We start from the raw sequence: 43,583 nt of genomic DNA, 5'->3' as shown, positions 1-43,583 counted from the left end.
GTTCCGGAGCCGGTGCACGACGAGTTGGCCGCCGAGCGCCTGAAGCAACAGCGTATCAAAACGGCGCAGGCCGAGCGCGAGGAAGCGCTTGCGGTGGGCCGATACATGCTAACGGAGGCCGCACGGCGTGAGATGGGGCGCGCCGTTGCAGAAGCGTTCAAGGTGATGGAGCAGGGGCTGCGCGATATGGCCAATGCCGTTTCCGCCGAGTTTTCGGTTTCTGAACGCGATGCTCAGCAGGTGTTGCAGAAGTCGTTTCGGGTGGTTCGCGCGAAGGCGGCGGAAGGCTACCGGGCGCAGGCAGAGGCAACACCCACGCTCGTCGAGGACGCCGAGGAACAGGAACTGCGGTCAGCGTCATGACAATGCTGTTCAATCCCGAGCGGCTCAAATACGAGGCGCTCTTCGAAGCCGCCACTCCGCCGCCGCCGGTCGATTATCTGGCATGGGCCAAGCAGAACATCGTCTTTTCGGAGCGAATCTCAGCATTCTCGGGTGCCTATAACGAGGCGCTGTTTCCGTTCTTCTCGGAGATTCTGCGGGCGCTTTCGCCTGAAGACCCGTGCAGCATTGTCACGCTGGGCAAGTCCGCGCAGGTTGGCGGCACGGTTCTTGCGAACATCTTCACACTCGGGACCATGGACATGGACCCGTGCGATTTCCTCTACGTCCATCCGACCGAGGAGAACGCGTCACGCTGGTCGAAGACCAAGCTGATGCCGCTCGTTCGGGAGACGAACGCAATCCGGGCGCTGTTCTCGGAAACCAGCCGCGATGGCGGGAACTCGATCCTCTACAAGGAGCGGATCGACGGTCGCGGGGCCATTCAGGCAGCAGGCGCGAACTCGCCGGCGGGCCTGTCGATGATCTCGCCGCGCAAGCAGGTTCAGGACGACCTTGCCAAATGGTCGATGAACGAGGCGGGCGACCCGGAAACACAGGCCGACAGCCGGTCGAAGGCCTTCTTCAACCGGAAGGTCTTCAAGATTTCGACGCCGCTGGTTTCGCCCGGCTGCCGGATCACGACGAACTATCACCTGGGGACACAGGAGAGTTATCACGTCCCGTGCCCGCACTGTGAAGAACTGCAGGAGCTGCGCTGGGAGAACATGCGGGATCATATCGATCCCGAGCACCCCGAGGATGCGCACTTCGTCTGCATCCATTGCGGCTGCGAGATCCGCGAACATCATCGTGCATGGATGGTGGCACCGGAGAACGGCGCGCGCTGGGTGGCAAAATACCCTGACCGGGCGCGATTCCACCGCTCGTTCCATATCTGGGTTGCCTATTCGCCGCTGGAGAGTTGGGAAGCGCTGGCGCGCGCCTGGCTGAAGGTGCAGTCGGGCGGCCCCGACGACAAGGAGAAGGGTGCGGGGGCCGAGCAGGTCTTCTACAATGACTGGCTTGGACTGCCATTCGAGGCGGACAACAAGGCAATCGACTGGGAAGACCTTCGGGACCGGGGCGAGGAAACCGGCTTTCAGCGGGGACTGATCCCCGCTGAGGCACTGGCGCTCGCCATCGGCATGGACGTACAGGGTGACCGCGTCGAGTGGCAGCTGATCGGCTATGGCCGCAATCGCTTCCCGGTGCGTAATCGACCGTGGCGTTGTCGATCACCGCGCCGGCAGCCATCTGTCGGGCTATCGCGTCCATTCCGGCCACATCAGTGAGCCGGAGGTACGCGCCGCGCTCGACCGGCTGATCAAGCGGACCTGGGCGGACGAATGGGGAAACCAGCGCTCGGCCGACATCGTTGCCATCGACGGCAACGCCTATACCGAAGATGTCTGGGGCTGGGTGCGCAAACACCCCAAGTCGCGGGTCATCATGGTGCGCGGCGACAATCGGGACACTGCGCGACTCCTGTCGCAGGTGCGCGAGTTCGACCGCAAGGGCAAGCCGAAGAAACAGAAATGGACGTCGCGGTTCTTCAACTTCAATGCCTCGATCATGAAGATCGGGCTCTACCGCGATATGAAGAAGGAAGACCCGGAGCAGGCTGGCTACATCCGGTTTGCAGTGGGGCTTGGTGATGACTTCTATCAGCAGGTCACATCGGAGATCCGGGTCGAGGAGCGGACGCGTTCGGGCCATGCGCGCTATGTCTGGAAACTGCCGTCCGGTCAGCGCAACGAAGCGCTCGACATGATGAACCAGGCGCATGCTGGGGCGATCCGGCTGGGCGTCACCTACTGGACAGACGAAGAGTGGGACATGCTCGCCGAGCGTCTGTCGAAGATGGAAAAGCCCGCACAGGGCGATCTCGAGGACCTGATCACTCCTGTTGAGAGCGAACAGCAGGCCTCATCACAAAGCAAAGAGGTGGCTTCGAAGGAAGCCTGATAGCTGCAGCCCTGCAGCGGGCCGAGCGCGCGAAGCGCCGCAACCGATAGGAACAACATGGCTTTGACCGAGGAACGGCGGGCAGCGCTTCAGGCGCAGCTCGATCAGGCCCGTGCGGCCGAGTTCAAGCTCGAGACTGGCGGCCTGCGGGCGAGCGTCTCCTATGAGGGAGAGCAGGTGACCTACTCGGCGGCGAACCGCGCTTCGCTGCGCAGCTTCATCCGCAGGCTAGAAGCGCAGCTAGGCCTGCGTCGGAGCGCACGCGCGCGCAGCAGGGGAGTGACGTTCTGATGGAACCGACCGTTTCCAGCAATGCACCGGTGCTGATGGGCGCAGACGGCGCGCCGCTCCCGGCTGCCGTGCGCAGTGCTGCCCGGGCGAAGATGACCCGCAACCGGATGATGGCGTCCACGGCCTATCAGGGTGCAGGCTACGACAATCCTTCCCTGGCCAAATGGCGTCCGCGCACATGGTCCGGTCACTCGGCCTTGCGCTGGGACCGCGGTCAGTTGGTCGACCGGCTGAACGACATCGCACGCAATGACGGCTGGGCGTCGGCCGGCGTGTCCAGGCTTGTCGACAACATCATCGGGTCGGGATGGATTCTTTCGGCAAAGCCGAACCATGCCTCGCTGAACCTCACCTATGACGAGGCGGAGGAGATTGCCGATCAGATCGAAGCGCTCTGGCGCGACTTCACGCTGGATGTCGACATGTGGTGCGATGCCGAGCGCTCGAAGAACATGGCCGGCATTCTGGGGCTGGCGGCACGCCATCGGTTCGGCGCCGACGGTGAGGCCATGGCAACGCTGATCTGGCGCGAGGATGCACCGGGTTTTCAGACGGCGGTGCAGGTCGTCGACCCGGGTCGTTGCTCGAACCCTATGGGTAGGATGGATAGCGAATTCCTACGCGACGGTGTCGAGATCGACGGATATGGCGCAGCGGTCGCCTATCACTTCCGCCGGGCGCACCCAGGCGACACGTTCTCGGGCATGCCGAACCAGTGGCAGTGGGATCGGGTGGAGCGCGAAACGGAATGGGGCCGCCCCATCGTCGTGCATGCCTTCGAGCCAGTCCGTGCCGGAATGACACGCGGCGCGTCAAGTTGGGCGCCGGTCATCCGGTCGATCAAGCAGGCCACTGACTATGAGGATTTCGAAAGTCAGGCTGCTCTGCTCAATGCGGTAATGGCTGCCTTTATCGAGACACCGTTCGATCCGGATGAGCTCATGGATTCGCTTGGCGCGGAGGGCAGTTCGGCAGTCGGCAATATGTATGGAGCGCTCGCCGAAGCGCAGAATGCCTATTACGACGCCGCTCCGATCGATCTGCCGGGAGTCCGCGTGAACACGCTGCAACCTGGCGAAACGGCGAAGTTCACCCGCCCCGAGCACCCGAACGCGAATTTTGAGGCCTTCGTGAATGCGGCGTTGCGCAAGATCGCCAGTGCTGTCGGCCTTTCCTACGAACAGCTCACGATGGACTGGTCGAAGGTCAATTATTCCTCGGCCCGCGCGGCGCTGCTCGAAGTCTGGAAGGGGCTAACCAGCCGCAAGAGCAGTTTCGCGGCACAGTTCATGGGGCGCATCTATCGGGCATTCCTAGAGGAAGTGTTCGATAAGGGGCTTGTGAAGCTCCCTGCCAATGCTGTGCCTTTCGAGGAGAACCCTGCTGCATGGTGTCACGCGGAATGGATCGGCCCCGGTCGCGGCTGGATCGATCCGCACAGGGAGGCGCAGGCGGCAGGCCTTCGCATTTCCTCCAACCTGTCGACCCTGCAGCAGGAAGCGGCCGAGCAGGGGCGCGACTGGAAAGTCAACGCCCTGCAACGGAAGCGGGAGCGGGACTTCTATTTGAGGCTCGGTCTGGATCCTGACAGTGCGCAGCCAGAGACACGCACCCAGAGCGAAACGACAACGGAAACCAAGTATCCCGACGAAGAGGTAGAGGAGGAGGTGAACGGCACACGCCAGCAGGCGCGGCGTCATCCCCTGGGCATTCCATCAATCCGGAGGAAGGCAGCATGAGCATGGCGGCGCACTATCCCGAAATTGCGGCGCGCATGTTCAACACGCCGCTCATGCTGCACGAGGGCAAGGGCAATGTGATCGCCCGTGCTTTCGGCCCGCGTGTACTGGGCATGCCCGATGCCGAAGTCGCTGTTCATGGCAGCGAGCAGTTCGGCGTAGTCGGAAACACATTACGCGATGCAGTGGATGGTTGGGGGCAGCCGATCTATCAGGGGCCGAAACGAATCTCGGATCGCATAGCTCTGATCGAGGTCGAGGGCACGCTGATCAACAAGGGTAAGTGGATCGGCAAATCTTCCGGTCAAACGACCTATGAAGCTATCGGCCTGCAGGCAGACGATTGCCGGACAGACAGCTCCATCGACGGTGTCGTGGTCGAGGTCGACAGCTTCGGGGGTGAGGTCACCGGCGCATTCGATTGCGCCGAGCGTCTATTCGAACTGTCTCAGGCAAAGCCGACAATTGCGATCCTGACCGACTATGCACTTTCGGCAGGATATCTTCTCGCCTCATCCGCGCGACAGGTTGTCCTTCCGCAGAATGGCCAGGCCGGCTCTATCGGCGTTATCTCAATGCACGTCAACGTGAGCAAATGGCTCGCCAATCAGGGCCTCGAAGTGACCATCATGAAGGCGGGTGCGCGCAAAGACGACTTCAACGCTTATGGGCCGATCCCCGATCACGTGCTCGAAGAAGCGCTCGCCGATATGGAGGCGATGCGCCGGGACTTCGCCCAGACTGTCGCGCGATACCGGGCGGGGCGTCTGAGTTTCGAAACTGCCATGGAAACCGAGGCGAAGTGCTTTCGTGGACAGACGGCGGTTGACATCGGCCTTGCCGATGCAGTGGCGCGGCCCAGCCAGGTGCTTGCAGCATTCGAAGAAGAGCTTGGCCGCGTGGCCGGCTGAAACCAGCGAAAAGGAGAAACTTATGTCGACGCTGACCAGAAGCGTCCTCGCCGCCGTGCGTGGACGCAACAAGCTGCACGCCTTGAAGATGAACCAGTCGAGGACCTCGACGACGAGACCACGGAAACCGGAACCGAGGGCGACGAGGATGAAGCGCCCGTGGCCGAAGGAGAGGATGAAGAAATCGGTGCCGAATCCGACCAGGAAGAGGAAGGTTCTGAGGACGACGATCCGAAGCCGCAGGCTTCTTCCGACCGTGTGCGTCGTGCGGAGCAGGGGCGTATTCACGCAATCCTCACGCACCCCAATGCGGATGCGAATCCGGGTCTCGCTTCCGAACTGGCCTTCGGCGAGCGCTTCTATTCCGCGAAGGAAGCGTCGGCGCTGCTCGAACATTCAAACGCCGGGACGGGAAAACTTGCCGGTCGTATGGCGGGCCGCAGCCCGAAGATCGGATCGGGCGGGGCGGTGAGCCCTGCGAGCGAGCGACAGTCCCTCGTCGCCAGCGTGAAACAGACCATCCAGTCCCTGCACGGACGCAAGCCGGAAAACGCCTAAACGCGTCCGGCCCGGCAGGGCAATTACAGAAACCGGCCCTTGGGCCAAAAAACGAGGATGACAGTTATGAACACTGCAACCTACGCGCCCAACGATCTGCTTGTCTCCGACATTCCGGTCATCACGCGCACCATCACTTTGACTGGCGGCCCCTTCGAACGTGGAACCGTGTTGGGCCGGATTACGGCCAACGACAAATACACGATCTCAGCGGCAGCAGCCGGCGATGGCTCGGAAGTCCCCGCCCTCGTGCTTGCCTACGATGCGGATGGTTCGGGTGGCGATATCGAGGTCGCCGCCTACGCCTCCGCCGGCCTGGACGCCAGCAAGCTCGTCTTTGGTGCCGGCCACGATGCAGACACTGTCGAGGCGGCGTTCCGTGCGGCGGATTCATCCCTTGTCGTGCGCAAACTCGCCTGATCTCAATCATTCATCTGTCTGACGGTCGCGGCCGAGCGGACACAGGGCTCGAACCAGAAAGGTCTCTCCCATGAGCAACATTCTTCTCAATACCGCGGAACTGGTCGCCGTTCTTCCGCCGCGCGACCGTCCCGAGGCATTCCTGCGCAGCACCATGTTCAGTACCGTGGTGCTCTCTGATCTGGAGGAAATCGTCTTTGACAAGATCCTTCCTGATCGTGAACTGGCGCCCTTCGTTCACCCCGATGTGCCAGGAAAGGACTCGGCCAATCGTGGTTTCAAGGCCACCAGCTTCACACCGGCCTATGTGAAGCCGCAGAACACGCTGCGTCCGCGCCAGAACATGATCAGAATCCCGGGCGAGCGAATGGCCGGTGAGATGACGCCGGCACAGCGTTATGCCTACAATCTTGCCATGCTGATCGATGATCAGGATCTGCGCATCACGCGGCGCGAAGAGGCGATGTGCAGCCAGGCGCTGCGGACCGGTACAGTGATCGTCGAAGGTGAAGATTACCCGACGCAGACGGTCGATTTCGGGCGTGATCCTGCATTGAGCATTGCGCTTGCCGCAGCGGCCCGTTGGGGGGAGGCTGGCGTTGACCCTTATGACGACATCGAGGCATGGGTGCAGCTTCTGGCCGACACCGACGGATTTACCGCGCGCACAGTGTTGCTTGGGCCGGGCGCGGCTGGCCTTCTGAAGAAGTCCGAGCGTTTCCTCGCCGCGCTCGACAATCGCCGGCAGGATGGAGGAAAGTTCCAGCTCGGCCCGGTCTCGACCGGTGCAGAAGGCGTCTACCACACCGTTCTCGGCACGATTGGCCAGCTGACCTTTGTTCAGTATTCGCAGCCCTACACGGTGGGCGGCGTGAAGAACAATTTCTGGCCGAGCTATGGCGTCGGCATCTTCGATCCGTTCGGCTTCAACGGCCATTTCGCCTATGGCGCGATCCTCGACAACGAGGCGCTCCTGGCGATGGAGCGCTTTCCCGATATGTGGCCGGAGAAGAATCCGAGCCGCACGATCGTTCAGACGCAGGCAGCGCCGCTGCCGATCATGCCTGAACCCAATGCATCCCTGTTCGCGCTGGTGCGCTGATCCGCGTGCCGCCTTCAACCCTCCGCCGTTGCCCCTGTGGTGCTTCGGCGGAGGGCTGCGGGAGGTCCGCAATAGAGCCAAGGAGAAATCACATGTCGAAAACGCATCGTTTCAACACCACGGTAAGCCTCGGTGCAAAGTCCTTTCCGCCCGGCGCAGACGTGCCGCTTGGCGGCAAGAATGGCCTGTCTCCCGAGGAGGTCTCGAAACTCGAGAATGAGTTCGGTGTCTGGAAGGGCGGTGAGAACGCCGCCAGGCCGGACAGGCAGGCGGCACTCGTGAATGCCGCTCTGGAAAAAGAGGCGGAAATGCTCGCCCACAGGGTCGAGGAGCAGCAGAAGAAGCTTGTCGAAACTGCGGGCGAGCGTGACGCGCTTGCCAGCGAAAAAACGGCACTCGCTGCCCGGGTGGAAGAACTGGAGCGGCTGCACAGCGAAGCCTCTGCGGAGAGGGACGCCTTTGCCGAGGACAACCAGTTGCTGGCTGATCGCGTGAAGGAACTGGAAGCTGCGACGGCGGGCGAAGGTGGAGGCGGCAATGGTGAAAAAGCCTGACACCGAAACGGGCCGCTGGCCCGTTGCCGTTCGGGACCAGGGCGGCAAGCGCGTCGCGCCTGGAAAACCGGCGACCGTGACCACGGAAAAGGCTGCCGAGTTTGATGCGCGGTTCGGGCGCCTTCCGGAGGCGGTGCCGCCGGCTGCGTCACGCGAAGCCGCTCAGAAGTCGGAGTAGCTATGACAATCCCTCCGAATTCTGTTTTTACCGGCATGCCGGCTGCGTTTCTCGACGCACTTGGCGAAACGGGTGAAGTCACCATTGGAGGTGTGCCTCTGGACGATCCGGTTCGTGTCATCATTCGCGGGCCGTTCGGGGAGGTCGCCGGCGGGGCCGGGTATGGCGAACCGGGTGTCAATGGAATGACGCCCAGGGCATCGTTTGCGGAAGCGGACGTCCCGAACATCTCCGATGGTGACAAGCTCACCTTCAGGGGCGTCACCTGGACGGTTCGGGAACCTTTGCCGGATGGTCGCGGCATGGTGCGCTGCGAGCTGGAGCGTGCCTGATGCTGCACGTCCGGACGCTCATTCGCAACAGCGTGCTGGCAATCCTTCAACAGTCGGCGCCGCACGGCTGGACGGTGCGCAAGTCCGACGGCCGCCCAGTTCCGGACATCTCGGAATGCCCATGCATCATGCCCACCATACCCAGCGAGCCCGTCAGCCGGGGCGCGCAGCGCAAACGACGGGAACCACGCCTCACCGTCACGGCCTATGTCGCCGCAGCAGCCAATGGCGACGACGTCTGCGACGAAGCATCTGTCTGGATCGAGGCGGCGCTTGACTCTGATCCGACGCTTGGCGGCGTCTGTCAGGACTGCACGCATATCGAAACGACCATCACGCCGCATCCCGGTGGAGAACTGCCGGTGTGGGAACTCTCGCTCGACTACAACCTGCGGGTCTCCTGATCCCGCCATTGCCAAGGAGCAACAGCCATGTCGACACAGCTCGGCCGCCTATTGATCATCCGGCGCCCCACGGGGCAGCCTGCACCCGCTGATTGGGAGAATGTCTGTGGCATCAACACGACGAACTTCCGTATTCTGAACGACATCATCGAATCGAAGCGCGCCGATTGCACGGACCGTGCAAAGCCGCCGATCCGCGTCCGCAAGTACGGGGGCAAGGACGTGAACTTTTCCGGTTCCGGTATCTTCGACGATGATGTTGCGGGCAAGCTGCTCGCCGACGCTGCCGTCAACCAGACGGAACTGACCGGCTACAGCGTCTTCGTTCCAGGCTATGGCGAATTCGTCGGCGACTGGCTGATCTCGAATTTCGAGTTCTCCGGCGACCTCGACAACGACATGAACTTTTCGTGCGAGGTGCAGGCCTCGGGCGAAATCGCCTATACGGCCGTCTGATGATTGCGCCGAACGCATGGCGGGGCGAGCGCGAGCTTGCCTTGCCCGGGGCCGCCACGGTTCTTGTCGCGGCATCACTCGATCACATCGCCCGCCTCATGGCCGAGACGAAATCTGAGACTTGAGGGGCTACAGGAGGCGCTTCGGGCGCGAAAGCCTGAAACGCTCCGCAATGCGCTCGCCATTCTCGTAGGTGAGGAAAAGGCCGCAAGCCTTTGGCCGCATGTCAATGGCGCGACCGGGCTCACCCGTGTCTATGCATCGATCTCGGGCGCGGTGTCGGGATTGACGCCGGCTGAGGAAGACGAAGCAAAAAAAGCCCAGGCCGAAAGCGAAAGGGAACTGCAGGCGATGGCGCTCGGTCTGCTGGCACGCGCGATCGGCCAATCGAGCGCCTCCCCTTCGGAGAGTGGATGAATTTCGCCGGTGGCGTCCTTCATTGGACCGAGGATGAGTTCTGGCAGACGGGTTTCGCATACTTCCGCGCCGCCTGGGAAGGTTGGGCCATATCCACCGGGGCGAAGAAGTCAGCAATCCAGCCTCCGACGCGGGAGGCCTACGAAGCAGCCAAAGCCGCATTGGCCGATCGTGACCGGAAACGAATGAACAAGGGCAAGGGCATTGAGCAGAGATGATCTCCGATACAGGATCGGAGGCGATACGAGCGGTATCGACTCCGCCTGGGCCAAGATCCGCCGTGATGCGCAGTCGACAGGTGCGAGCATCGGCAGCGCGATGGGGCGTGCCCGTTCCGGTGTGGAGACCGTCATGGCGCCCTTGCGCGCCATGCCCGCTCTGTTCGCCGCCGTGGGTGCCACGGCTGTCGTCGCGAAGGTCCGACAGACCGCTGAAGCAGTTGCCGATATTGGTCGACAGGCCAAACAGGCCGGCGTCGATGTGGAATCGTTTCAGGAACTGAAATTCGTCGCCGAGCAGAACCGCATCGGTGTCGACATTCTCACCGATGGCCTGAAGGAACTGAACCTGCGTGCAGACGAGTTTGTGGCCACGGGCGGCGGATCGGCAGCGGAAGCCTTCGGGCGCCTCGGTTTTTCATCAGAGGAGTTGTCGCGCAAGCTGAAAAATCCATCCGCCCTCCTGACCGAGATTATCGGCAAGCTGGAGCAGTTCGACCAGGCCGCCCGCATTCGCATTTCAGATGAATTGTTCGGCGGATCGGCCGGCGAGCGGTTCGTCGAGCTTATCGACGAAGGCGAACAGGGAATTCGCGACCAAATTGCGGCCGCGCGAGATCTTGGACTCGTGATGGATGCGGAGATGATCCGAAAGGCCGAGGATGTAGATCGGAAGTTCAACGTCATCACGACGACGATCGGCACCGCCATGAAGCGGGCGATCGTCGATGCGACCAGCGCCTGGTTCACGTTCCTCGACAGCTACAACTCTTTTGAGAAACAACAGACCGGAACATTGTTGTCCACGAGAGCAGACAAGGATGCCGAGTTGCGCTCATTGGATGAAGAACTCCAGCGATGGCGTCGCAATCTCGCGACCGTAGAGGGCGCATATGCTGATGCTAGGCGTCGCGGCACCGAGGACTATATCGAAGGTCTTGAGGATAAGCGCCGCAAGTTGGTCGATGAAATCGCCGTAATCCAAGATCAGCTTGATCGTAGAAACGGCTACTCTGAAGATTTTCAATACGGTCCAGACCAGGGTGAATCAGGCAGAAGAATTGACACCTCTGTCGACTACATCCGCCAGTATCGTGACGAACTCGCGCTATCCAACCGCGAGCGCGCCATTGCCGCCGAGACGCAGCGGATCCTCAATGATGCGTCGTCGCAGGGCGCGGCGCTGACCGAAGCGCAGGCGCGCGAACTTGCCGAAATGACCGTCGCCCGGCGCGAATCCGAGCGCTCTGCGTCCGGGGCCGCCAAGGCGAGCGACAAGGAAGCCGAGGCAATCAGCCGGGTGATCTCCGAACTGGAGCATGAGCTTTCGCTGATGGGCAAGAGCGATGTGCAGAAGCGAATTTCGAATGAACTGCGCAACGCCGGTGCCGAGGCTGCCTCGCGTGAGGGCGAACGCATTGCAGCACTTGTAACGGCAATCGAGGCGCAGCGCGCCGCGGAGGAACAGCTGAAGGCAGCGCAGGAAGCGCGAACGCAATCCCTGGAGTACCTGTTCCAGTCGGGATCGGATGCGCTGCTGGCGATGATCGACAATTCCGGCCGGGCGGAAGATGCCGTCAAACGGCTGGCAATCCAGCTCGCATTCGCGGCAGCCCAGGCAGCCCTTCTCGGAACGGGACCGCTTGCGGGCCTGTTTGGTGGGGGCGGGGGGCTGTTCGGAGGCGGGTTCTCTGATCCGTGGGCGGGATTACGGACTGTGACAGGGTTCGACACGGGTGGTTTCACCGGTAGCGGCGACCGCTCGAAGGTGGCGGGTGTCGTGCACAATGAGGAATTCGTCGTGCGCGCCGGCCCGGCAGAGCAGTATCGCCCCATGCTTGAAGCCATGAATGCCGGCCGCAGCATCGGATTGTTCTCCATGCCTCAGCGCATGGCCTCGGCCGGCCGCGAAAACGCCGGCGAGATCACCCTACACATCATCGGAGAAGAGGGGCCGATGTTTCGTCCGACCATTCGTGCTGAAAGCGAGGACGTGGCGGTCAGGATCAGCGAAGCGTCCATTGGCCGGTTCGATGCAACCCTTCCCGATCGTGTTCAGGCAATCAGCAACGATCCGAGGGCGCGGGGCTGATGGCGTTCAATTTTCCCCTTTCGCTTGCAGAGTTTCAGGACGCAATCAACGTTGCTGCTGCGCCATTCCGGCTCCAGCGCTTCGAGGAACTGTCCGGCCTGGGCAGTGGCCAGTTCCTTTCCGGCGAACTGGCCCCGCCACTCTGGTCGGCCTCCGTCCGGCTCTTTTCGGCCTTTCATGACGACGGCCTCGAAACCCAGGCGCTGATCGATACCCTCGACGGTTCTCTGCACTCATTCCTTTTCTATGATCCGCGCACTGCCTTTCCGCGTCTCGATCCCAAGGGTCTGCTGATCAGTGGTGCGACGCCGACCGTTCTGTCGATCGAGGCGGACAACAAGTCGATGCGGCTTGCCGGATTGCCCGCGGGATATCAGCTGTCCCGTGGCGACATGCTCGCCTTTGAATATGGTGCGGGTCCAGTGCGCCGGACGCTACACAGGATCTCGGAACCGGTGGCGGCGGACGCGGCGGGAGAAACCCCGGTGTTCGAAGTGAGGCCGCATTTCGAGCCGGGAGGCGTGGCCGGAGGACCGGTCGAACTCGTGAAGCCCGCCGCCTTCATGCGGATCGTTCCCCAAAGTCTCACGGTTGGAGAGGTCGACGACTTCGGCTCGGTGTCGATTGGGTTCTCCATTCTCCAGCGTCTTCACCCCTAAAGCCTGAGAGCATCATGGTTCGATCTGTTGATACCGCGACCGCTGCCGAACTCCAGGCGCGCGATGGGCTGATTTTTCGCGACCTCGTCTGGATCACTGCGAAGAATCGAAGCAACGGCGCGCCCGAGACCATCGGACTCTGGACTGGCCGCGAGCATACCGACATTGCGGTCATAGCAGGTGCAACAGGCGCGCCCGTGACCAGAACCTATTATGGAATGGGTGGGCTGTTGAATGTCCCGCCAATTCCGCTCGTTTCCGATCTCACGGTCCGGCGCGTCACGCTTGTGTTCAGCCAGCTGGACCCGGCGATCGAACAGGCGGTTCGCGGCTACGATCCGCGCAACGGTCAGGTCGAGATCCATCGCCTCTATCTGAACCGTGAAACGCGCATGCCGATTGCGCCTGCCGTCCCGCGCTTCCTCGGCTTTATCAATGGCACGCCGATCAACACGCCAAAGGCCAACTCCGAAGGGAGTATCCGTCTGGAGATCGTATCGCATACACGCATCCTGACCCGGAAAGTGCCGTCCCGGAAGTCGGATGAATATCAGCGTCAGCGACAGGGTGACCGGTTCTACAAATACACGGACGTGGCCAACCAGTGGGAGCTTGCCTGGGGCGAGGAATCGGGGCCGATCGGATGAAGCGCCTTTCTTTCTGGCGCGCCGCGCTGGGCGCCTACATCAACGAGGTGAAGGGACACCCGTTCGAATGGGGTGTGTTCGATTGCGCCTGTTTGCTGCCGGTGCCGTCACCGCCATGACCGGGGTCGACTTCGCCACCGACTATCGCGGATCCTATTCCACCCTGAAAGGCGGCCTGCGCCTCCTGAAGGCAAGAGGGTTCGAAACGCATGCGGATCTTGCGGCGGCGCACCTGACGGAAATTCACCCTTCTCACGCGCAGGTGGGGGACATTGCGGCGGTTTCGGTCGATGACGCCGGGCTGTTCGCGCTTGGTGTCGTGCAGGGCGCGCGGGTCATCTTTCTGAAGCCGGAGGGTGGTCTCGGCACGATGGACCTCCTTGGTGCTGAACGGGCATTTCGGGTCTGAACCATGCTTAACCTGATCTTCTGGACCGCCTGGTTTTTCCTGGCATCCACTTCCTTTGCGCTTGCAGGTCCTGTCGCAGCGCTTGTCGGTCTGCTCACATCGACGGCGATCGGCAAACTGATCCTCACCGTTGCGCTGAAGATCGGACTGTCCCTCCTTCAGCGCATCCTGACGGATAATGAAGAGCCGCAGCAACCCGGCATCAAGACAAGCATCGGCCTTGGCGGCGACAAGTCGATGTCCTTCATCGTCGGCACCTATGCCACTGCGGGGCATCTCGTTTATGCGAACACATGGGGCAAGGTCCGATCGACGCCGAACGCCGGTATCGCCCAGGTGATAAGCGTCTCCGATCTGCCGGTGTCCGGTATTTCGAATGAGGTCTGGATGCGCGGCCGCAAGATCAACCGCGATCCCGGCCTTGGTGACAGGCCCGGGTCTCTCGCCTGGTTCGGGTCGGGAAGCTATCCATTCACCGAATTTACCCATGGTGATCATCCCGGCATATACTGGCTGTTCGCCAAATATGTTGCGGGTGGCAGCGACACGCCGGACCCGACCCTGCTGTCGACCTTTGGCGCTGCCGGAGACCGGGCGTGGGACAATGGCATGATTGGCCGCGGGGTCGCCCATGTCATTTTCACTGCCGAGTTCAATCGTGACCTGTTTCGCGGTGTTCCGGAAGCGATCTGGCAGGTATCCGGCCTGCCGCTCTACGATCCGAGGAAGGACAGTTCGGTCGGTGGGGCGGGAATCCAGCGCTGGGGGGAGGCGGACACCTACGCCTTCTCAGACAACCCGGCGGTGATCATCTTCAACATTCTGCGCGGCATTCACTTCGAAGGCGAGCTTGTCTTCGGTGGTGGCATTCCGGCAAGCAGGCTGCCGCTTTCGTCATGGTTTGCTGCCATGAACGAGTGCGACATGCTGGTTGACGGCGAGCGGCAGTTCCGGTGCGGTTATGAGATCAAGCCATTCGAGCAGTCTCCCCTGGCTGTCATCGAGGAACTGCTGAAATCCTGCAATGGGCGCATGGCGGAAATCGGCGGTGTCTACAAAATTCATGTCGGCGCCCCGGCGCTGCCCTCATACTTCTTCACCGACGAAAGCATTGCGATCACGGAAGACCAGTCGTGCGATCCGTTCCCGGGCCTTGAGCAGACCTACAACGGTGTGAGCGCGACCTATCCGGAGCCTGAGACAGCATGGTCCATGAAGGATGCGCCTCTCCGGATTTCGCAGGACTACGTCGATGCGGATGACGGGCGTGAACTGATCGCCTCTGTCGAGTTCAACGCCGTACCGTTTCCCATTCAGGTGCAGAGACTGCAAAAGGCCCTGATGGAGGACAACAGGCGGTTCCGTCGTCATCGTCACACGCTGCCGCCCGAAGCGTGGTTGCTGGAGCCACTGGACACTGCTGCGTGGACAAGTGCACGCAACGGCTATGTCGACAAGCTGTTCCTGATCTCTTCGATGGACGATCTGGAAAACTCCAATCAGGCCGTTTCCATTCAGGAAATTGACCCGAGCGACTACGCCTGGACACCGGCAACCGACGAGCTTCCTTACTCCATCGGGCCGATGGGGCCGATCGAACCCGCACCGCAGGTCATCTACGACTGGACGGCGGATCCTGCGACTGTTCCCGATAATGATGGCAAGCCGCGTCGCCCGGCGATCCTGCTTGGCTGGTATGGCGACATACAGGACACGAAGGGTGTCGAGTTCGAGGTGCGCCTGGCGACCACAGGGGAAACAGTCTATCGCGGTCGCACCGATCAGGTGCTCGTTGGACAGTTGCTCATTTCGCAGGGACTGCTGCCCGCGATGGATTATGAGGTCAGGGGCCGTTACCTGCCATATTCCAATCGGCGATCCCTGTGGTCTGGCTGGCTGGCCGTCCGCACGCCGAATGTGAAGTTCGACGTCTATCTCGACCTGGATTTCGATAGCCTGAATGAAGCGATCGGCGATCGGACCGAGTTTGTCGAGTACAACACCCGCGAGACGATTGAGCGGGCGCTCGACAATGCCACAAAGGATATGGGGGACTTCGACCAGCAATACGGGCAGGTCCAGCGCTTACGGCGTGAAGCGGCCGTCAGCTATGCGAACCTGACGGCCTCCTATCAGGAAGCCGTCCTCGTCGTTGCAAACGAAACCAGCGCGCTTGCTCAGCGACTGGAAATTCTGGAAGTGACGATCGACGAGGATATCGCTGAGGCTGTCGATCTGCTCACCACCGAGATTGAGATTATCGACGGCAGGTGGTCGCCTTGTCCGATGCGATCACCCAGGTCAGCACAAAGGTCGATGATGTTTCTGCCAACGGAACGTTCCGCGTTCAGGCGGGGGCGTCGCCAGGCGGTGGATGGGCGCGTGCCGTATTGCAGGTGAGTGCGGACGATGGAGTGACCTTCGAGCAGGCGTCAATCTATCTCGACGCGCGAACCAGTGGATCGCCGCGGAGCCGTGTCGTGCTCGATGCCGAGACGCTTTATTTTGGTGACCTTGGCAGCGGCAGCATCGTCAATCCGCTGATCTATTCCGCCGGAGTCTGGCGCATGAACGTCGCGAACATCGGGACAGTGAACTCGGGGCTGGTCCAGAGCAACGATGGCAAGATGCGCATTGAACTGGACAACAATCGCATTCTGGTGGCCGACTGATGGCGAACAGAGTTGTTATTGGGGCGTTTGACGGCACCTATGTCCTGCGCACGTCACAGCCGGGCAATGATGTTCTGAACACCGGCCTGGCGCCCAATCAGTTGTCGTTCGACAGCCGCTGGAGCGAGATCGGCAACTGGATCACATCCGATCGCTTTGTCTGGGGTAGCGGTGAAACCTTCAAAACAATCACCTACGGACAAACCTTCAGCAGTCCGCCCTCCGTACTTGCCTGGGTTTCTGGAGAATCGAACGATCTTTCCCAGTGGTGGATGGCAACGCGCACAAACTACAACTGGCACGCGCTCGGCTTAAGGATACGCAATGATCAATTCACGATTGAGCGGCACATGAATTCCTTCCCCGGCACGAGAACCGTCTTCTACATCGTCTTGCGGAACAACTATGGTTAATCGCGTTCTTCTTGGCCCGAAAGGCGGCGCTCAAGGGCTGTATATATCAAAGCCCGGGCATGATGTTGTCACGACCGGCGAAAGCAATCTGCTCTTTTCGTCTGACTGGAGTTCTCTTCAGGTGGTGCAGACGGGCACGCTTAGCGTCCCGAACGGCGGCAGTGCATCATTCTCCATTCCGGTCGATCTGGGCTTCAGGCCGGCAATCATGCTGGTGCCTGAGTTCGAACTGTTTCTGGGGCCGGGATTGAACATCATTTCGGAGATGGATGCGCACGTCACATACCACTCCAACACAAGCTTTTCTGCGCATGTGTGGACGAAGAACATCGGCTACACCGGCAAGACCTTCTATGCCGTGTTCAAGGTGAATCTTGATGGTTAATCGGGTGCTTCTCGATAAGAACGGGCTGTTCGTGAGCAAGCCCGGTGTGGACGTTATAACAGCGCAGCCAAAAGACCTTCATTTTAGTTCCGATTACGGCACACTCAATCTCTTGATGCGCGGCGTGCTCAATCTTCCGGCGACACCGAAGGGCTATCCCGCGCCAGGGAACGGCCATCAAGTGAGAACCGTCAATTTCGGTAAGACGTTTTCAGCGCGACCACCAGTGTTCTTCGCTGTTCGCCGCACAGTTACGTCCAACCCGAAGCAATGGAATGAGCACATTGGAAGCCATGTTGAGTTTATTTACGAAGGGTCGAATAGAATACCTTGGTATGGTGCGAATGTTTTCAATAATCGCTTTGTGTTTCAAGTGAATTATCATAGCGAAGCTTTTCTGAACGGCCCGTGGGAAGTTTTCTATATCATTTGGGATTATGATTTATGACCATAGAAAGCACTGCAGCGTCCAGCGATGACATCAAGGCGCTGATCGCGCACCTCTGACCACACCACAACGCACTCCCACAAGACCGGATACTCCATGACTGACCAGCCGAAAAAGCAGGTCAGCCCGATGGCTGCTGCCGTCGAGGCGACCGCGCTCAACGACTATTACCGCAATCGCTGTCTGATGCTTGTCGACGCGCTGGAGCGCGCGCGGCAGGAGCGGGAGGCCATGCAGGTGGAGCTCGACAGCCTGACGAAGATCAATGGCCAGCTACAGGACGCTGCGACCGAGGGCGGCGCCAAGGCCGAACAGAAGGATGCCGAGAATGGCGGGTAACCTTTACGAGCAGGGCTACTATGAAACCGGCACCGCATCGGTGACTCAGGGCCAAACCGTTGTCACGGGGCAAGGCACGGCCTGGTCGCAGATCGTGCGGCCGGCGGATGATTTCGGCAAGCATGTCGCATGCCGATCCCGATCGCTTCCGTCGACAGCGACACGCAGATCACGCTGGCCTATCCATGGCCGGGGCCGACGCAGGCAGCCGCACCGTATCGCGTGACCTTCACGCCGTATCACGTTGCCTATCGGCAGGCGTTGCAGGAAATCGGTCAGATGCTCTCCAGCGGCAACGTGTCGGCACTGGCGGGACTGGTTGGGGCGGCAAACAAGATTCCGATTTTCACCGGCCCCGGTGCGCTAGAGGTGATCGCCAAGCAGGACCTGGTCAACGGCGTTCGTTTCGATGTTCAGGTGGCTGATCTTGCGGGCCGCGCTGCGTATGACAACCAAGCGGCGGGCTTCACCGTTCTCGTTGCCGATGTCGGCGACGGCCGATCGGCTATCTACACCAAGGATAGTGTCGCAGCAGCGGACTGGAGCGACCCCGCTTACGTCACCGGTCCGACCGGGGCGACTGGTTCGCCATGGGATGACTGGCAGGGTGCCTGGCTACCGCCACGGCTTACGACAAACTTTCCGGAGTAGAGAACAACGGCTCGTCCTATATCTGCACCACGGCGCATACGTCCGACGCTGCAAGCGAACCGGGCGTCGGTGCTTCATGGCAGACCTATTGGGATGTGGTCGCAGCGAAAGGTCTGGATGGTGACATCGTCGGCCCGAACGGTGCGACCGACGGCAATGTCGCTCTGTTTGATGGCACCACCGGCAAGCTGCTGAAAGAGGGTGGAGCGCTTGGAAGCGCAGCCTTTGCGGCAACTGGTGATTTCGCCACGGCTGCGGAAGGCGTACTCGCGCAAAATGCGGAGCCGGCGTTAGGCTTCACGCCAGTCAATAGGGCCGGCGACACAATGACAGGAAAGCTCAATAGGGCGTCACAACCTTATATAAACTGCACACCCGCAGGGGGAGGGAGTGGATACCGCTCTCTAGTCATACAACAGAACTCCGGATTTTCTTTGTCTGGCGACAGTCTCCACGTAGTGATCCCCGAAAACGGGCGGTATCGCATATCGATAATGGGCATGCAGAGCGGCACAGGCGATTTTCGCATTCCGATTACAATAAATGGGGTCGCTGGTCTCCCAAGCATCAGGACGCTGGGCACAGAATCGACCGGTTCTATGAGCCTAGTAAGGCAATTGTCGGCGGGCGATATAGTTAGCTTCAATGTCACCATGGGCACAAACCACCCGGACGGAAGTTTCCAAAACCTAACAGTGGAGATGATATGATCATGTCGATAATCTCGATTGAAATCAGCGATGCCGATGCGGCCAGAATTTCGTACAGAGCAAAATCTGCTGATGATTGGATCACGAACGCGACCCTGGGATGTGCCGCTTTGGGGCAAACCGAAATTGAGGCCACTGCCGAGTGGATGCAGGCGATGATTTCGTTCTCACAGATGGGCGGAGATATCACGGACAAGGATGCGGTGCTGCTCCACGGATTTCAGGCCGGCATCATTCTGCCGGCTGAGGCCCGCTATAACCAGCACAGCATTGATGGCTCATAGAAATGCGCATCCACCAGTAGAACAACCGTGATCCCTGCCAACATCTGAGGTGGCAGGTTTACGCCATGAGCGCCAACGAGCGAATTGTTGGGGTTCACACCTTAAGGCTTGGGGCGCTCAAGGGGAGAAAGCTCGCTCGCTGGCAACCAAAGGTAGTTTTTCAGGCTGAGCTCGGCATTGGTGCGATGACGTAGGTCGGCCGACGCTTCGGAGGGCGGCTCGTCAGCGCCGGCCTAGCGAACCTCGCCAGGTCCGCCGCGCTTATAGATGCCGGGATTCGCGAACGCTCTTCCAATAACGATCCGTTACGCACTGCAACAAGTGCGTTTCGATCTTTGGGAGCATGCTGGCGCGCGGGGCTTACGCGTTGGACAATGGCTTCATGCCAGACATGGCACGCGCCAACGGTAGCATGTTTCCGCATGTCGATTACCAAGGGGTAAAGGTGCTGGCGAGCCAGATGGGGGAGGGTGGGATCTGTTGCCCGACGTCAAAGAGAATCGGGCACCCGCCAGCGTTCGCAACCTAGATCACCGTGAACGAAAGAAAACCCCTGCCGGCTGCGACGGGTCTGACATCAAACCGGCAGGGGCTGCCCCCCAACAGGACACTCCGGGCTTAACACTGAATAACGGAACCTGAAACCCATGCTTCCCCGCGCCCACCGGCGCGGCGCTTTCGCATGGGCTCATCATCAGAAAGGAAACGATATGGATCGCACCGTGCCCACCGGCGCGGCGCTGCTGCTTGCATTCGTCTATGAGACGGAAACCAGCCGCACGCCGCCTGAATGCTATGAAGTGATCTATGGCCACCGACAGGATCGATTATCGAAGCCGCTCACCCGAATGACTGTGGACGAGGTGATTGCAGCGCAGCGCGCCTGGTCGCGCAGTCATGGATCGTCAGCGGCCGGTGCGCCGCAGTTCATTCGCAAAACGCTGATCGGGCTCAAGGAAGAGCTTGGTCTGCGCGGCTCCCAGATACTCGATGCGAACCTGCAGGACAGGCTTGCCTATCACCTGCTGATCCGCCGCGGCTATCACCAGTTCGTCAATGGCGAGATCGATCGCACCGAGTTCGGCCGGCGCCTCGCTGGCGAATGGGCGTCTTTTCCTGTGCTGGATGCCACGCGCGGCGCGCACCGGCACGTGCAGCGCGGCCAGAGCTACTACGCCGGCGACAGCCTCAATAAAGCACTGGTGGCACCGGCGAAGGTCGAGGCGGTTCTGGATAAGGTCTATGCCTTGGCAAACACCAAGGCTTCCGAGCCCGAGCCGCGCCCGCTGCCAGTGGCAACGCCGGAACCCGTTGCGAAGTCGAAGCGCTTCTGGACGTGGTTGCTGACTGGTATCGGCGCTCCATTTGCCGCGCTCGGCAACCTGCACCCGGCGGCACAGATCGCCATCGTGGCGCTGATCGCTGGCTTTGCAATCTACGCGATCTCCAGCATGCCGGCCGTGCGCAAGAAACTGGGGCTGGCGTCATGATCGGCGCCGGTCTTGTCTACAAGGCCCTGTTCTTGAAGCTGAGGCAGGCGCTGGGGCCGGTTCTTCTGGTGCTGGCGCTGGCGGCCGGCATCTACCTTTACGGCCACCACAGGGGGCGTGTGGACGAACAGGTCGCGTTCGCTGCGAAGATCAATCAGGAAAACGAGGAGGCCGGCAATGCAGCTGAAGACTGGCGTGTTCGCTATCGCCGCTGCGCTGAGCGCGGCGGGTTGTTCAACTACGAAACCAGCGCCTGCGACCAGTGACGGGCTCCGCCGTGTGGTCGGCACATCGCTGATAGGGGCGCGAGGCGCGACCGCTGGCGACCAGCGACGGATTGACGAGACGGTGGCCGGTCTGTGCGGGGCGTCGGTCTGGTCACCATCAGAGTGCGCCCGGCATGGGCGTGAGACGCGGGACTGAGGATAGGAGCTGATGCCAGGCAGCACGGAAGCACAGGTAGCGCGGCTCGATGAGCGGCTGAATTCTATCGAGCGCCTTCTGGCGTCGATAGCCGAGGATCAAAAGTCGGCGTCGCAAGGGCGGCGCCGGAGTTATGAGGCGCAGGAACGGGCTGAGCGTGAGATCATCGGCATCACGCACCGATTGGCCGCAGTGGAGAAGAGCGTGGAATCTATCCGACCGACTACGGAAGAGCTTGAGCGCGTGCGTGATCGCGTGGTGTTCGCCGGCCGGCTCGGTCAAACACTGTGGTCCATCGGAAAGGCGCTGATCGCGGCAGCGGCGGGCGCGGCGACGGCCTGGTATGCTTTGACTGGGCGTCCCCCGCCGTAGCATCACAAACTTGGTTGCAAAAATTTACACACCCCGCTGGCTTCGGCTGGCGGGGCTTTTTCTTGCGTTCAGGCTTCACAACCACGGGCCAACTACGTCCAGTGATTTGTGATAGGCTCTCTGTGATCCATCGCTCCCGGAGCCGAGTTTGATGAGTAGCATTTCCAATCCGCAGTTTGTTCGGGTCGTATGTCTCTCGGCGATCTGGCTATTGGGTGCTCCATCTGCTGCGTTTGCCGAGCCGGAGCGGATTACCTTCGCACACAAAAACTGGTCGGACCTTCGTGGCATTCTCAATGTCCTGGAAACGTTCCGGCTGGCCTGTCTCGCAGACCCGGTAACGCAGGAGCTCCCTGCGCAGCTGTTGCCTGAAGGATATCGGGTCGTTTCTTCTAGCCTGCATGCCCTGGGCTTAGAAACTGGCCCGGAGCCCAAGTCGGTGGTTCTTTCCAAGACCGGTGACGAGACGAAGGATTTCGCCGAAGGTGAGCCATTCGTTGAAATGACGTTAGCCTCAGAGGGCATGCCGAGCGGGAAATGCCGCGTCGCGTGGAGCAGGGCTTGGGATTATTCCGAGGGGGTGAACGAGATAATGACCAGCACGGCTGTGCTGTTTGATGCTTGGCTCTCCTATACGCTCAAGGCCGTGCGCGTTTCACGACCGCAGGATGGCTTTAAGCCGTCAGAGCGGCACAGCCTGGTCAGCGAATGGGCAGTGCCGTGCTTTAGCGGCAGCTGGTGCCGGGTGGCTGCACTGCTTGAGTTGCAGCAGGATGAAGGCATTCGCCTTTCGGTCAATCGGAGTGCAGAGCCGGTGGGGCCGCAAGGTGCCAATTGATTCGCGACGCAGAGCATTCTTCCCATGGAAGACCCCAGCTGCATTCCACTGACCGGTCGCGGTTTTTGACAGCTTTGTTGCACTCCCGATCTGGCTGGCGGTTAGCTACCCCATGCGGCCAATCTACAGTCATCCTTTTCGCGCCCCAGGAGGACACATCAGACCGATCACGACGCCCGCAGTTGAACATCGCCCACGGGGGCAGACCGTCAGGACTTCAGTCGGGGCGATTACGTTTTGAGGATTGCCAATGGGAGTTCGATCGTGACGACGAGTCCCTCCGGCCGCCAATCGCGTGTCAGCGTCGCATCCATCGCCAAAGCGAGGTTTTGCGCCAACTGACTTCCGAAGCCTGAGGTCTGTTCGCCATGCAGTTCGGGACCGCCGGTTTCGGACCAATCGATCCGGACTTTTTCGGCCTCCACATGAAGTCCGATGGCCAGTTGACCATCAACAACGGACAACGCGCCGTATTTGGCCGCATTGGTGGCCAACTCGTAAATCAGAAGCGCGATGTTGGTGGTGGCGTGGCTGCCAACGCTGACATGATCTCCCTCAACTTGAACACGACCTCCCTCGCCATAGGGGGCGAGAACCGTTTTGATCAATGCAATAAGGTCGCCGCGGGAATTTTCTCCATTGTCCGTCGACCAGCCGCTCGTCGTTAGATCATGGGCCCGTGCGAGTGCCGATAAACGGTCACGAATGGCGCTGGCCAGCGTCTCCGGCGTCGGGTTTTGCCGAGCTGTGAGGGTGACAATGGACGTTGCCACCGCGAAGAGGTTTTTAACCCGATGCTGCATCTCTCGAATGAGCAGGCGCTGGGTTTCCTCAGCCATGCGGCGTTCAGATATGTCGCGCGCAATTTTTGATGCACCTATGATGGTGCCGGTAGCATCGCGGATGGGGGAAATCGTCAAGGAAATGTCGACCAGTGATCCATCCTTGCGGCGGCGCACTGTCTCGAAGTGATCGACTCTTTCACCGCTTCTTATCTTGGTGAGGATGCGCGGTTCTTCATCCAGCCGCTCTTCGGGAATCAGTATAGTGATCGGTTTCCCGATTACCTCGTTCGCCGCGTAGCCAAAGATGCGCGCGGCGCCAGGATTCCAGCTCTGAATACGCCCGGAGAGGTCTTTGCTGATGATGGCATCGTCCGACCCCTCAACGATGGCCGCAAGCCAGTCGCGCAGATCGGGATTGTGCAGTGGAAATACACCGTCAGTTCGGTTTGCCTGCTCCATCGTAATCTCCCGATCCCCACTTTCACGCCCCTCGATCACATGGCGCGGGTGGGAGTGAAACGATGTTCTCATTGACGCTTATACGCATACTCTTTGAATGGTGCGGGATCAACATGCACAGGGTACAAGCTCCGCAATCCGCCTGATCGGAGGCTGGGCTAATCTGAAAGAGAGCGGCATCTGCGGCGATGGGACGATCATTCCGGCACGTCCGGCGGGTCGACGATCATAAGCTTGTCGTCGGGCAGGGGGCGTTGCAGCTTCTTTGCTTCTTCCCATGGCTCGGTCAGCCATGCAGTCATTTCGTCTTCCGTGGTCAGGATGACCGGCATTGCCTTCTTGTGGACCGGGGCAACGACACTGTTGGGTTCCGTGGTCAGGAAGCCGTAGACCTCGTGATCGCCCGGTTCCTCGCGCGCCATGCGCTTGCCGTGCCAGGGTGTCCAGAGGCCGGCGAAGACGAAAAGCGGCCTATCTTCATTCAATGCGAACCATGCGTTCGGCGTTCGCTTGTCGCCTTCCTTCTTGCTGGCAGGATCGGGCTCGGCGAAGCTCGTGACCGGCACAAGGCACCGGCTATCCGGCGACAGCCATTTTCGCCAGTGGGCGGATGAAGTGTTTCGAATGTTCGTGACGCCGCTGTCGTGCTTTCCCTTGATGAACATGGGCGGTGTCGGCATGCCCCATCGGGCGCGCACCATTTCCCGTTCTCCATCCTCGCCTAAGCGAATGATCGGCGCATAGCGGTTCGGATAGACCTGCAGGGACGGCTCGTTGAAGGCGTACTCCCGCGTCGTTTTGATGAAGTCGCGGATCGCCTGGCGCGTCGAGGTCATGTTGTAGAGATTGCAGATGGTCGCCTCCCATTCAGATCGGCCGGCCTAGAGCCAGGTGGTGATGAAGGTGGGGTTTGCGTGGATGTCGATCATCTCCAGCCGGTCAGGCCCCATGTTCTCGAACCGGTGCGGCGTGTCGGCCGGCGCCACGAGGATGTCACCTTCGGACGCAATGACGACCCTGTCACCCACGAAGAAGCGCGCCCGGCCCCTTCTGACAATGAATGTCTCGGCATATGGATGGGAGTGAAGCGCCGGGCCGTATCCGATCGTGTCCGTTTCGTTGAAGATGATCGAGACGCCACTGCCGGTTTCCGGCCGCTCCCATTCACCATTCCAGCGTTCCGGATCCGGGCGCCATGTCAATTCATCGGTGGAATGCTCGCTCATTGACCCGCCCGATCGTCACCTTGGCCATTGGTTGATGACCATGATGATATTGCCGCGGGTGTTTTGGCAACTCCTGCATTTCAGGCGCTTTGACAGGTCAGTGGGCATGGCATCCTTGCCATAGCGCCGCTCAAGAGCCTTCCTGTCGAGCTCGCCTATCGATTTGCATCGCCGGCAGACGGCTCCGAGCACGTAACAGCGCTGGATGTCCTTCAGACGGATAAAACCGTCACGGGTGAAGAAAACCACCTCTGACAGGTGGAGTGGCTTGAACTGGCGCATATGGCGACTCCGAAACACATTTGTCGCACCGTTTCATTCTTCATCGAAGCGCCGCCTATCAAATCGAGCCTGTCCGGTTGTCGTGCATTTTGTCATGCGTGCAGTTCAGTATAGAATTCGATTAACCGTCTATCTGCTCCATGCCGACCAGAATGGTTTATGGGTTAAAGTCGGCATAGGGATCGAAAAAGCCAAGATAAATCAGCCGCACGACAATACCGTCGTCAATGATACCTTCGGCCAGGTTCTCAGAGATGCGCTGCAGGACGACCACCACATCGAGCCCATGTCCCACTGACGCCTTTTCAAGAAGGACGACCTCTGTGGCATCGTCATCCGTGATGAAGGAATGAAGGTTTCCCAATTCATGTTCACACGGTTCGGGATATTCAACCAGATCGTCTGTTGTCGGATCACCGTCAGGCTCAAGCACCACACGGCATCGTTTGCCGGCATACTCCAGATCAAAAACGTGAACTTCCTGGATCGCCTTTTGAGCGCTGGTCGACGCTGAAACGGCCAGCAATGTCAAACCACACAGAAGCAACCGCACAAAAAGTTTGCAACGCATATCGCGCATCCTCACGAATTCAAGACTTCGTCACAGCGTGAGAGACTGAACGTGCCACCAGAGTCCGATAGCGGCTGCATGGAGGTGATGACTCCGCCTGCATCTGTCGAAATGGATAGCTCGCAATAAACACGGATTTCTTGGTAGGCGGGCTTTGGTGCATTGAATATCTCGTCTACATTGACGTTAAACGATGAGCTGCTTGAACGTGTTCTGGTGATGGTCGTGTTTGCGTCGGGCTGCGTAACTGTTGTGGTTGAGCGTGACGAGGTTTGTCCGAACCCATTGTTGGGTTGATGCAGCGACGGCTTGTTGAGCGGCCGGCGTAATGTTTTTTCTCCGCCGCGCCATCTGTATAGCTTCCCGCCATCCCCACGCTCAAAGCTCCTGTAGGGAGCGCCGTAGAACGCAAAGAACTGGTCACTGCTTCTCCCTACCCATTTCACGGCTGCTTTTTGGGTCGCTTCCTCTGCTGTCGTGCAACCCGCGATCGCGGCAACAAGTGCAGTTCCAAACAAAAACTTGAGTTTCATCCCGATCTCCCTATCTGCCCCTTATGGCTATTCGTGCAAGCCACTGCGCTCAAGCGTTGGGCAATTGCGGAATGTCCACATTGATTTGCAATTCGTCCTAAAATTGGTTCTTCTTGGGGGCTAATAGAGACCGAAGCACCATCATCAGATGACGATCCTTCCGGACACCAGTTCCTGCGATGCGCGGCTCCCGCACTCCATGTTCAGCGTGAACGTTCTTCCGCAGGCTGAGAAGTTCGCAATGTGGCGGGAGAGCATCTCGACTGTTTTTCAAGTGGATGCGGACAAGCAGACGCGAAATCACAGTTCGTTTCACGCGTCACTTTCGGCATTCATGCATGGTAGCCAAATGTTGGTGCGAACATCCTCGGTGTCGCAAAGCTGGGAGCGCAGCGATGCGCTGATCGGCCGCGACGGGATGGACCACTACATGATCCAGCTCTATCAACAAGGGGTCATGCAATACAGCCACCGCAACGCTCAGCAAGAAGTTCGCGCGGGCGATTTAATCATGTTTGACAACGCTCAATGCATGAGCAGTGAAACATCGGATCTGACAACACTGACGCTGATTGTACTGCGCGCCGATCTCGCGCCGCTGCTGAACAGACCTGATGACCAGCACTTGCGCACATCACCATGAACGAACCGGTTGCGCTGATGCTGCGAAACCATCTTCTGCTCATGCATGAATTGTCAGCCAGTTTCACATTGAGACAGGCGGTTTCTCTTAATCCCGCATCGCTTGCCCTGATCGCTGCGTGCCTCAATGCACCGGAGGAGGTTCCTAGAGAAAGCAGCGGGATGCGGGTAGCCAAATTGGTCGCGATCAGGCGGTTCATTGTTCAAAATTTGAACAACCCAGGGCTGTCTCCCGAGTTCATTGTCCGATCCCTGGGGATATCGCGATCAAAACTGTACAAATTGTTCGAAGAAATAGGCGGAGTGGCGAGCTTCATCCGCGATCTGCGCCTTCGGCAGGTTAGGATGATCTTGGCGGACCCGACACAGGATCACAAGCAACTTAAAGAGGTTTGTAAGGAACTTGGTTTCTCAAACGATTCCGCATTCTCCAGACGGTTCAAACAGCGCTACGGGATGAGTGCTTCCGATTACCGGCGCGATGGACGAAACTTATCTCTAAATACCTCAATAGCAGATTCAGTAGATCGCCGATGGGAAGATTGGATTCGCACATTGAGTGATTGATGAGTTCGAATTGAATTGCAGATCGTCAAGATCTAAAAATTTCCCCTCGATCAAAGTTGAGTAAGAAGGCTCGTCTAAAACCGGCGGCTTTTCCGATCATGAAAGCTCCCCGGGCGGACATCATCGTCAACGGGCGCTTCGTCGCGTTCTTACTCAGTGAACGCCTGGTGTCTGGGACCTGCGCGCAAAAATCCCCAACTGATCGACTCCTCCAACGCCTCGATGCGCCCCAGCAGGTGGTCGCGTTCGCCAAGAAGCGCGATCACCGCCTCGCGCGGATCGCCTCCACAGGCCTCAATGATGGCGTCGGCCGCCGGCTCGCAAGGATCGGCTTCGGGCTGCGGTTTCACTGAATGGTCCACGCGCCATTTCCTGTCAGGCCATTCTTCCTCATCTCATCGGAATGTTTTTCATCCAGCTCGATGCACCGGGTGGACGGCAGGTCAGCCTTGCCGGTGGCAAAGCGCTCAAGGATTTTCTGCTTGGCGTTCTCATCGTCCGGCAGGAGCGAGGAGAGACCGTCCGGCTTTCCGAACCAGCGCCACGGCTCGACGCAGATGTGCATCACCCAATCGATGCGTTCGAAGCGATAGGTGCAGCCGGAGCGCTCGATAAGGCGCTCGACGGCTTGTTCAATAGACAGGCCCGATTCGTCCTCGAACCCGTCGTTATCTTCCATGTTGAAGACGGTGTAGGTGGTCATCTCATTTCTCCATCAGAAGGCCGGATCGTAATCCAGCCGCCCTTGACGAGTCCAGTGTTTGTTCTCTAATTGTTCCAATTATGGGAAAGAAGTCCTATCGCATCAATCGGCTCGGAAACCTTCTCGAAGACGCATATCAGGTGCTGATTTTCTGCGCCGCTGAGCGTGAAGGAAGAACTTGCGGTCACTCCGCCTATCTCGATCTCGAATATCTGAGGCGCCGTTTCGGCTTAGAGTTTGAAATAATGCACCATACGGTGGTGCCGATGTTGCGGTGCTCCAAGTGTGGTGCGAAGGGGGTGCCTTACCGTGGACCGATCCGGTTGCAGTTGCGCGTGCCTGAGTAGCCAGTTTATCTCAAAACTGATCCTTGGATGCAGCCTCCAGCGGAGTGAGAGAGCGTTTGGTCGGTTTGCCGCATCCCGCGCGCTATCTCGCGTGGAGCACAGATTCTTTAAGAGCAGAAAAAGGGGATGACTCTAAAGGTCGTGGCTAGATCAGCGCGTTGGCGCGGGCCCATCGGATAAGCGCTTCGTTGACAGCGTGATCCAGGGATATCTCTTCGTTCTGCGCATACCGGGTCATGAACCGCTTCACATATGGAGTTAGCGTTGCACTCTGCCCATTCTGCACGATCTGCATCAGTTTTCCTGCTACTGAAAGCATTTTGGTGCGTCGCATCAGGTGGTGCTGTTCATCAAGGCGGTTGGCGATCGCAATTAGATCGCACGACACAGCCATTATGTCGTCATGCATGGTGGACTCGTATAGTGAGGCAAGCAAAAAAAACGGGCCGCTCGATAAGAGCGGCCCCCCGGGAATTCAGGAATTCTCGTTCAAGAAATCGTCCACTTCTTTCCTGGCTTCGTCCTTTGTCTTCCCGTATTTCGCTTGGAGTTTTCCTTCCAGCGCCTCGCGATTACCGTCCATCTCCGCCAATTCGTCGTCGGTCAAATCGCCCCACTTGGCCTTGATGGTGCCGGTCATTTCCTTCCATTTTCCTGCCAGTTGATCCCAGTTCATAATGTATCCTTTCATGTTGCTGCGAGTTCTGGAAACTGCGGTGAACAGTGCAGAAATGGATCACCGCTGCACATTTACGATGCGGTTGCCGCTCAAGCGCGAGCGAGGGAAGGCGCTTGCCTTCCTCCGCTGGGCTTTACTTTTCGTATGCTGGAAGAGCCTCAAGCGCTTCTTTCGAAGACTCTATGAATATCTGGACTTCGTCCCCATTCTCTTTGCGCAGAACCGTCAATTCGTCGAAGCTCACGGCCACAGGCTTCTCGCCAATTCCCAAGAATCCGCCCACATCGATCACCGCCCGGTCGATGGCGCCATTGCTGTCGAGAAGCAGCGAACTGATTTCGCCGACGTCTTCCCCATTTACGCCGTAGACACGTGCGTCTGTGAGCATTTCGGCGGTCAAACCTGATCGATCAGAACGGGCATATCCTTCTCGCTCGACCTTTGGCGCCACGAGTGCCATTGGCTTCTGAGAAGAGCCCATTTCGGTTTTCGATCTGGTCATCTGGCGCTTGAAGCTGGGTGCAGCCTTCAGGGCCTCACTTGACGAACGCACCACGAGGAAGATGTCCTGCGGGCTATCCGCTTCGCGCATGACGTGGATTTGGTCCATCGTCAAAGCCACGTCTTTCTCTCCGATTCCGAGAAAGCCACCGACGCCAACGATCACAGCCATCACGTCGCCGTCCTGCGAGATCACCAGGTCGTTGATCTCACCGATATCGTCCCATTCTGCTTCAGCTGCCACCATCGTTTTTCCGGCAATGTCGACGTCGCTTCGGCATTGTAGACGCGCATTCCAATGAACTCTGATGCCATCAGGTCGGATTTTTCGACGGTGTAATCAATGAAGCCAGACATGGGAGATTCCGCGAACGCCGATGTTGCCATGCTGAGACATAAGGCCGTGGATATCATGAGGAATTTCATCGTTGCTGAGTCCTTTGTTTTGGCGCGGCGGCACTATGCCGACCGGCAGGACCTGATCCCCTTAACTCCCCCTCGCCGGCGCTTGAAGCGATCGGTCAGCTTCATGAACACTGCTTTGGGATGTAGACAGGTGGTCAGAGCCGGCGATTGGTTTATCCGATGAGCGAAATGCCGCAGCATCATTTGACATAGGAAGCCGCACTTTTGGCTTTGCCGCGTCTATGTCATTTCAGGTAGGGATATTTGATCACCTGTTTTAAAACGCCGTACGAGGACAATTCAGACGTTCTGCTCTCGAGAGACGCTAAAAGTGACGACCAAATGCGATTATTGCACCTTGCGCCGGAAGGCGCTCTTCGACCCGATGTCGCCCGAGGACGTCGCAGCCATGCAGCGCTTCAAGGTAGGGGAACTGGTGGTAGATGCGGGTACGCAGATACTGATGGAGGGTTCGAACAGTCCTCAATTATATACAGCCCTTTATGGGATGGGGTTAAGGTATCGGTATCTTGAGAATGGTGAGCGCCAAGTCATCAATTTTGTCTTTCCTGGGGATTTTCTCGGCCTCCAGGCGGGCTTGATGGGGGAAATGGGTCACTCCGTCGAAGCAACAACAAGAATGACCCTTTGTGTGTTCAAGCGCAGCGATCTTTGGTCGTATATGAGTGCGGATCCTCAACGAGGCTTCGAGCTTGCCTGGCTTGCCGCAGTGGAAGAACATTTTCTCGGTGAGACTCTGACAACCGTCGGTCAGCGCACTGCATTGCAATCGGTAGCATGGGCATTTGTTAAACTATACCAGCGGCTCAAGGCGTCGGGCAGTAGCGACGACGGGGTCTTTCATTTCCCATTTAAGCAAAGAGATCTAGCGGATGCTTTGGGACTTTCGCTCGTGCATACGAACAAGACGATCAGGAAGCTCAAGGAGCGGCAATTGATCACCTGGATCGGTGACAGGATCACGATACATGATATGCCGGCGCTCGCGCGCACAGGTTTGACGACACTGGTGGAACCGAGAACGCGTCCGATTATGTGATAGCGAGTTGGTGTAGTGCCCGGAGCTTGCGTCACTGTCCCAATTTTGGGGTAGTTTAGAGGGCGACAGCGAGAGCAATGATGAAATTCTCCCGAATTCCCGCGCATGTGAGGCAACCAGGGTGCCTGCAAATATGTACGGACAGCAGATGATAGCCTGGATTGGTGACAGAAACCTGACAGAAACACCGGAACATATCGTGAAGTATCTGTCGTGTTTCTCGTCTAAAACCCACGCTTTGCGCGGTTTATATGTTCATTCACTCCCTTGGTAAGGGAGAGGTCGAGAGTTCAAATCTCTCCGGCAGCACCAGCTTCACAATCCATTCATGGAAGCCTGTTCGCGGTTCACCGCGCCGGGGGTGGTTGCCTGCCTTTGACACACCCTCAGCCCGTAACGGTTACCCGTTGAATCACCCAGGAATATTGCCAAGACCGCTGTTCTCATCAGGATGAGCCAGGTTTGGTCGGCGTTCGATCATGAAGGGCACCACTTGCGGGTATCACATTCTTTTCGGCGAAACGACTGGCACAATTGATAGTTCTTTGCGGGAGCGCGAGATGGACAATCTGCCGTGGGTGCAGAAGGGGCATCAGGCAGTTCAAAAATGCCGACCGAAAACGACCGATCGAAGAACGGATCAGGTCTCTGGACGGTATCGCTCTGCGGCACTGGCGCTTTCCTCAGGTGGCGAATCTGCTTGGTCTGCGCGGCATCTCCGTATGGCTTAGCATTGCGATGGCCGTCGCCGTGACCGTCGCCCCTGCTGAAGCACAGGTTCAGCGAAGCTTTCTCAACCTTGGCTTTGAAGCGCCCAGCATTAACTGCAGTTACGCCCACGTGACCAGCGGAGCGGTTGAGGGCTGGTCAACAACCCATGCTCAGATGGGCGGAAACTGCGGCTACGGGACTGGCCCTCTGATTGAGATTTGGCGGAGCGGTTTCAACGGTGTGCCATCGCGGTCCGGGTCACAACATGCCGAACTCAATGCCCGCCAGAACTCCCGTATCTATCAGACTGTGTGTCTGCTCGAAGGCGATCAAATCGACTGGAGGTTCAGTCACCGTGGGCTTTCAGGCACCGATGTTATGGATTTCAGAATCGGAACCGCTGATCGGGTTGTTCGGGCATCAACAAGCAATGCTGGTGTCGGCAGCCCTAGCCTTTGTGGCAGTGGTGCCGCCATCAGCGACGCCACGTGTACCTCTGTCCAGACAAACACCTGGAGAGATTATTCGGGCACATTCACCTGGACCGGCCCCACCAGCCTTCAACAGTTCGGTTTCGCAGCTGTTTCCACTTCGGATGGCAATCCAGATACAGGCAACCACATCGACGACATTCAGCTGCGCATCGACCCTCTGATCGAGTTTGCGCAGAGCGAGACCGCCTACCCGGAAAGCGGGGAGGACTCGAATCTGCCCAAACTCAGGGTGAGCGGATACCTCGAAGACCCGCTTACGGTGACAGTGAATGTGGTCGGAGGGACGGCGGAACTCGGCAATGACTACACAACCCCCGGCGGCGGGTCGACTTTCACCGTTTCCATCCCGGCAGGAACGTATTCCGCTGCAGATTTCGACATGGGTGTCAGTGTGATTGAAGACACTCTGACAGAGGAAGACGAGACAATCGAGTTCGAACTCGTCGAGGGCAGTGGCTATATCTTGAATAGCACCCAGACCTGCGGTGGAGCTCCGATCGCTCTGGGTACGCACACAATTCAGGAAGAGAAAATCGAGCTCACCAATGTGGTGACACTCAACGATGCGAATGGCAACGGGGTGCCCGATGCCGGCGAGACAGTTTCATATCAACTCGGAGTGACCAACACCAGTTCGGTTGATCTGAGCGGGATTTCAGTCGAAGCACCTCTTCCGGGCATTCCGGTTTCCGGCGGTCCCATCAACCTTGCGGCAGGCACATCGAACGACACCGCTTTCTCGGCTACCTACACATTGACCCAGGCGGATGTAGATGCGGGATTCTCGAAAATCAGGCCATTGTCACAGGGAATGTCACGGCCACCGGCCATGAGATCCAGGACCTTTCCGACGACCCCAGCAATGCCACAGACGAGGATCTGGAGGATGATGGCGATCCGGACGACATAACCATACTCAGACTCACAGCCAATGGCGAACACACGCTTGAGAAACAGGCTGTGCTTATCGATGCCAATGGCAACGGGCAGCCTGATCTCGGCGAGACGCTCGAATACACCTTCACCGTCGTGAATACCGGCAATGTAACGCTTTCCGACATCGAAGTGACGGACGAAAAGGTCAATGTTACGGGCAGCCCGATTTCGTCGCTGGGGCCGGGAGAGACAGATTCGAACGTCAAGGGCACCTATGAGCTTACGCAGGCCGATATCGACGCTGGTGAGGTCGAAAACAGTGCCGAGTCCACCGGGTCGGACCCGAGAGGAGACCCGGTTCATGCAACATCCTCCCCGCCAGGCGGCAGCCCGGGCGACAAGACGGTGACACCGCTTGATCAGAACAGCGATATGGATCTGATCAAGAATGCAGAGCATCAGGATGCCGACAATGATGGGGTGATCGATGTTGGTGAGACGATCCTCTACACATTCGCGGTCAAGAACACCGGCAATGTCACGCTGACCGACGTGACCGTCGAGGATGAAAAGGTAGATGTTGAGGGCGGTCCCCTTGCAAGCCTGGAGCCAGATGCAGAAGACACGACCACCTTCAAGGGCTCCTACATCGTCACGCAGGAAGATGCGGATGCCGGCACGATAGAGAACGTCGCAGAAGGCAAGGCAAAGAACCCCAAAGGAGAAGACGTGACCGTCGACTCCCGCCCGCCAGGCGGGGAACCGGGTGGTGCTACCGAACTCGACATTCCGAGCTTTCCCGGACTGAACATTCTGAAATCGGCCTTGTTCGACCTTGCTGACGATACGAATGGCAATGGTTACCCCGATGCAGGTGAGCTTGTTCGCTATAAATTCGAGATCAAGAATACGGGGAATGTGACGATCTCGAACATCACCGTTGATGACCCACTGGCGAACACGAGCGGTGGACCGATCTCAGCTCTTGCTTCTGGTGAGAGTGATGGTGAGACAATTTCAGCAACGCATGTGCTGACTCAGGACGATGTCGACGCCGGTGAGATCACGAACCAGGCAACCGCGCGTGGTGAGACGGTCGCGGGTACACCGGTGACTGATCTTTCCGACGACCCGGAGAACACGGAGGATCGCGACCAGGACGGCGATGGCGATCCGGACGATCCGACGGTTCTTCAGTTGCCTCAGAATCTATCGCTGGCACTGGAGAAAACGGGCACGTTTCAGGGAGCGGAAAGCGGGCTGGCACAGCCTGGCGATACCATCCTCTATTCGGTAACGGTAACAAATGACGGTAATGTCACGGCATCCGACGTGCAGCCGCACGACCCCGGCCCGACATTCGCTGGCAGGCCGGGAACTGGCTCGCTTACAGCTTTCACACCGACAAGGGCCAATATAGGGCCGGACAAAAGCACGACGTTTTCGGCGACCTACAAGCTGACGGCGGCAGACATTGCGAATGCTCAGGATGTCGAAAATGGCGTTCAGAACTCGGCAACAGCAACAGGTACGGGGCCGAAGGGAGACGAAACGACGTCGCCGGAGGTCACCGCAGTTCTCAACCTCCCGGGCTACCTGATCAGTAAGACAGCCGAATTATCAGAGGTCCAGCGTGGTGGCACGGCGCGCTACGTGATCCGGGCCAAGGGAATCGGATTTGATGCACCGAGCGTGGTCGACGTCGTTGACGAGATACCGATCGCATTTGCGTATGTTTCTGGCTCGGCCATGCTTGGAAACACTGCGCTGACACCGAAAATCGACGGTCGCCGGCTTACCTTCGAAGACATTACGCTGAATCCGGATGAAGAGGTTGAAATCACACTGGAGCTCCGCGTGACTGCGGCGGCGAAACCCGACACATACATCAACCGGGCGTGGCTGGAGGATGCCGACGGGCAGATGGTCTCGCGCGTTGCCACAGCCGAAGTTGAGATCATGCCGGAACCGCTTTTCGACTGTGGTGACCTTCTGGGAAAAGTGTTCGATGACAGGAACCGCAATGGTTATCAGGACAAGGGGGAGCCCGGTCTGCCTGGTGCCCGGGTCGCAGCCGTGAAAGGGCTGCTTGTCACGACGGATGATCACGGCCGGTTTCACGTTGCGTGCGCAGACCTTCCCGACCAGCGCATTGGAACGAACTACATCCTGAAACTCGATCTGCGGTCACTTCCTTCCGGCTATCGTATCACGACGGAGAATCCCCGGATCGCTCGCCTCACTGCAGGCAAGGCAACTGAATTTCTTTTCGGTGTCTCCATCGGGCGGATTGTGCGGGTTGATCTTGCCGCGGGTGCCTTCGAACCCGGGGAGAAAGAACTGAAACCGGAGTGGCGTTCGCGTGTCGACCAGTTGATCAACCTGCTCGACGAGGAGCCGTCGGTAGTGCGGCTGTCCTACGCGGGCGAAAGGGATCGACTGGCCAGACAGCGGTTGGCGGCGATTCGGCAACTGATCGCAACAGAATGGCGCAACATTGGCGCACGCTACAGGCTGGAGATCGAGACACGCCTGCAGACATCGAATGAGGAGTGAATGGGTGAGGGGAAAGGCGAAATGATGCTGCTGGAGCACGATACGCCAGCGCGACTTGACGCCTTGACCATCGAGGTATAGGCAGCGCTCATGGCTCGTACTTCAACTTCACTTCGTCCTGTTTCCCGGCCAGCGCCCGATTACACCGACCCGGCCTACTGGCAGGGAACGATCAAGATGTCGTTGTCCAAGTTCTTCGTTTTGAGCGTGCTGCATCACAGGCCGATGCATGGATACGAAATTGTCCAGGCCGTCGAGAAAACGACCAATGGCTGCTGCAGTCCCACCGAGGGCACGGTCTATCCCATGCTCAACGAGTTCGAGGCCGGGGGGTACCTCTCCTCGAAACGCGAGGTCGTTCAGGGCCGGGAGCGGAAGATCTACGGGCTGACCGACAAGGGGCGTGAGGCGTTCCAGACCGCTGTCGCGGCCTGGCTCGAGGCCACGGACTGCATCCTTGCCGGCAAGGCCACCGCCGATGCCCTGCAGCATTCACAGCGGCGGGCACGTTCCCCATGAGATCGTTTTTTTGCATGTATACATCGCCCATCGATGCATCGATAGCCGATGTCTTGAGGGAGAGCCTCTGCCTGGGCCTCCCTTCTCGTCAACTCTGTCGAAAGAAGACTGTCAATGAGACTTCGCACGCTTCCCGATCCCGATTTGCTGCCGGCACTCGACCGCGACCATGCCGTTGAAAGACCTGCGAACGGGCTCCCGGAAGGACTGCAGCACCCGCCACGCATTCTGCTGCTTTACGGATCGCTGCGCGATCGGTCCTACTCCCGCTTCGCCGTGGAGGAGGCAGCGCGCCTCGTGCGTTTCTTCGGCGGCGAACCGCGCATCTTCGATCCTTCCGATCTTCCCCTTCCGGACCAGGTGAGAGGCGATGACCATCCGGCGGTGCGCGAGCTGCGTGAACACGCGATGTGGTCAGAAGGCCAGATCTGGTGCAGTCCTGAAAGGCACGGGCAGATCACCGGCGTCATGAAGGCGCAGATCGATCACCTGCCGCTAAAGATGGGCGGCATGCGGCCGACCCAGGGGCGGACACTCGCTGTCATGCAGGTCTCGGGTGGCTCGCAGTCCTTCAACGCCGTGAATACGCTGCGCCTGCTAGGACGCTGGATGCGGATGTTCACCATCCCCAATCAGTCGAGTGTGGCGAAGGCTTTTCAGGAATTTGACGGGGACGGAAGGATGCTTCCGTCCAGCTATTATGAGCGCATCGTCGACGTGGTTGAGGAACTCGTGCGCTTCACGATTTTGCTACGGCCGCATGTGGATCTTCTGACCGACCGCTATTCCGAGCGCAAACAGGCCGGGCGAAAGCCGGTTGATGCCAGTCGTGATCTTTCGGCAATCGCCGTGGCTCCGCAGGAGAAAAAGACCGGGACGTGACAAATCGATCTGGCTGATAGCCACCCGCTTGTCAGTCATAGCAGGGGTCGGCCAGCCTGCGGGCCGGCTTGGCGGTCACGGCTATTGAAAAGCAGACGGGCAGCCCAACTCGGGTAACCCTGCGTGTCCGGATATGGCCCGGGTCGGCGCTGAAACCTCCCCGCCGGCAAAAGAAGAGGCCCGCAGCCGATCCGGCAGCGGGCCCTGATGTTCCTGTGTGGTGAACTGCGGCCTACTTGCGCAGTTCCGCCTCGATCTTGTCGAGCGCCTCGGCCTTGCCCATGCCGGTCAGGAAGGCGAGCGTCACAATGGACGGCACGCCGAGGTCAGACGGCAGCTGCGTGGTCGAAACGATAAGATCCACGCCGTTCAGCTCGGAGCGCACTTCCGTGGCCTTGCACTGGCGTGAATCAATGGTGATGCCGCGTTCCTTCATGGCCTCGGTTACCGCGTTGGCCACCACTGTCGAGGTGGCAATGCCGGTGCCGCAGGCAAACAGGACGGTCTTCTTGCTCATGGGTCTCTCCCGATCAATTGGGCATTATTTCAGAACCGCAGCGACATCATCAAGCGACGATGCCTGCATGAGGCCAGAAATGGCTTCCTTGCTCTGGATGGTCGCCATGATTTCCTGCAGCATTTCGATCTGCCGGTCTTTGTCGTTGAGCGCCATCAGGAAGACGAGACCGACTTCGACTGCCTCATCCGGGTCTTCCATGTTTGCGAAGGTTACCGGCTTTTTCAGTGTCGCAAGAGCAATGCCCGGCTTCAAGACATGTTCCGGATCGGTATGCGGCACCGCCACATTAACCGCGTGGCCGAGCGGAAGTCCGGTCGGCATCGTGGCTTCGCGGGCGAGAACCGCATCGGCAAAGCTGTCTTTCACATAGCCAGCATCCTTGAGCTTGCCGGCAAGCAGTCGGATGACAGCCTCACGGCTATCGGTATCGACCCCGAGGACAATCGCCTCGGGGTCGATGTGGTTCATAAGGGCTTCAGCCATTCACTAACCTATTCAGCCTTGTTGTGCAGTGGTTTCGTCGTCTTCCGCACCGGCTGCCCGTTCCCAGGCCAGCGTGTTGCGGCGATAGAGCCAGAAGCAGGCCGCGATGATGGCGGCGAGCACACCCAGCCCGGCAGCGCCCAGGTTCCGGATTGCTGCGATAACCACGTAGGAAATCCACAGGAAGCCGTCGACCACCGAGGTGATCTGGACCGCATTCTCAGGCATCTCGAAGCCCGAATCCACGGCAGCGCTGGTGAACAGCGGTGCAAGCGCGTTTGCCACATAGAAGCCGGCGGCAAGTGTCACCGTGCCGACGATCACCATGCGGAACACGTTGCCACGCAGGAGCGGCGCCGTCATTGCGACGATGAACGGAATAACCGCCAGGTCGGCAAACAGGATCACGCGGTTGCCCGGCAGGACGACCGACAGGATGATGGCGATCGGCACGAGGATGAGCGATGCGGAGATCGCGGCCGGGTGACCGATGAGGATCGCCGAGTCGAGACCGACCAGAAGCTCGCGGTCACCGGTGCGCTTGCGCACGAATTCCTGTGCGGCTTCCGACACGGGAAGCAGGCCTTCCATGAGGATCTTCACCATGCGCGGCAGAAGCAGCATCACGGCGGCGAGCGTCATGCCCGTCTGCAGAACCTTGGACAGGACCACGCCGAAATCGCCGGCATTGTAGTAGGCGACCACACCCAGCACGAGACCGATGATCAGGCCGAGCACGACCGGTTCACCGAAGACGCCGAAGCGGCGCTCAATGGTTTCCGTCGAGATGTTCACCTTGTTGACACCGGGAATGCGCTCGATGATCCAGTTGATCACGATGGCGATCGGCAGGATCTGGGCAGATGCCAGATGCGGCACCGAAACGCCGGGAATGCCATAGAATTTCTGCACGGCACGGGCCGACCAGTCAGCGAACAGCAGCGAGAGTGCCGCCATCAGCGCCGCAACAACAAGGCCGTAGGCAAGGCTGCCCGTGGCAGCCACGGCAAGCGAGCCGATAAAGGCAAAGTGCCAGAAATTCCACACGTCGACATTGAGCGTGCGGGTCATGCGCGTCATGAGAAGCGCGATGTTGACCGCAATGCCGATCGGGATCACCCACAGGCCCACCGACGAGCCAAAGGCGATCGCGGCAGCAGACGGCCAGCCCACATCGACAATGTCGCGCTGAATGCCGGTATTGGTAACGATGGCCTGCGCCACGTCGCCGATGGAGCCGAGCATCAGCCCGAGAACCAGATTGATGCCGATGAAAGCTACGCCAATTGTGACGGCGGCACGGAATGCCTTGCCGATCTTGGCCCCCAGCACCGCGGCGATGACAAAAATGACGATGGGCAACAGAACCGTTGCCCCAAGCGTATCAACGGCCGCTTTAAGGCCGCTCAGGAATGCGTCCATTTTCCTCCCCCTGAATCCCTGCTCATAATCATTCGCGATCAGAACATTTGTTTCTCAACGTAGACGCAAGTTTATGGCGCGCGGTCACTTTGCTGTCAATCGGCGAATCCGCGCGAAAAAATGCGCGGGACCCCAAAAAAATGCACTTCCTGATTTCCTCATAAGTGGCGTTTTTTGGAAGATACAACCACAAGATGAAATCAGAACGGATGGGGCGATGATGCTCTCTGGTTACAACTCATTCACCCGGCCTGCATCGGCGGGTCCACTCGCTTCTCCTCCGTAACAAGCGGAACAGGAATTCACTTCACATCCTGTGAAGTGGCCGCCAAAGCCGGCCCTCCCGCCCCCCGGGTCGGCTTTCTCCCAAAGCCTTGCCTCACTTTCTAAAAGTGCAGGTGAGGCTTTGGGACCCTCCATATGCATCGGCTCGTGTGTCTCGCGTGACTGGCCAAACTCACCGGACCTGCCCGTGCCCGCAAAACCTCTCATTGATCACGTCTCGATCTGCCGGCTCCTCGATGAAATGGCTGAACTGGGATTCTCCAGCGCCGAAGTCGACATCATGCTTGTCCGACAGGGTGCGGTGGATCTGGACGTTCTTCAGGAATGCAAACGCAACCATCCCGTATTCAGCCGCGCATCACGCAGGAAGCGACGCCTTCTACGCATCAAACACTAGGAACGATACAGCCGGCCACGCCACTTTCGCGGTTGTGCGGTGCCTGAACGCTTCATCGTTTCACGAAACCGAGAAAGCGGCCCGGATATCCGGTTCCCGCAGTTCCGGGCAAAACCCGGTTACCACGCTTCTTGGACTTGCCCTGGATTATTGAAACCATCCCCACCGTGCTGTGACGGTTCAGCGACAGGTGCAGGAGTTCAGGTGCTCAGTGCCTCGTCGGTGTGGCCGCGCCTCCTGCTTTGGCGCGGCCGCATTTCAAGTTCGCCTGAACGCTTCCTTTAGTTCTCGGTGTTGTGTGAGGCCACCGTGGCGTCGGTCTGATATTGCGCCAGGGCGCCTTCATATCCGAACAGGGCCGCTGCCACTGTGGCCGCAGCCGTTTCGACCAGTGCAGCCTTGCCGGCAGGTTGAAACGTCTCCTTTACAAGAGAGGAGGCCTGTACCTCCCGAGACGCCGAATCCAGGAGATGCCAGTAGATCCGTACCTCGTCTCCTTCTATCTGAACGCTTGTCAGCAGTTCGTACACATCGCTTTCAGCACCGAACATCGCCCTGATCCGGGAGACGACCGTTTCAAGCTTCTCATGCGGACGCACACCGACAGAACGCACGGCCCTCTCACGGCCGACATTCAACCACAATGCATCGTTCAGCATCTCGGCAAGCTGGCTGGCGCTGGCATTTGCCTGGCTGGTCCGCGCGGTATCGAGCACGAGCACAGGGGCGGCTCTGCGGTTCGCATGGTTGGCGGGATCCAGCCAGAACGGGGTCGCAACCGACAGTGCAAGGCCGAGGGTGGCAACGAGCCCGGCGCCCACCATCAGGGATCGTGATCTGGAAAAATGCCGGGAGGCGAGCGCGACGAACATGTTTCTCGGGCCTCGCCTTTCAAAGACCGGAACATAGGCTCCCAGCGGTATGGAGATGTGGACAGGGTCTGTTTTTCCGGGCCCTGCATAGTAATCGCGCAGCGACTTTCGCAGTTGTCCCGCTGCGATCCGGACGATGGGATCGACCGTTGCGTCAAAGCTGGCATCCCTGCCAAAGACGTCGACCGCAATTGTGAACGCCTTGATCCGGTCGGCGCGCCCTGCGAGCGTTTCCTCGACAACGAAACGCAGGAAGCGCCTGTTGCGATCCGATGCCCGGAAGTCCGGGCTCTGAAGAAGCGCGTCCAGAACCACAAGCTCTTCCTCTCCAGTGCTCCCATCCCCCGGTGATATAATCTGAGATCTCTCCTTTCTCTCCTGTTTCGACACCCCGTTCCTGTGTGTTTCAGCCTCGTATTTCTGCAGCATTATCTCTCGCTTTTCGCAAGTCCGGAGGGTGCCCGGCACATCTGAAACATGGTCCGCGCGGCCCTCGCCAATCTGGATTTTCGTCTTGTACGCAACAGGAGCGCCATGCAGTCGTCGGGCAAAAGCGGGCGCATCCCCGCAGGGGTGCCGCCCGGAAGATGCCGAAACGATACGGTGAAATTGCTGGCGTGCTCCAGCGACACCGATGGCTTTTGCTCGAACAGACAGCACAGGGAACGCAAAACTGAATTGAATTATCCCGGACGATACGGTTATCGCCGACGCTTCAAACAAGCATTCGGCGTGGCTTATGAACAAGTAAGCCGTAAGCCCACGCAGGTGATTTGGCGCACCATTCAACGCTTTCGAGTGCGTTTTGGCGCAGTTGCTGGGCAACATACGTATCTGGCGATGGCGGCTCATAAGCCGCTGGACGCGATAGCCTTGTGCGGGCGTCTTCAGACCGACGCTTCGGTGGCACACCTGTCCTCCAGATCAGGCGACCGGACCGGGCCGCAGCATCAGATGCAGTTCGCGAAATGGTGGCCAAAGTGGCTGTCCCGCTGCCTGCCCCGCTGCCTGCCCGGGAGTTTGGGTGAGCGGGATTTCCAGTTTCCGGAACCAGTGCCTTCAGGTCGGGACTGAAACCCTGTCTAAGCTCCAGTCGGCGTGGGGGTGGAAGCTGTCATCAAGGCCTGTGGGATCGGTGTCGTGCGTTGCGTGTTGATCGCGGGATGCCGGATACTCAGTGGCGGCAGAGCGAGCCCCGAGGGGAGGAAACCATCTGTCCAGTAGCACAGGGAGGCGCTGGAACGGTTTCCCGTTTAATGGAAACGCCGCTCGGTAGTGTTCCTCCGTTTTCCCGCATTCATGCGGACGCAGGCTCTTGGGCCGCCAGAGAGAAGCGCCCGGTGCAGACGGTAGCTTCAAAATGAGAGCGTGGATTTAAGTGTATGTATTTTTATCGCAAATCGTTGATTCGGATTTTGTGTTCTGGGGGGATTAGAAAATCTTTTGTTGATATTGATGTCACGTAACGAACTATTGTCACGGGTAATATGTTCAGGGCATATCGGGGGCGCGCCTCTATCAGGAGGAATTGTTCTCCGCCGTGCGTGCTGAATAAGTGTCATTTCGACCGGGGGCTTAAATGATCGTCGAATTTCCGCAAGAACCGGAAATACAGTCTTTGCCTGCTGAAATGCAGAAGGTCCCCCGACTTCCCATCCTTACGGAGCAGACCTGTGCACCGGCGCGTGGCAGATGCTGAAACGCGCATTGGATGCCGGCTGTCCTGCACTGAAATCTGAAAGTTGGGCCTGCTGCGATTGCATCTGCCTTCGTCTCCCGCTTCCCCGGATATCTCTCGAGGTCGAATGGTGGGGTTGAGGGCTGTTCGAAGGATCGCACGGGGAGCCTTGGCGTGGGGCGTTGCAGTGCTCGTTGCGCCTACGCCCACTCCTGCTGCTGAACTAGCCTGCACGCCGGTCCGGGGTTTTCTCATTGCGTTCGCATTACTGCTGAAGCGGCTGATCAGACATTCGCAGTGCCGTCCGGCGTAAGTGTGCTGCATGTCCTGCTCTGGGGGGCGGGTGGCGGCGGCGCGTTCTCCGGCG

The 43,583-nt window shown here is 59.1% G+C and carries 54 protein-coding genes and 3 pseudogenes; 43 read left to right on the top strand and 14 right to left on the bottom strand.

Annotation, left to right across the window (positions count from 1 at the left end; translation table 11 throughout):
* The 33 genes and pseudogenes from JCM21793_RS11090 to JCM21793_RS10920 all read left to right on the top strand — a co-directional run.
* A pseudogene (locus tag JCM21793_RS11090) lies at window positions 1-363 on the top strand (hypothetical protein); the annotation flags it as partial.
* Window positions 360-2,399: pseudogene (locus JCM21793_RS31470) on the top strand (phage terminase large subunit family protein). The pseudogenes JCM21793_RS11090 and JCM21793_RS31470, both read left to right, overlap by 4 nt.
* Before the next feature lie 7 nt (window positions 2,400-2,406).
* Window positions 2,407-2,640 carry a gpW family head-tail joining protein gene (gene gpW, locus JCM21793_RS11080; protein WP_025030407.1) on the top strand — a complete coding sequence of 78 codons (234 nt, stop codon included), beginning with the start codon at window positions 2,407-2,409 and terminating at the stop codon, window positions 2,638-2,640.
* Window positions 2,641-2,675: 35 nt separating this feature from the next.
* Window positions 2,676-4,379, top strand: a complete 1,704-nt coding sequence (locus tag JCM21793_RS11075; protein WP_025030406.1) for a phage portal protein — start codon at window positions 2,676-2,678, stop codon at window positions 4,377-4,379.
* Entirely contained in the window at window positions 4,376-5,290 is a 915-nt protein-coding gene (locus JCM21793_RS11070; protein ID WP_025030405.1) for a S49 family peptidase, read from the top strand. Before JCM21793_RS11075 ends, JCM21793_RS11070 begins: the two co-directional genes overlap by 4 nt.
* Before the next feature lie 159 nt (window positions 5,291-5,449).
* A complete protein-coding gene (locus JCM21793_RS25380; protein WP_306306747.1) occupies window positions 5,450-5,848 on the top strand; it encodes a hypothetical protein in 399 nt (132 codons plus the stop codon).
* Window positions 5,849-5,914: 66 nt separating this feature from the next.
* Window positions 5,915-6,268: a head decoration protein gene (locus tag JCM21793_RS11060; RefSeq protein ID WP_025030404.1), complete on the top strand. Its 354-nt coding sequence runs from the start codon at window positions 5,915-5,917 to the stop codon at window positions 6,266-6,268.
* A gap of 70 nt (window positions 6,269-6,338) precedes the next feature.
* Window positions 6,339-7,370 carry a major capsid protein gene (locus JCM21793_RS11055; protein ID WP_025030403.1) on the top strand — a complete coding sequence of 344 codons (1,032 nt, stop codon included), beginning with the start codon at window positions 6,339-6,341 and terminating at the stop codon, window positions 7,368-7,370.
* A 92-nt stretch (window positions 7,371-7,462) separates the two neighbouring features.
* On the top strand, window positions 7,463-7,924 hold the full coding sequence (locus JCM21793_RS11050; protein WP_025030402.1) for a hypothetical protein: 462 nt from the start codon (window positions 7,463-7,465) through the stop codon (window positions 7,922-7,924).
* On the top strand, window positions 7,908-8,102 hold the full coding sequence (locus JCM21793_RS11045) for a hypothetical protein (protein WP_155983425.1): 195 nt from the start codon (window positions 7,908-7,910) through the stop codon (window positions 8,100-8,102). The genes JCM21793_RS11050 and JCM21793_RS11045 overlap by 17 nt, the downstream gene beginning before the upstream one ends.
* A 2-nt stretch (window positions 8,103-8,104) precedes the next feature.
* Window positions 8,105-8,434: a head-tail joining protein gene (locus tag JCM21793_RS11040; RefSeq protein ID WP_155983424.1), complete on the top strand. Its 330-nt coding sequence runs from the start codon at window positions 8,105-8,107 to the stop codon at window positions 8,432-8,434.
* A complete protein-coding gene (locus JCM21793_RS11035; RefSeq protein ID WP_025030399.1) occupies window positions 8,434-8,838 on the top strand; it encodes a hypothetical protein in 405 nt (134 codons plus the stop codon). Before JCM21793_RS11040 ends, JCM21793_RS11035 begins: the two co-directional genes overlap by 1 nt.
* Window positions 8,839-8,865: 27 nt before the next feature.
* Window positions 8,866-9,294, top strand: a complete 429-nt coding sequence (locus JCM21793_RS11030; protein WP_025030398.1) for a phage tail tube protein — start codon at window positions 8,866-8,868, stop codon at window positions 9,292-9,294.
* A 63-nt stretch (window positions 9,295-9,357) separates the two neighbouring features.
* Complete coding sequence (locus JCM21793_RS25375; protein WP_244439726.1) at window positions 9,358-9,711, top strand: hypothetical protein; 354 nt, start codon at window positions 9,358-9,360, stop codon at window positions 9,709-9,711.
* Window positions 9,708-9,929 (top strand): hypothetical protein, encoded by a 222-nt coding sequence (locus JCM21793_RS25370; RefSeq protein WP_036540140.1) that lies wholly within the window; start codon window positions 9,708-9,710, stop codon window positions 9,927-9,929. Before JCM21793_RS25375 ends, JCM21793_RS25370 begins: the two co-directional genes overlap by 4 nt.
* Window positions 9,916-12,021, top strand: coding sequence for a coiled-coil domain-containing protein (locus JCM21793_RS11010; protein ID WP_025030396.1), 2,106 nt, complete (start codon window positions 9,916-9,918; stop codon window positions 12,019-12,021). Before JCM21793_RS25370 ends, JCM21793_RS11010 begins: the two co-directional genes overlap by 14 nt.
* On the top strand, window positions 12,021-12,680 hold the full coding sequence (locus tag JCM21793_RS11005; RefSeq protein WP_025030395.1) for a hypothetical protein: 660 nt from the start codon (window positions 12,021-12,023) through the stop codon (window positions 12,678-12,680). The genes JCM21793_RS11010 and JCM21793_RS11005 overlap by 1 nt, the downstream gene beginning before the upstream one ends.
* A gap of 14 nt (window positions 12,681-12,694) precedes the next feature.
* The gene (locus tag JCM21793_RS11000) at window positions 12,695-13,327 is read left to right on the top strand and encodes a hypothetical protein (RefSeq protein WP_025030394.1); all 633 of its coding nucleotides are present in this window, start codon (window positions 12,695-12,697) and stop codon (window positions 13,325-13,327) included.
* Window positions 13,324-13,736 (top strand): annotated as a pseudogene (locus tag JCM21793_RS25365) (DUF6950 family protein). Before JCM21793_RS11000 ends, JCM21793_RS25365 begins: the two are co-directional and overlap by 4 nt.
* 3 nt (window positions 13,737-13,739) lie before the next feature.
* Window positions 13,740-16,136, top strand: coding sequence for a phage tail protein (locus tag JCM21793_RS25360; RefSeq protein ID WP_025030393.1), 2,397 nt, complete (start codon window positions 13,740-13,742; stop codon window positions 16,134-16,136).
* Between the two features lie 14 nt (window positions 16,137-16,150).
* The gene (locus tag JCM21793_RS30255; protein WP_244439724.1) at window positions 16,151-16,408 is read left to right on the top strand and encodes a hypothetical protein; all 258 of its coding nucleotides are present in this window, start codon (window positions 16,151-16,153) and stop codon (window positions 16,406-16,408) included.
* Window positions 16,408-16,821 carry a hypothetical protein gene (locus JCM21793_RS10980; RefSeq protein WP_025030391.1) on the top strand — a complete coding sequence of 138 codons (414 nt, stop codon included), beginning with the start codon at window positions 16,408-16,410 and terminating at the stop codon, window positions 16,819-16,821. Before JCM21793_RS30255 ends, JCM21793_RS10980 begins: the two co-directional genes overlap by 1 nt.
* Window positions 16,814-17,206 (top strand): hypothetical protein, encoded by a 393-nt coding sequence (locus JCM21793_RS10975; RefSeq protein WP_025030390.1) that lies wholly within the window; start codon window positions 16,814-16,816, stop codon window positions 17,204-17,206. The genes JCM21793_RS10980 and JCM21793_RS10975 overlap by 8 nt, the downstream gene beginning before the upstream one ends.
* Complete coding sequence (locus tag JCM21793_RS10970; protein ID WP_025030389.1) at window positions 17,199-17,654, top strand: hypothetical protein; 456 nt, start codon at window positions 17,199-17,201, stop codon at window positions 17,652-17,654. Before JCM21793_RS10975 ends, JCM21793_RS10970 begins: the two co-directional genes overlap by 8 nt.
* 96 nt (window positions 17,655-17,750) lie before the next feature.
* Window positions 17,751-17,993: a hypothetical protein gene (locus JCM21793_RS10965; protein WP_025030388.1), complete on the top strand. Its 243-nt coding sequence runs from the start codon at window positions 17,751-17,753 to the stop codon at window positions 17,991-17,993.
* A gap of 129 nt (window positions 17,994-18,122) precedes the next feature.
* The gene (locus JCM21793_RS10960) at window positions 18,123-18,644 is read left to right on the top strand and encodes a hypothetical protein (protein WP_025030387.1); all 522 of its coding nucleotides are present in this window, start codon (window positions 18,123-18,125) and stop codon (window positions 18,642-18,644) included.
* A 95-nt stretch (window positions 18,645-18,739) separates the two neighbouring features.
* Entirely contained in the window at window positions 18,740-19,354 is a 615-nt protein-coding gene (locus JCM21793_RS10955) for a hypothetical protein (RefSeq protein ID WP_025030386.1), read from the top strand.
* Window positions 19,351-19,638, top strand: a complete 288-nt coding sequence (locus tag JCM21793_RS10950; RefSeq protein ID WP_025030385.1) for a hypothetical protein — start codon at window positions 19,351-19,353, stop codon at window positions 19,636-19,638. The genes JCM21793_RS10955 and JCM21793_RS10950 overlap by 4 nt, the downstream gene beginning before the upstream one ends.
* Window positions 19,639-20,348: 710 nt before the next feature.
* Complete coding sequence (locus tag JCM21793_RS10935) at window positions 20,349-21,128, top strand: lysozyme family protein (RefSeq protein WP_025030383.1); 780 nt, start codon at window positions 20,349-20,351, stop codon at window positions 21,126-21,128.
* Window positions 21,125-21,394 carry a hypothetical protein gene (locus tag JCM21793_RS25355; protein WP_051556165.1) on the top strand — a complete coding sequence of 90 codons (270 nt, stop codon included), beginning with the start codon at window positions 21,125-21,127 and terminating at the stop codon, window positions 21,392-21,394. Before JCM21793_RS10935 ends, JCM21793_RS25355 begins: the two co-directional genes overlap by 4 nt.
* Window positions 21,306-21,551: a hypothetical protein gene (locus JCM21793_RS30250; protein WP_025030382.1), complete on the top strand. Its 246-nt coding sequence runs from the start codon at window positions 21,306-21,308 to the stop codon at window positions 21,549-21,551. The genes JCM21793_RS25355 and JCM21793_RS30250 overlap by 89 nt, the downstream gene beginning before the upstream one ends.
* Before the next feature lie 12 nt (window positions 21,552-21,563).
* The gene (locus tag JCM21793_RS10925) at window positions 21,564-21,923 is read left to right on the top strand and encodes a hypothetical protein (RefSeq protein WP_025030381.1); all 360 of its coding nucleotides are present in this window, start codon (window positions 21,564-21,566) and stop codon (window positions 21,921-21,923) included.
* 151 nt (window positions 21,924-22,074) lie between these two features.
* Complete coding sequence (locus tag JCM21793_RS10920) at window positions 22,075-22,761, top strand: hypothetical protein (RefSeq protein ID WP_025030380.1); 687 nt, start codon at window positions 22,075-22,077, stop codon at window positions 22,759-22,761.
* 230 nt (window positions 22,762-22,991) lie between these two features.
* Here JCM21793_RS10920 and JCM21793_RS10915 read toward each other — a convergent pair whose 3' ends face one another.
* The 6 genes from JCM21793_RS10915 to JCM21793_RS29215 form a co-directional block, all read right to left on the bottom strand.
* Window positions 22,992-24,005, bottom strand: a complete 1,014-nt coding sequence (locus JCM21793_RS10915; RefSeq protein ID WP_025030379.1) for a PAS domain S-box protein — start codon at window positions 24,003-24,005, stop codon at window positions 22,992-22,994.
* A 197-nt stretch (window positions 24,006-24,202) separates the two neighbouring features.
* Window positions 24,203-24,859, bottom strand: a complete 657-nt coding sequence (locus tag JCM21793_RS10910; RefSeq protein WP_025030378.1) for an SOS response-associated peptidase — start codon at window positions 24,857-24,859, stop codon at window positions 24,203-24,205.
* A gap of 27 nt (window positions 24,860-24,886) precedes the next feature.
* Window positions 24,887-25,231 carry a cupin domain-containing protein gene (locus JCM21793_RS10905; protein WP_025030377.1) on the bottom strand — a complete coding sequence of 115 codons (345 nt, stop codon included), beginning with the start codon at window positions 25,229-25,231 and terminating at the stop codon, window positions 24,887-24,889.
* A 15-nt stretch (window positions 25,232-25,246) separates the two neighbouring features.
* Window positions 25,247-25,513, bottom strand: coding sequence for a hypothetical protein (locus JCM21793_RS10900; protein ID WP_025030376.1), 267 nt, complete (start codon window positions 25,511-25,513; stop codon window positions 25,247-25,249).
* Between the two features lie 157 nt (window positions 25,514-25,670).
* On the bottom strand, window positions 25,671-26,084 hold the full coding sequence (locus JCM21793_RS10895) for a hypothetical protein (RefSeq protein WP_155983423.1): 414 nt from the start codon (window positions 26,082-26,084) through the stop codon (window positions 25,671-25,673).
* Window positions 26,085-26,095: 11 nt separating this feature from the next.
* Window positions 26,096-26,617: a hypothetical protein gene (locus JCM21793_RS29215; RefSeq protein WP_155983422.1), complete on the bottom strand. Its 522-nt coding sequence runs from the start codon at window positions 26,615-26,617 to the stop codon at window positions 26,096-26,098.
* Window positions 26,618-26,765: 148 nt separating this feature from the next.
* Between JCM21793_RS29215 and JCM21793_RS10890 the strand changes: the two genes are divergently transcribed.
* From JCM21793_RS10890 to JCM21793_RS29210, 3 genes are read left to right on the top strand one after another with little or no spacing between them, the layout of a single operon-like run.
* Window positions 26,766-27,260, top strand: coding sequence for a cupin domain-containing protein (locus tag JCM21793_RS10890; RefSeq protein ID WP_025030374.1), 495 nt, complete (start codon window positions 26,766-26,768; stop codon window positions 27,258-27,260).
* Window positions 27,257-27,826 carry a helix-turn-helix domain-containing protein gene (locus tag JCM21793_RS10885; RefSeq protein WP_025030373.1) on the top strand — a complete coding sequence of 190 codons (570 nt, stop codon included), beginning with the start codon at window positions 27,257-27,259 and terminating at the stop codon, window positions 27,824-27,826. Before JCM21793_RS10890 ends, JCM21793_RS10885 begins: the two co-directional genes overlap by 4 nt.
* Window positions 27,827-27,882: 56 nt before the next feature.
* Window positions 27,883-28,179: a hypothetical protein gene (locus tag JCM21793_RS29210; RefSeq protein WP_155983421.1), complete on the top strand. Its 297-nt coding sequence runs from the start codon at window positions 27,883-27,885 to the stop codon at window positions 28,177-28,179.
* Here JCM21793_RS29210 and JCM21793_RS10875 read toward each other — a convergent pair.
* The 4 genes from JCM21793_RS10875 to JCM21793_RS10855 form a co-directional block, all read right to left on the bottom strand.
* Entirely contained in the window at window positions 28,173-28,529 is a 357-nt protein-coding gene (locus JCM21793_RS10875; RefSeq protein WP_025030371.1) for a hypothetical protein, read from the bottom strand. The two genes, JCM21793_RS29210 and JCM21793_RS10875, sit on opposite strands and share 7 nt — an antisense overlap.
* Window positions 28,530-29,021: 492 nt before the next feature.
* Entirely contained in the window at window positions 29,022-29,285 is a 264-nt protein-coding gene (locus JCM21793_RS10865; protein WP_025030369.1) for a hypothetical protein, read from the bottom strand.
* A 66-nt stretch (window positions 29,286-29,351) separates the two neighbouring features.
* A complete protein-coding gene (locus tag JCM21793_RS10860; protein ID WP_025030368.1) occupies window positions 29,352-29,552 on the bottom strand; it encodes a CsbD family protein in 201 nt (66 codons plus the stop codon).
* A gap of 136 nt (window positions 29,553-29,688) precedes the next feature.
* On the bottom strand, window positions 29,689-30,303 hold the full coding sequence (locus JCM21793_RS10855; protein ID WP_025030367.1) for a PRC-barrel domain-containing protein: 615 nt from the start codon (window positions 30,301-30,303) through the stop codon (window positions 29,689-29,691).
* A 489-nt stretch (window positions 30,304-30,792) separates the two neighbouring features.
* Between JCM21793_RS10855 and JCM21793_RS10845 the strand changes: the two genes are divergently transcribed.
* From JCM21793_RS10845 to arsH, 5 genes are all read left to right on the top strand, one after another.
* Complete coding sequence (locus tag JCM21793_RS10845; protein WP_025030365.1) at window positions 30,793-31,521, top strand: Crp/Fnr family transcriptional regulator; 729 nt, start codon at window positions 30,793-30,795, stop codon at window positions 31,519-31,521.
* Between the two features lie 687 nt (window positions 31,522-32,208).
* Window positions 32,209-33,636 (top strand): CLIPPER-2 domain-containing protein, encoded by a 1,428-nt coding sequence (locus JCM21793_RS10835; protein ID WP_025030364.1) that lies wholly within the window; start codon window positions 32,209-32,211, stop codon window positions 33,634-33,636.
* Between the two features lie 50 nt (window positions 33,637-33,686).
* Window positions 33,687-36,158 carry a CLIPPER-2 domain-containing protein gene (locus JCM21793_RS10830; RefSeq protein ID WP_025030363.1) on the top strand — a complete coding sequence of 824 codons (2,472 nt, stop codon included), beginning with the start codon at window positions 33,687-33,689 and terminating at the stop codon, window positions 36,156-36,158.
* Between the two features lie 90 nt (window positions 36,159-36,248).
* Window positions 36,249-36,677, top strand: coding sequence for a PadR family transcriptional regulator (locus tag JCM21793_RS10820; protein ID WP_244423473.1), 429 nt, complete (start codon window positions 36,249-36,251; stop codon window positions 36,675-36,677).
* Window positions 36,678-36,791: 114 nt separating this feature from the next.
* Window positions 36,792-37,559 carry an arsenical resistance protein ArsH gene (gene arsH, locus JCM21793_RS10815; RefSeq protein ID WP_025030362.1) on the top strand — a complete coding sequence of 256 codons (768 nt, stop codon included), beginning with the start codon at window positions 36,792-36,794 and terminating at the stop codon, window positions 37,557-37,559.
* Window positions 37,560-37,791: 232 nt separating this feature from the next.
* Here the strand turns inward: arsH and JCM21793_RS10810 are convergent, their stop codons facing one another.
* Genes JCM21793_RS10810 through JCM21793_RS10800 form a run of 3 tightly spaced genes read right to left on the bottom strand, consistent with a single transcriptional unit; the run spans window position 37,792 to window position 39,984 of the window.
* Complete coding sequence (locus JCM21793_RS10810; RefSeq protein WP_007008973.1) at window positions 37,792-38,076, bottom strand: PTS sugar transporter subunit IIB; 285 nt, start codon at window positions 38,074-38,076, stop codon at window positions 37,792-37,794.
* Window positions 38,077-38,100: 24 nt separating this feature from the next.
* Window positions 38,101-38,562, bottom strand: a complete 462-nt coding sequence (locus tag JCM21793_RS10805) for a PTS sugar transporter subunit IIA (protein WP_007008972.1) — start codon at window positions 38,560-38,562, stop codon at window positions 38,101-38,103.
* Between the two features lie 12 nt (window positions 38,563-38,574).
* Window positions 38,575-39,984: a PTS galactitol transporter subunit IIC gene (locus JCM21793_RS10800; RefSeq protein WP_025030361.1), complete on the bottom strand. Its 1,410-nt coding sequence runs from the start codon at window positions 39,982-39,984 to the stop codon at window positions 38,575-38,577.
* 472 nt (window positions 39,985-40,456) lie between these two features.
* Between JCM21793_RS10800 and JCM21793_RS29820 the strand changes: the two genes are divergently transcribed.
* Window positions 40,457-40,666 carry a hypothetical protein gene (locus tag JCM21793_RS29820; protein WP_162129851.1) on the top strand — a complete coding sequence of 70 codons (210 nt, stop codon included), beginning with the start codon at window positions 40,457-40,459 and terminating at the stop codon, window positions 40,664-40,666.
* Window positions 40,667-40,947: 281 nt separating this feature from the next.
* Here JCM21793_RS29820 and JCM21793_RS10790 read toward each other — a convergent pair whose 3' ends face one another.
* Window positions 40,948-41,853 (bottom strand): hypothetical protein, encoded by a 906-nt coding sequence (locus JCM21793_RS10790; RefSeq protein ID WP_025030360.1) that lies wholly within the window; start codon window positions 41,851-41,853, stop codon window positions 40,948-40,950.
* A gap of 219 nt (window positions 41,854-42,072) precedes the next feature.
* On the opposite strand from JCM21793_RS10790, the gene JCM21793_RS29200 reads away from it, so the two are divergent.
* Window positions 42,073-42,612, top strand: coding sequence for a hypothetical protein (locus tag JCM21793_RS29200; RefSeq protein ID WP_155983419.1), 540 nt, complete (start codon window positions 42,073-42,075; stop codon window positions 42,610-42,612).
* The last annotated feature ends 971 nt before the right edge of the window (window positions 42,613-43,583 follow it).

The sequence above is a fragment of the Nitratireductor aquibiodomus NL21 = JCM 21793 genome (genome assembly GCF_000615975.1).
In the GTDB taxonomy this organism is placed as follows: Bacteria; Pseudomonadota; Alphaproteobacteria; order Rhizobiales; family Rhizobiaceae; genus Nitratireductor; species Nitratireductor aquibiodomus.
This window is presented reverse-complemented; position numbering and strand designations above follow the sequence as displayed.

What these genes read in the sequence shown, in the direction of transcription:
- gpW (WP_025030407.1), top strand. Translation starts at nt 2,407, where the DNA reads ATGGCTTTGACCGAGGAACGGCGGGCAGCGCTTCAGGCGCAGCTCGAT.
- JCM21793_RS11075 (WP_025030406.1), top strand. Translation starts at nt 2,676, where the DNA reads ATGGGCGCAGACGGCGCGCCGCTCCCGGCTGCCGTGCGCAGTGCTGCC.
- JCM21793_RS11070 (WP_025030405.1), top strand. Translation starts at nt 4,376, where the DNA reads ATGAGCATGGCGGCGCACTATCCCGAAATTGCGGCGCGCATGTTCAAC.
- JCM21793_RS11060 (WP_025030404.1), top strand. Translation starts at nt 5,915, where the DNA reads ATGAACACTGCAACCTACGCGCCCAACGATCTGCTTGTCTCCGACATT.
- JCM21793_RS11055 (WP_025030403.1), top strand. Translation starts at nt 6,339, where the DNA reads ATGAGCAACATTCTTCTCAATACCGCGGAACTGGTCGCCGTTCTTCCG.
- JCM21793_RS11050 (WP_025030402.1), top strand. Translation starts at nt 7,463, where the DNA reads ATGTCGAAAACGCATCGTTTCAACACCACGGTAAGCCTCGGTGCAAAG.
- JCM21793_RS11045 (WP_155983425.1), top strand. Translation starts at nt 7,908, where the DNA reads ATGGTGAAAAAGCCTGACACCGAAACGGGCCGCTGGCCCGTTGCCGTT.
- JCM21793_RS11040 (WP_155983424.1), top strand. Translation starts at nt 8,105, where the DNA reads ATGACAATCCCTCCGAATTCTGTTTTTACCGGCATGCCGGCTGCGTTT.
- JCM21793_RS11035 (WP_025030399.1), top strand. Translation starts at nt 8,434, where the DNA reads ATGCTGCACGTCCGGACGCTCATTCGCAACAGCGTGCTGGCAATCCTT.
- JCM21793_RS11030 (WP_025030398.1), top strand. Translation starts at nt 8,866, where the DNA reads ATGTCGACACAGCTCGGCCGCCTATTGATCATCCGGCGCCCCACGGGG.
- JCM21793_RS25370 (WP_036540140.1), top strand. Translation starts at nt 9,708, where the DNA reads ATGAATTTCGCCGGTGGCGTCCTTCATTGGACCGAGGATGAGTTCTGG.
- JCM21793_RS11005 (WP_025030395.1), top strand. Translation starts at nt 12,021, where the DNA reads ATGGCGTTCAATTTTCCCCTTTCGCTTGCAGAGTTTCAGGACGCAATC.
- JCM21793_RS11000 (WP_025030394.1), top strand. Translation starts at nt 12,695, where the DNA reads ATGGTTCGATCTGTTGATACCGCGACCGCTGCCGAACTCCAGGCGCGC.
- JCM21793_RS25360 (WP_025030393.1), top strand. Translation starts at nt 13,740, where the DNA reads ATGCTTAACCTGATCTTCTGGACCGCCTGGTTTTTCCTGGCATCCACT.
- JCM21793_RS10980 (WP_025030391.1), top strand. Translation starts at nt 16,408, where the DNA reads ATGGCGAACAGAGTTGTTATTGGGGCGTTTGACGGCACCTATGTCCTG.
- JCM21793_RS10975 (WP_025030390.1), top strand. Translation starts at nt 16,814, where the DNA reads ATGGTTAATCGCGTTCTTCTTGGCCCGAAAGGCGGCGCTCAAGGGCTG.
- JCM21793_RS10970 (WP_025030389.1), top strand. Translation starts at nt 17,199, where the DNA reads ATGGTTAATCGGGTGCTTCTCGATAAGAACGGGCTGTTCGTGAGCAAG.
- JCM21793_RS10965 (WP_025030388.1), top strand. Translation starts at nt 17,751, where the DNA reads ATGACTGACCAGCCGAAAAAGCAGGTCAGCCCGATGGCTGCTGCCGTC.
- JCM21793_RS10960 (WP_025030387.1), top strand. Translation starts at nt 18,123, where the DNA reads ATGCCGATCCCGATCGCTTCCGTCGACAGCGACACGCAGATCACGCTG.
- JCM21793_RS10950 (WP_025030385.1), top strand. Translation starts at nt 19,351, where the DNA reads ATGATCATGTCGATAATCTCGATTGAAATCAGCGATGCCGATGCGGCC.
- JCM21793_RS10935 (WP_025030383.1), top strand. Translation starts at nt 20,349, where the DNA reads ATGGATCGCACCGTGCCCACCGGCGCGGCGCTGCTGCTTGCATTCGTC.
- JCM21793_RS25355 (WP_051556165.1), top strand. Translation starts at nt 21,125, where the DNA reads ATGATCGGCGCCGGTCTTGTCTACAAGGCCCTGTTCTTGAAGCTGAGG.
- JCM21793_RS30250 (WP_025030382.1), top strand. Translation starts at nt 21,306, where the DNA reads ATGCAGCTGAAGACTGGCGTGTTCGCTATCGCCGCTGCGCTGAGCGCG.
- JCM21793_RS10925 (WP_025030381.1), top strand. Translation starts at nt 21,564, where the DNA reads ATGCCAGGCAGCACGGAAGCACAGGTAGCGCGGCTCGATGAGCGGCTG.
- JCM21793_RS10920 (WP_025030380.1), top strand. Translation starts at nt 22,075, where the DNA reads ATGAGTAGCATTTCCAATCCGCAGTTTGTTCGGGTCGTATGTCTCTCG.
- JCM21793_RS10915 (WP_025030379.1), bottom strand. Translation starts at nt 24,005, where the DNA reads ATGGAGCAGGCAAACCGAACTGACGGTGTATTTCCACTGCACAATCCC.
- JCM21793_RS10905 (WP_025030377.1), bottom strand. Translation starts at nt 25,231, where the DNA reads ATGAGCGAGCATTCCACCGATGAATTGACATGGCGCCCGGATCCGGAA.
- JCM21793_RS10900 (WP_025030376.1), bottom strand. Translation starts at nt 25,513, where the DNA reads ATGCGCCAGTTCAAGCCACTCCACCTGTCAGAGGTGGTTTTCTTCACC.
- JCM21793_RS10895 (WP_155983423.1), bottom strand. Translation starts at nt 26,084, where the DNA reads ATGCGTTGCAAACTTTTTGTGCGGTTGCTTCTGTGTGGTTTGACATTG.
- JCM21793_RS29215 (WP_155983422.1), bottom strand. Translation starts at nt 26,617, where the DNA reads ATGAAACTCAAGTTTTTGTTTGGAACTGCACTTGTTGCCGCGATCGCG.
- JCM21793_RS10890 (WP_025030374.1), top strand. Translation starts at nt 26,766, where the DNA reads ATGACGATCCTTCCGGACACCAGTTCCTGCGATGCGCGGCTCCCGCAC.
- JCM21793_RS10885 (WP_025030373.1), top strand. Translation starts at nt 27,257, where the DNA reads ATGAACGAACCGGTTGCGCTGATGCTGCGAAACCATCTTCTGCTCATG.
- JCM21793_RS10875 (WP_025030371.1), bottom strand. Translation starts at nt 28,529, where the DNA reads ATGACCACCTACACCGTCTTCAACATGGAAGATAACGACGGGTTCGAG.
- JCM21793_RS10865 (WP_025030369.1), bottom strand. Translation starts at nt 29,285, where the DNA reads ATGCATGACGACATAATGGCTGTGTCGTGCGATCTAATTGCGATCGCC.
- JCM21793_RS10860 (WP_025030368.1), bottom strand. Translation starts at nt 29,552, where the DNA reads ATGAACTGGGATCAACTGGCAGGAAAATGGAAGGAAATGACCGGCACC.
- JCM21793_RS10855 (WP_025030367.1), bottom strand. Translation starts at nt 30,303, where the DNA reads ATGGTGGCAGCTGAAGCAGAATGGGACGATATCGGTGAGATCAACGAC.
- JCM21793_RS10820 (WP_244423473.1), top strand. Translation starts at nt 36,249, where the DNA reads ATGGCTCGTACTTCAACTTCACTTCGTCCTGTTTCCCGGCCAGCGCCC.
- arsH (WP_025030362.1), top strand. Translation starts at nt 36,792, where the DNA reads ATGAGACTTCGCACGCTTCCCGATCCCGATTTGCTGCCGGCACTCGAC.
- JCM21793_RS10810 (WP_007008973.1), bottom strand. Translation starts at nt 38,076, where the DNA reads ATGAGCAAGAAGACCGTCCTGTTTGCCTGCGGCACCGGCATTGCCACC.
- JCM21793_RS10805 (WP_007008972.1), bottom strand. Translation starts at nt 38,562, where the DNA reads ATGGCTGAAGCCCTTATGAACCACATCGACCCCGAGGCGATTGTCCTC.
- JCM21793_RS10800 (WP_025030361.1), bottom strand. Translation starts at nt 39,984, where the DNA reads ATGGACGCATTCCTGAGCGGCCTTAAAGCGGCCGTTGATACGCTTGGG.
- JCM21793_RS29200 (WP_155983419.1), top strand. Translation starts at nt 42,073, where the DNA reads ATGCAGTCGTCGGGCAAAAGCGGGCGCATCCCCGCAGGGGTGCCGCCC.